Source organism: Marinibacterium profundimaris (assembly GCF_002210095.1).
In the GTDB taxonomy this organism is placed as follows: Bacteria; Pseudomonadota; Alphaproteobacteria; order Rhodobacterales; family Rhodobacteraceae; genus Marinibacterium; species Marinibacterium profundimaris.
Genome location: NZ_AQQR01000005.1, coordinates 57,672 through 115,342 on the forward strand (window position 1 = coordinate 57,672; position 57,671 = coordinate 115,342).

Here is a 57,671-nt window from a genome sequence, read left to right on the forward strand (position 1 = left end):
ATCCAAGATACTTTCCAATACGATGACGGCCGTTGTTGAATGAGGATTCAGCCCCTGATGCTTTTTGCCATTTGTTCTTTTTTAGCTTCAACAAAAACCGCGTTTTCTTCGGCCCGGCGTGCCCTGCCGTCGCGTCCTCAGCCGATTTCGGAGGCAGGGGCATGAATGATACGCCCAGGCGGACAGGCATCGCCTTTGTCGGCTGCGGGTTTGTCTCCGATCTTTACATGGAGACGCTGCCCAATTGGACCGACGTGCTGGAGCATCTCGGTGTCTGGGATATCGACGCGGCGCGGCTGGAACATTTTACTCGCACCTACGATCTGCACGCATTCACCTCGTTTGAGGATTTGCTGGCGAATCCCGCGGTCGAGATTGTCGTCAACCTGACAAACCCCTCGCAGCATTACGCCATTTCGAAAGCGGCCCTGGAGGCGGGAAAGCATGTCTATTCTGAAAAGCCCCTGGCGATGGAGCTCGACCAGGCCGAAGAGCTCGTCGCGCTGGCGGCCGAGCGCGGGCTGCAGGTTGTCTCGGCGCCGTCGAGTGTGCTGGGCGATGCGGCGCAGAGGCTCTGGGAGGGTGTGCGCAGCGGGCAGCTCGGCGCGCCGCGTCTGGTCTACGCCGAGATCGACGACGGCATGGTCCATCGCATTGGCTACGAGACCTGGCAAAGCGTGACGGGCGCCTATTGGCCCGCGAAAGACGAATTTTCGGTGGGATGCACGCTGGAACATGCGGGCTACGCGCTAACCTGGATGGTGGCGATGTTCGGCTCGGTCACCGAGGTCACCAGCGTGGCCGCGCTGCTGATCCCCCAGAAAGGACCCCATACGCCGGACAATTACGTGACCCCGGATTTCAGCTGTGCACTGCTGAAGTTCGAGAGCGGCGTGGTGGGGCGCCTGACCAATTCAATCATCGCGCCCCATGATCATCATTTCCGGGTCTTTTGCGACGAAGGCCACTTTTTTGCCAAGGAGATCTGGGATTTTGGCACGCCTGTAAAATCAGTGCCACTGGCCACTTCGCGGCTCGCGCGGCAGCTGGAGAAACGGCTGGGCTGGGAAGCAGGGCGCAACCTGAACAAGACGCCCACGCGCAAAGTCATCTATTCGAAACGCGGCCATCCGATGGATTTCGCCCTCGGTCCCGCCGAAATGGCTCAGGCAATCAAGGTCGGCCAGGCGCCGCGGCTGGCCGGGGATTTCTCGCTCCATATCACCGAGGTGTCGCTGGCCATCCAGTACCCCGAGGTCTACGGCACGCCCTACGAGCCCAGAAGCCGGTCGCAGGCGATCATCCCAATGTCGTGATTTGTCCGCTTTGTCCGTCGCCCCTGCGCGGCGCCGCGGGCGTGACGAGCCGGCGTTTGCTTCAATACGATAATGCCGATGGCGGAGCGCATTGCTGTCTTCGTCGAATTGGGTCGTGCGCCTCAATTACCAGTTCGGCCTTCGGGCGTTGGCGCTCAGCTGCCCTGACAGGCCCGCGCGGCATCGACCACGTGATGCATCAGCTCAGGCGGCTCGACAAAGGTGTCGCGCGGCAGTGCAAGCAGCCGCTCCTGGCAGGCGAGTAACGGTGCGGGATCTTCCAGCAACGCACCCACGACTTTTGGCAATTCGGTGGCCACCGGGTCGGGGATGATGAGCCCCGCACCGTGCCGGTCCAGCCAGTTCGCCGTTTCGGTGCCGGCCGGCGCGAGCGCGGGCGTCGTGAAATAGCCGCCTTCGTAGATCCGGTTCGGCAGCAACCAGACCGAATTCGCCCCGGTCTCGTACCAGTCGCCAGCCCAGATCAGATCCACTCCGGCATAGATGCTTTCCAAGTCGTCCGGCGCCCGGTAGCGGCCGTAATAGGTGATGTTGGGGTGGGGCGCGATTTCTCCGTCCAGATCGGGGATCTCACTCAGCGCCGGATAGCCGCGAAGCACGATCTCCACCTGATCGGGATAGGCGGTGGCCACGGATTTCAGCAGATCCAGCGAACGCCGGCAGCGCAGGTTGCCAAACCAGCCGATCCGCAGCCGTCCCAGGACCGCCGGCCTCGGTGCCGTAGGCCGGTCACCAAAGGCGTCGCCCTCGATAAGCCGGTTCTCGATCAGGACATGCCGATAGCGGCCGGGGTGGCGTTGACGAAAATGTTCGGATTCGAAGCGGGGAGACGAGACCGCGACCAGTGCGGTCTTCTTCAGTAACCGGGCTTCGAGGGCTTCCAGCACGACGGCCTTCCAGCCGCCGCCGGTCAACTGCTTGTGGATGTCGAGACATTCGAACACCAGCGGCGCGGAAAGCCCCAGTTGCGTCTTCACCCGAACGGCAGTGGCCAGCATGTCGAGGTTGCGGGCCAGGATCACATCGGCCGCGTGCAGCGCCTCGGCATGGTCGCAGGCCAGTCGCGCGCCTTCGAATATCGCCTGCACCCGCTTGCGATAGGCGTTGTCGGCGGTTTCGCCCAGGTTCACCATCTCGAAGGGCACATCCCCGGGCGGGCCCCGGTGGTGCATGAAGCCCAGCACTTGAAACCCGGCCCTCCGGCAAGCGACCGCGCGACGTCGCACGGCGGCATCGTTGCAATTGTGGCCGAAATACGCGACCAGGCCTTCCGCTCGGTTCATGCCGGCGTTGCGGCCTGTTCTGTCGATCGCATACGCAGGCCAATCGGCACGGCGCTGAGAAAGCCAAGCCCCCAGGCGGTGTGCATGCAGATCAGCGCCGGAAAGGCCACCAGACCGCACCAGCAGCGGTTGGCCCAGGCGACCGAGACCGCCGCCGTCGCCACGACGCCCAAATAGAAGGCCGGCCAGACCAGGCCAAGGCTTGTGAATGGAAGGATTGCCAGCGACATGATCAGCAGAACCGCGTGGCACAACGGGATCAACTGCCGAACCGCGGGGCGGACACCATGCTTGAAACAGGTGCGCGCGCGGCCCATGCCATAATGATGATACTGCCGCCAGAGACGCTGCACGTTGGAGCGGGGGTAATAGCCGATGCGGATGTCCGATTGCAGCCAGATCAGGTGACCGGCGTTGGTCAGTCTCCGGTCGTATTCCGCATCCTCATTGGCGCGGAAGGTCGTGTCATAGCCGCCCAGGGTGCGAAAAACCTCGGCCCGGAAGGCCGCGTGATGTCCGTGATCGACAAAGCCCGACACTGCCCCACCGCGATGCGGCGAGCCGCCCGCGCCAAGCTTGCTGTCGGCGATCAGCGCCAAGCCGGTTTGGAAGAATTCGTCCTTGGCCACCGCATCCATTGAAATCACGATCGAGGCTGCGTCGGGGTGGGCGTCGAGCGTGGCAACCAGCCTCGACAGGAAGCCCCGCGGATAGTCGGCATGCGCATCGCATCGGACAATGACCCTGGCGTCTGCGAAATCGGGACCCAGCAGTAGGTTCATGGCGTGGGATTGGGTCTGCCCCGGATTGTGCATCAGCGATACATTGGCATAGCGTCTTTGCAGGGCGCCGACGATGTCGCGCGTGGCGTCGGTGCTGCCGCCATCGGCGACAATCACCCTGGTCCGCCGGGCAAAGGCATCATCGTCCAGCAGCGCGCCCAGAACGGTTTCGATATGCTGCGCTTCGTTCAGAGTAGGGATCAGAACAACGACGTCTTCGGGACGCGTTGCGACTATAGCCTTGGTTACCATTGATAAGCCTCCTGGGGGAGTTTACGTCTCTCGTTAACGTCTGCCCCGGCCGCCACAGGCGGGCCGGACAGGGCGGGTGGCAGTGCAATCAGGTGGCGGAGCAGGCGCATTGCTGCGCCGGCATCCCTCTCGGTGAGCGCGTTGCGCACGCGCCAGAGCATGCCGCGCGACAGTTGGCGGGCGATCTCTCGGCCTGCGGCGTTTCGAGTGGAAAGCGCGGCTATGCGGCCACGAAAGTCGGCCTCGAGCACGTCTTCGATGCCGTGCTTGCCGGCCATGGCGCGGATTACGATGCCGCGCTCGGCATCGGTCAGGGGCCTGTCGAGCGCAGCATCGGCGGCTGCCTCGAAATCCTCCAGTGCGGCCGACCAATCGCAGCGACGCGCATAGACCGTGCCGCGCTGAAGCAATGCCGCGCGCCGCGTCAGCGTCGGATCGGTGCTGTCATACATCGCCTCGTAGAGCGAAAGAGGCAGGACAGAGCGGAGTTTCGCGAAGATCTCGCGGTCGGTCTTGCGCCAGACATCCTCGGAGCGCGCGGCGGCGTGCTGCGCGTCAGCCGGCCCGCGCAGGCCATCGTGCTTGCGCTGCAGGAACACGGTTTCCGGCACCAGCTCGGCCGGGAAGCGGGCCAGCAGGCGTACGGTCATGTCGTAATCTATCGACCGCTTGAGTCCGGTATCGAAAGGGCCAACCCTGTCGTAGCAACCGCGCCGCACGAAGGTCGCGTTCTGGAAGAAAAAGATGTCCTCGAGCGTATGCCGCAGGATTGAGCCGTCGATCGGATCGGGCCAGTAGCCGGTGTCGGTGATCTCGCGGCGGCCATCCTCGGGGGCGACGGAGAAACGCTGATGTCTGCCCGCGGCTATATCGGCCGTGTCGCTGTCAAGTACCGCGCCGAGACGCTCCGCCGCGTCCGGCAGGGCGGCGTCATCGTCATCGCAGATCCAGATGTAATCCTGATCGGCCAATGCCAGCGCGGCGTTCAGCGCCCGGGACTTGCCGCCGTTCTCGGCCCGTTTGTAGAGGATAGGCAGGCTGCTGCGCCCCTGCACCTCGGCCACCGCCTGTGCGGTGCCGTCGGTCGAACCGTCATCCCAGACAATGACCTGCGCAGGGGGGCGGGTCTGGGTGTCGAGGGCGTCGAGCGCCTCAATAAGCAGCGTGCTGCGATTGAAAGTCGGTACAATTGCGGTGATCTGACGTGCCAAGTGTACAATCCCCGGCCGATAAAGTGCAATCAACGTTGATCGCGTTACTCACAAATTCTGGCGGCGCTATACAGCTGCTAAAATCAATGCAAATATCAGAGCCAAAGGCCTTAGTGACATATTAACACTTTAAGCGGGAGTTCTTCACGATGGATTCGAAAGTTCCGGGCTGGACGCTTGGCAAATCCTGTATTGATCGTATTTTGGCCGCCTTTTCTTTCCTCTTGCTTCTTTTTCTGGCGATTTGCGAGCCTGCTCATTCACAAGAGTCCGCGCAATTCGTGTCGCAGTCGGCTCCGGGGCAATCTGAGCAATCGGTGGTGGCCTATACGCTGGGCTCCGGCGACCGGATCCAGCTCCGCGCTGTAATCTGGGATGAAACTCAGCTGGCCCACGTGCCTTGGGACGCCGTTAACGGGACCTTCACGATCTCGGCCGAGGGGCTTCTGAACATCCCGCTGGCCGGCCGGATCGAGGCCTCGGGGCTCAGCTTGCCGGACCTTTCCGCGCTTGTTTCGGAGAACCTGCAGAACCGGGTGAAACTGGTTGAACCGCCTTCGGTCACGCTGGAGATTGAGAAGTACCGGTCGTTCTTCATATTGGGTGACGTCGATCAACCCGGCGCCTATGAGGCGACGCCAGGGCTCAACGCGATCCAGGCCTATGCCGTGGCGGGCGGCGCGCCGGCGCTCCGCGATGCGCTCAACGGCGATCTGCGGTCTGTCCTGCGCGATGCTGGCAGCCTGTCGCACGTAAGGCGTGAACAGGTGCGGGCGCGCATCCGCGTGATGCGCCTGCTGGCCGAGCTTGAAGGGAGGGAGAGCTTTGCCCCCGACACCAGCGACATTTTCCACCCCGACGGGCGCGCGGCGCTGACCGCCTTGGTGGACGAAGAGCGCGCGGTGTTCGACGCCCGCCGCCGGGGCCGCATGCTTGAGACACAGAACCTCGAAGAGCTAAAGGTGTTGCTGACCACCGAGATCCGGAACCTGCAGGCCAAGCGCGACCGGCTCCAGAGCCAGATCATGACGGCGCAGGAGGCGATCGACGATGTGCAGGCGCTGGGCGAGCGCGGCCTCGTGCGCGACGATCGGATCCGCGATGCGCTGCGCGCGATGTTCGAACTGGAGAGCCAGGATTTCGACCTTCAGAACGCCCTTTTCCGATCGCAACAACGCATCAAGGAGGCGGACCGCGACATCGTGGGGCTGAACACGCGGCTTGCCACCGAGGTAACGGATGAGCTGCAAAGGATGAATGCGCAGATTGAGGAACTGGCCGTGCGGGCGGGCATGCTGACCAATCTGGTGCAGGTCTCTGGGCTAGATGTGCCTCAGTCGGAGCAGGAATTCGTCACCGAATATGTCTTGATCAGGGCGGGTGGCGATGGCAGCGAAGAGCGGGCGAGCCGCGCGACCCATATTGGACCAGGTGACATCTTGCGCGTGGAGCGCCGCGCGCTTGACCCCGCCAACTGATGCTGGGTGGGGGCCCGGACACCACATTCCCGAATGCAGCTTCTGAACGACGATCCGGGTGCCCTATGAAGCAGTGTGTGAGTTTGCCTTGCGATTCTTATGCCGTCAGCTCGGGCGCGGCGTGGGCCTAAGGCGCCATACGTTTGCCCGCCGCCTCGCTCAACTGTGACACCACGCGCAAAGCCGCGGGCGGATACCGCAACAGCGCCATCACCGCCCGGTCCGGGCGATGCGACTTCAGCGCGAACATCACTTCTTCACTGTGCATCAGGATGGCGAGATTGTGAATTCGGTTTGCCAGAAGACGGCGCAATTCGGGCGAGACATCGGAGCCGAGCGCGGCGGCAAAGGCGCGCTCGGCTTTCATCAGTGCCTGGTACAGGTGCGGCGCGACGATGTGGGAAATCGATCCCTCGGCTACGCGATAGAGGTAATCCGGTTCGGGCGAAACAAACACCCGGCCACCGGCCATGATGGCCGCCAGGATGATGTGGTAATCCTCGCTGTTGCGCAGGCCCACATCATAGCGGATCGCGTGGCGATTCAGGAAGTCGCGGCGGAATAGCGGTTTGAGGTAGCCCCAATTCTGGGTGCCCGGCGCCAGCTGGTTGTGGCCGACATAATCCTCGATGCTCAGCGGCGTGTCGGCATCCAAGCTGGCGGGATCGAGATAGGCCTCATCGTCAATCGGCCGGCCCTTGTCATCTACCCGCCGGAAATTGCCCAGCAGAATGTCGGCATTCTTGTCCTCGGCCATCGCGATCATTGAGGCTAGGCGGCCCGGTGTCATCGTATCGTCCGCGTCCAGCACGGCGATCCAGTCGCCGGTGGCGGCCTCGATGGCGGCATTGCGTGCGGCGGAAGGGCCACCATTCTGCTCAAGCCGAAAATAGCTCACTTCCGGGTATTGTGCCATCAGTGCCGGTGTCTCATCCGAGGACGCGTCATCTGCAACAACGATTTCCATCTGCACATCAGTTTGGCACAATGCTGCCGCAATGCTTGTTGGCAGCTCATTTACGGCATTATACGCTGCAATTATGGCAGTTGCGCGGGGTAACATCTCGGACTACCTTGCGGAATGTAATAGCATTGTATCGAACACAGGGAATATTGTTTCGTCAACCAGGAGCGAGGCTCTATGGGGCATATTTTGTACTCATTTAAACATTGCGCGTTTTTTGCGATTACTTTCTTAGCCCTTTGTGGCACAAGCCTTTTTTCCTCATCCATCACTTCGGCACAGGCTCAGACCCCAAAGGCCGAGGGTTTCATTGAAACCTTTGAAGATGTTGGATTTCGGACGCGTTGGTGGTTTTCCGATTTCGATTTCGGCGGCGATCGTTTTATCACCGGCTGGCGCCGCCAAATGGCCGGGGTTCAGATGCCAGTCACCAAACAGGCGATCAATGGCGGTGAGCTGGTGCTGAAACTGGCGCCGGCGCCGGAAGAAGAGCAAAAGGCATTCTTCGGCGCCGAGGTCCAACGGGACGCGTTGCATCATTATGGCGACTACGACGTCGTGATGAAGGCCGGAAGCGGCACCGGCGTAATTTCGTCCTTCTTCACTTATACAGGCCCGCATTTCGGCGATCCCCATCATGAGATCGATGTCGAGATCATGGGGCGCCGGACCGACGCGCTATACGTCAACACCTTCGTGGACGGTGAGCAGAGCGGTGGGACCTACGTGCCGCTGGGCTTCGATGTCGCTGAGGAGCCGACCCTCTTCCGGTTCGAATGGCGAGAGGATTACGTCGCATGGTTCGTGCGCGGCCAGGAAGTCCATCGCCTGACCTCGGATGACATCGTCATTCCTTCCGTCCCCGGCAAACTTTTCATGAACATCTGGAATGCTGCCCCCCGGCAGGAGGCCTGGGCCGGTCCGGTCGTTTACGAACAGAGCACCGAGGCACGATACTACTGCGTCTCATACCGGCCGCTGGGCGACCCCGGACAGACCTGCACCGACCTCGTCAACCCGCGGCCATGAGTGCCGGTCCCGATAATTCAGGTCCGGTTCCGGACGTAAGCGTCGTCATCGCAGCCTACAATGCAGAGGCGACACTGGAGAGGGCGGTGGCAAGCTGCCTGGTGCAGCGGGGCTGCGAGGTCGAGGTGCTGGTGTCAGACGATGCGTCGCGTGATGGCACACTGTCCCTCGCGCACCGGCTGGCAGAGGGGGATTCCCGCGTCGTGGTGTTGTCGGCCGAGCGCAACGGCGGGCCGTCGGCGGCGCGGAACCTGGCGCTGGACGTGGCCAGGGGACGTTATGCCGCCGTGCTCGACAGTGACGACATGATGGATCCCGATCGCCTGATGCAGCTTGTCGCGGCTGCCGAAGACGGTGACTGGGATTTCACCGCGGATGACCTCTACCGGGTCACTGAAGGGCAGGAAGAAGGCGAGCGCACCCGGCTGCTGGGTGGGACGATCGAGGGGCACGAGCCCATCGACCTCGCCACTTTTGTCGAGGGCAACCTCACGACCTATAACGGTGCGCGTGGAGAGCTGGGCTTTCTGAAGCCACTGATGTCGATGGAGTTCATCCGCAAGACCGGGCTGCGCTACCGCGAGGATATGCGGTTGGGCGAGGATTTCGCGTTTTACGCCGAAGCCTTGGTCGAGGGGGCGCGGTTCTGCCTGGTCAAACCGGCGGGATACCTTGCGGTCATGCGCAAGACGTCCCTCAGCGGGCAGCATGACACTGCCGCGTTGCATGCCCTGGTGCATGCGGGAGAAGCGCTTTTGATGCGGGCGGACCTGTCGGCGGAAGAACGTGGCGCGCTGAAGCGGCACCGCATCGACACCATGAAACGATGGGCCTGGATGCGACTGATAGATGCCGTCAAGGCGCGTGATGTCGGCGAATGCTTCCGCTCTTTCCTGGTTCCGATCCCGGTGGGCAAGTACCTCGTGTCCTGCATGTCCGAACAGGTCGTCTTGCGGTCGCGCGAACGCGCCCTGACTGCTTTGAACAGACGCCTTCAGAAGGGTGAAACACCAGATTAGGACCTGAATGCCAGAAACCGTATCCATAGGTGTGTTGGGCGCGGGCGGTATCGCGCGCCGCTTTGTCGCCGACCTCTCTGCGTCGCACGGCATCCGGGTGTCGGCAATCGCCTCGCGCCAGAGTGAACGCGCGCGCCATTGCCGTGACCTCGGCGGGGCCATCGCGGCCAACGCCACGATTTACACGGATTACGAGGCGTTGCTTGCCGACCCCAATGTCGACGCGGTCTACGTGGCTCTGCCGAACAGCTTGCACAAGCAGGTCTCGCTGGACGCTATTGCCGGGGGCAAGGCGGTGCTCTGCGAAAAACCGTTGGCGGACTCGGCAGCCGCCGTGCGCGAGATTCTTGAAGCTTCGCAAGCGGCGCAGGTCTTCTGCATGGAGAACATGTGGACCCGTTTCCTGCCGGTGACCAGGACCTGCCGAGAGATCGTGGCCGCCGGCGAGATCGGTGACATCGTGCAGTTCGACTGCAGCCTGGGCTATCCGCAATTCGAAACCCCGGGGCAATCGAATGTCGATCCCGCGCTCGGTGGCGGGGTTTTACTCGATCTCGGCGTGTACCCGATCTCCATGGCATTGCATTTCCTGGGCGACGTCTCTTTTCAAAGCGGAGCGGTAGAATATTCGGCCTTGGGGGCCGATCGCGACATGGCCACCCTGCTGACCTCTCGATCGGGGGCGGGGACAGTAATGGCCACGCTGCGTGCCAGCCATTCTGCGGTTCTTCGCAATACGATGGAGATCGTCGGAACCCGCGGCCGGATCGAGATCGATCCGGCCTTCATTGCGGCCAACTCTGCCCGGATCTCGAGATTTTCTCCGGTGTCCCCTGACGGTCGCGAAGGCAGCGGATGGAAGCGCAGGTTGAAGTCCAGTGCAATGGGCCGGATCGCCTTTGCCCAGGCGCGACGGCTGCTGGTCGGATCGGGTAAACGTTTTGGAACGTCCTATCCCGGTACCGGTATGCAATTTGCCGCCGAAAGCATGGCGCAAAGCTTGCGCGACGGCCGGATCGAAGCGTCCGAGATGCCGATGGGCGAGTCCTTGCGCGTTCTCGAGATCGTCGAATCAATCAGATCCGCCTAGGCTTTGGCCTGCCTCCGGCCATGCACAAATCGCACGGACCGAGAGAATCGGTGGATACTCGCCGATCCAAACGCATTGGCGTCTCGCCACAGTTTTGCCGATTTCTTCGGATTTCCCGCCTATAATCCGGGCAAGTTTGAAACGATTGTGAGTCTCTCTATCCCGTGACTCTATTATGGCCCATAAAGGTGTTAATATGATCGCCAAGGCTTAGTAGATTGTGAAAAGCTTTTAGTGGCGCATTATGCGCATTTGCCTGTTGGGGGAAGCATCTAAGCTTAAGTCTAATCGCGCCTGGTCTAATTTAAAGTGCTTGCCTCTGTTTCTGCCTTGGAGTTTTTCATGTCGTTTCATACCAGTGACCTGAATTCCGAACTTGCCCCTGTTGGAAAACGCGCCTTCGATATTGTTTCTGCAATAATGATGATCATAGTTTTCGCACCGCTGATGCTCTTCATCGCGGCGGCCATTTCCCTCACCAGCCAGGGTGGCGTGTTCTTTCGCCACCAGCGGATCGGGCGGGATGGCGTTCCGTTCATGTGCCTGAAGTTCCGGTCGATGCGGCCGGATGCCGAGCAAGTGCTGAATAGCATGCTCGAGACCAATCCGGCGATGCGCGAGGAATGGGAAAGGGATCAGAAGCTATCAGATGACCCGAGGATCATTCCGTTCGTCGGACATCTCATGCGCAAGTCCAGCCTCGACGAATTGCCGCAACTCTTCAACGTCCTCGCAGGTGAAATGAGCATGGTGGGTCCGCGTCCCGTGACCCGCGAAGAGCTCGAGCGCTATGGGCCGTACAAGATCCACTATTTGTCCCTGCGGCCGGGATTGACGGGGGCCTGGCAAATAGGTGGCCGGTCGGATTCGTCCTATGACGAACGAATTAGAATGGACACCTGGTATTGCCAGAATGCGTCACTGGCGACCGATGCAACGATCCTTTTCAGGACTGCAAAGTATTTCATGTCGGGTCGCTTAAGCGGAGGTCGCTGATCAGCGCCGGACCCGCGACCAGGGTTTGCGGTTTTCCTCGGGGTCTTGACCTTTCTTTTCGGGGAGAATCCAGACCCAAACGACAGTAACCGGGATACTCGCGATCCATGCGCCAATTACCCAATATACAACCGGTCCCCCGAAGAGGAAGTAGCCAACGGCCGCCGCTACCGCGGAGACCGCCAAGGGTCGTACCAGATTTCGTAGGAGCATGATGAGACCTGTAACACACTCAACTTACGGTGTGAATTGCGAAAGTGATGTCTCCTGTGAACGGCGGAAAATCACCGTCGGCATCTGCACGTTCCGTAGACCTTCGCTTTTTCTGACACTCGAGAGCATCGCGGGACAGACTGGTATCCAAAAACATCTCGTCAAGATTGTTGTGTCCGACAACGATGAGGTGGCGACGCTGGGAGACGAACTTGACGCCTTCGCTCGCGGTCGAAAACTTGATATCGAGTACATCCACGCGCCAGACCGCAACATATCGATTGCGCGCAATGCTTGCCTGGATCACGCCGATGGTGATTTCCTGGTGTTCATCGATGACGACGAGATCGCAGAACCGAACTGGCTGCGGACGATCATCGACGCCGCTAAGGACACAGGGGCCGGCGTCGTCTTTGGGCCGGCGCATGCAGTTTATGCCGATGATGCGCCGGGCTGGATCGTCGAGAACGATTTCCATTCCAACATCCCGGCGCCCACGCGAGGTGTGATCGAAACAGGCTTTTCCAGCAACGTGCTGCTCGATCTTCGGAACCCTTCGGTGCGGGGTTTGCGCTTCAGCCTCGAGTACGGGAAGACCGGCGGAGAGGATATCGATTTCTTCTTCAGGGCGCATCGGCGCAATGTACCGATGCATATCTGTATGGAGGCCTCCGTCCGCGAACCGGTCGAGGAAAAGCGCATGTCGGGCGGATGGGTGTTGCGGCGCAGGTACCGGACGGGCCAGATCTATGGCCATTGCGCGATGACCAGCGGCACGCGGGCGGGCCTCGGTCCGCGATTGAGCCTCATGGCACGGTCGCTGGCCAAGGGGCTCTATTGCGGGGTCCAGGCCATCCTGCCGCCCTGGGGCCTGAGCCGGACGGTGTTCTGGATCATGCGCGCCGGCTTTCATGCCGGCGTGGTCACAGGCGTGTTCTCCCGCCCCAAGAGCGCCTTCTACGGCGTTGAGACTGCAACGCATTGAACCGGTCGCTCCGGCAATCGGGCCAGCCTGATCGGAGCGACACCTCGACATTCAAGGCGGACAATTCGGATCGGACTGCCCCATGAGAAAACCTGACACCCTCGCCTTGTTCTACGATGGCTACGAAAAGCGTGCCGCGGAACAGCCACTCGATCGCTTGCGCAGCGAAGCGCGGGGCATGATGCGTCAGGCCTATCGGCGCTTTAGGAACTTGCAGCCCTATACCGGTTTTTACACAGCATTTCTCAATCTGAAGCGCAGCCTTGAATCCGATGGCATCCGCGTGCGCATCAACGATTTCTCCTATGCGCGGTCCAATCCGAACATGCCGATCGGGCTGACGGGCTTCGACACGGTCTACAAGAACGTGCGCCTTGGGAACCCGGCGATGTTCGGGCCGGGGCAGGTGCCCGATCCGAAGGATGTTCTGGACGTGGTGGACGCCTGCAACCTGGAGATCGTGACACAACCCTGCGAATGGTACTGCCAGCTGTGGCGGCCGGTTCTCGGCGATCGGGTCAAGCCGATGTTCGTGGGCATCGACACTGACGCCTGGCCCGATCAGTCAGGTCGGGACAAGAAAATCGATGTGATCCTGTACGACAAGATCCGTTGGTTCCGGACGGACCGGGTGCCCGAATTGCTGGATCCGCTCAAGGCACATCTGGAAGCGCGCGGGCTCAGCTATGTGGTGCTGCGCTATGGCGAGCATCACCTGAGCCAGTTCCGCAGCGCCTGCGCCCAGGCCCGCTGCATGGTCTTCATCTGCGAGCACGAGACCCAGGGGCTGGCCTATCAGGAGGCGATGTCGGCCGGCCTGCCGATCCTCGCTTGGGATGAAGGCCAGCTTGCTTCGCCGAAGGACCGCGAACAGGCCCCTCCGGGGCTGGCTGTGTCGTCGGTGCCCTATTTCGACGAGCGCTGCGGGATGCGGGCCAAGGCGGCCGACCTGCTCGCCTCCTTCGATCCATTCTACGATGCTTTGCCAAGCTATCGGCCACGCGAATACGTTCTCGAAAACCTCAGCCTCGCCGCCGGCGCTCGCCGTTATCTCGAGTTGTTCGAAACCCTAGGCCGCTGAGCGGCCGCTGAGGGTGTGCTGCGACGCCGCGCCGAGGCGAGGGACGGGAAGTCGGTGCGCGCGTAACCTGACGGGCGGGGATGAAACAGGCCGCGCTGGCGCGGGCGGGTCTGTCTTGGCTGGTGTGATTGAGATCAGACCGATCGTGGCCGGGCTCTGGCCCGCTTGCCGGACGGCTGCGGGGGGCGACGGATCCGGCGCTCGGTCTCAGGCCGCCTGACCGCGATCCATCGGCTGCCACGATTTCCAGACCTTCCGCAGATTCATGTCGAGCAAGGTGTCGAGCCCTTCGTTGCGTTCGCTCAGATGCGCGGCGAGATAGCTTTCGGTTTCGGGCTTCATCGGCGGCGCCTTCTCGGCCCGGAACAGGATCGGGTTCACCTTGTGAAACCACTTCTGATAGATCTTGTTGTTGATGTCGTCGCGTCGGGTCCAGTCGGTTTTCATGTGGGTTCGGTAGCGCAGGCGCGCGACGCGTTTGCCGACATGGTTCATCAGCATCTGGCCCCGCGGCCAGACCGGATAATAGCTTCGGTTGAACCAAAGATCGTAATCCGACACATCGAACCGCTCGATCCCGATGAAATCGGCAATGCGGTCCATGTTGGCCTGAATGTCCTTTTGGAAATCCTCCATCAGGATCACCAGCACCTTGTCACTGCCCAGTACGTCGAACCATGTCCGCAAATGCGGTGCATAGGTTGATTGCGCCACGATCTGCGGCATCGCCGTCAGCGCGTTCTCGAAGGAACAGGTCGCGCGCATCATCTTCATTTCGTGCCAGTATTGCGAATAGGCCCGCCGCACCGGATCGCGCAGCATGAATATGACCTTTGCGTCCGGCAACCGCGCCTTCACCCGACGAGGCGCTATCGGCGAGAACAGATACTGCGTGGAATCCTCCCCCAGCAGCTTGTGATTGCCCAGCTTCGCATAGAGCCCGCGATACCATTCGGCCCGCGCACCATCATCCGTCGCCGTGTCCAGCCAGTGCAATTGTCCGCCCTCTACTCGGAAGAAATCCGGCCAGTTGAGCGGATCGTCGGCATCGAAGAAATTCACTTCATCCTGCGGCAGCGCGATTTCGGGATGCTGATCCAGGATGAAATGCAAAGAGGTCGTCCCGCATTTAGGAGCCCCTCCGATGATGAAATCGGGTGCGGGGGCACGGGAGGCCGAAGCGGGGCGGCGGGTGAGCGGCGTATGTGTCACCTTGGGGTCTCCTCCGTTTGCGGGACATAGGGTGCGTGCGGGTCTGCCGGGCGCGCTGGACAGCGGGCTATTGGGGGCTCAGCGGCGGTGGCATGGGGGCGCTATTCGTGTTGATGGGGCGGGCCGACTGAGCGTCATCGGCACGGAACATACCGACCGCGCGGCGCAGGCCCTTCCAATTGATCGCGACCTCCACGCCAAGCCCGGCGATGCCGATCAAAATGGCGAGCCCGGCTGCACCCCAGTCGGATGGCGCCAGGATACGCGTCAGCTGCCAATAGATCGCGATGCTCACCGTGGCGACGGCCAGGCCGGGCACCAGCACCGCGATGGCGTCCCGGTAGCTCAGCGGGATCAGCTGCCGGGCCATCTGCCAGCCGCGCGGCACCATGATGAAGGACCAAACAGTCATCGATATGGCAACCGCTTGAAGGCTGTGGAAGGCCGACAGGCCCAGCACGATCTGCAGCACCATACCCTCGACCGTGATCCGCACCAGCCGGTCGGTGCGCGATAGCGCCCGGAACAAGCAATTGAGGAAGAACAGCACGATGGCTTCCAGCGTCAGCCCGCCAATCGACATGGCGAAGATCGGCGCCACCGGTCGCCATTCATCGCCCAGGAAAAGCGCGAAGATCGGCGCGCTGCCGGCGGCGAGCATGGCCATGGGGACGATAAGGATAAGCGCCAGGAGACGCATGGAACCCAGATATATCTCGGCCAGCCGTTGGGGATTGCCCTGGGCCTTGGCCATGCGGACATAGACGATGCTGGACATGGGCCCGGCGATACCGAATTGCGCAAGCCGGCTGAAGCGCTGGCTCATTGCGAAGTAGCCCACATCCTTGGCCCCCAGCACGCGACCTATGATCAACACAAGGAACTGCCGGCGCACCGTTGAGAGGATGCTTTGGATGATCGTGTCGCGGGCGAAAACCAGGTGATGGCCCAGCTTGTCGGCGCGGAACACCCAGGCGGGGCGGAAGGTGCTGAGCCGGACAATGCCGACGAGCCGCACGAGCGCAAGCGCCAGCTGCTGCGCCACCAGCGCCCAGACGCCGGCGCCAACCAGCGCCAGCCCCACGGCCAGCGCCAGGCTGACCGTCGTGGTCGTCATCTGCACCCGCGCGATTGCGTTGAACTTCTCGCGCCGTTCGACTTCCGCGTTTGGCGCAGCCGTTATCGCCTGGACGAGGGGCACAGTGGAAAGCACAGCCAGCAGCCCGACCAGCCGTGGTTCGTCGTAGAACCAGGCCATTACCGGGCCGAGGGCGCAGGTGATCAGCGCCAGCCCCAAGCCCACCGCGACCATCAGCCAGAAAACGCTGGACCATTCCTCGTGATCATACTCGGACGCGCGGATAAGCGAGCGCCCCAGACCGGAATCGCTAAGGGTCTGGGTCAGGATCACGGCCGTCATCGCCAGCGCCATGATGGCGAAATCCTCGATGGACAGTTGCCGGGCCATGATCGGCAGCACCAGAATCTGCGAGACCGCCAGGAAAACGCGGGCCGAGGCCAGCGATCCGACGCTGACCAGAAATCCGCGTGCGCCCCCGGTTTCGCTGCTCCATTTGTTGGGAGGCCTGGGGCTCATCCGCGTGCTCCGGGAACTGGTACGGCGTGCTGGTGAGTGCCGGAATTCAGGCGGCCGCACATATGAAATCGTGAAATCAGAGATGTGCCGCAGAATTGACGGCCATTTTCGAGAATGTCTTTTTCATATGGCCCGAAGCGCTATTTGCGGCAAGCTTTCCGGTGGTCCGACACGAATGTCAGGCGATCCATGTCCGATTCAGCGCATGCAAAAGGCATTTCCGGCAGGCTCGTGCGTCGCAAAGCCCAAATCCATCCCGTGGCACCGGCCCGATTCGATCAGGCCCGCCAGGGTTGTAAAATTTCTGTCGAGTGTTCTGTCACTGCGGACGGTGCTTGCGACACCCGTCGCTGCCATGCCGAGCTCGTCGATCACACCGCGGAGCCGGTTGTCCCAATCCGCGGCAATGGCCGGGCTTGGAAGCCGGACTGCCTGTCGTTCGATTGGCGCAACAAGGCCGTCCCCAGGCGCCTGCGCGCGTCACGGGAACCTCCAGGCGATCACGGCTTAGAAGGCCCCGCGCTTCGGCGAACACCTAGGGCAGAGTGCCAGACGCCGAACAGGCCGGCAGCCAGAAGCGCCAGACCTGCGAAACTGCCGCCGCGCAGGCGCATCTCAGATCGCGGCGACGGCTTTCGCCAGAAGATCGCGGACCTCACCTGCAACAGCCGTCAGTTCGGCGTTCTCGATCGCCTGCATTGAGGCAACCGGATCGATGGCGCTGACCTCCACGCCACCCTCGACCTCGCGCAGGATGACGTTGCAGGGCAGCATCGCGCCCACCCGAGGCTCGATCCCGATCGCCTGATGCGCCATCTTCGGATTGCAGGCGCCGAGGATGCGATAGGCCGGCATGTCCACGTCCAGCTTCTTCTTCATCGTCACCTTGACGTCGATCTCGGTCAGCACGCCAAAGCCATTGTCCGCCAGCGCTTTTCGCGTCCGGTCGTCGATGCTGTCGATATCCGCGCCAGAAATCATTCTGTTGATCGTGTAGCTCATCGAAAAGCCCTTTCTCTCATTTGCTTCGGTCCTGCACCGCGGCCTTGACGGCGATCGGCGCCGAACACCTTCGCGAAACCGGCCACTGGCTGAACAACCAAGCGGCGACCCCGCATTTACCAGTCCGACGACGAGCTCGCGCGATGCGACGCTTCCGGCGGATGCGAAGTCCTCAGATGTTTGCCGCCATCCAAGCCTCTCACGTCAGAATTTCAAGCTTAGCCGCGCCGCCGCTCTTGCCAAGCGGCGCCAGCTTAGCACGGCTGAAAGGCAGGGCCGCTGTCCAAGCCGAAACGCGTTCGAACCCGTCCCGCACCACCCGTCCTCAGGCTGATTGTCGATGTCGAGGTTCGCATCATCGCCCGTGTCGCGCCGTCCCGGTCCGCCGCCATTGTCATTGCGAGGCGGCGGTGCCGGGGGCGGAGCGAAGTCCTGGTTGTCGAACTCGGTCGGCGGCCCGGTGCCGAACCCGCCGTCCGGGCTGCGCGACGAGCCCATTTCGACGAATGTCTGCCCGGCGTCGATCCGTGCGATGGCCAGGCGGAAGGCTGTGAGGGCTTCTTCGATCAGGGAACTGCCGTCGGGGAAGTCCTCCATCGTGCGGGGCAGTTCCTGGGTCTCGCCGGGAACCGGAGAAACCCGCCACATGGTCGAGATCGAGGTGATGATCCCGATCAGCTCGCCGTCCAGTCCCGACAGGTCGATCTGGCCGTCCGGATCGGGGTTCAGCGCCACGAGGATCTTCGCGATCCGTTCTCGAGGAAGATCTGGGTCGACACGTTGGTGCCGCGGATGCCCATGGTGGCGGCGGGGGTCGTGACATCCATGTCGCCGGTCTTGGCCACCTGGCCGGCGATGAACACGAAGCCGCCCTGGATCAGGTCGAACTTGCCGGTGTCGTTGCCGCCGCCGGGAGAATAGCCGAGCTGATTGATGACCATGCGCGAATCCGGAGCCAACGAGAAGGTCGTGCCGTCGGCGAAGGTCGTCGACAGCGTTCCGCCGGGTCCCGTCGACAGCACGTCGTTCTGGAAGATCTTCACCCCGACATTGAGCGGTTCGACCGTCCCGTCGGCGCGCGGCACGGTGGCCGGGCCCGAGATCTTCTCGACCTGGCCGACAGGCACGAGATCGGCGGCGCCGCCCAGCTGGACAAACTCCGCCGCACCGAGTTCACCGTCCGGCCGGACGCCGACGGTGTCTATCGTCGCGTGCCTATCGCCATGAAGGTGCAGGACGCACTGCGCCTGACCCTGTCGATGGAACTGCTGCGGGTCGCAACCGGGGGACAGGCCTTTGCCATCCGGTCGAACGAGGCCGGCATAGACGGGATCGTGGTCGCCGGGCAGTTTATCCGGACCGAGGCGGACGCCACGGTCTGGCCCCGGTTTTCGTACTCGGACCCGGACCGGTTCGTGTCGGCCGGCGATCTCCTGGCGGACCGGGTGCCGCCGGGGCGGCTGAACGGGCACCTTGTCCTGGTCGGCACCTCGGCGATCGGGCTGGAGGATTTCCGGGCGACCCCGCTGGGCGTGCCGATGGCGGGGGTCGAGATCCATGCGCAGCTTCTGGAAAACGTGCTGGCCGGAGAGCTGCTGCTCAGGCCGAACTTCTCGGATGCGCTGGAACTGACCATCGCCATGGCGATAGGCCTGCTGGTCATCGTGCTGGCGCCGATGATCTCGGCCCGAAGGCTGATCTTCGGCTCGGTTCTGCTGATCGGGGGTTACATCGGTTTCAGCTATTATATCTTCATCGACCGGAACCAGTTGCTGGACCCGACCTTTCCGGCGAGCGCCACGATCCTGGTGCTGATGCTGTTGTCCGGATCGAACTACCTGCGCGAGGAATTCCGGAAACAGCAGATCCGCAGCGTGTTCGGCCAGTACGTCTCGCCCGCGCTGGTGGCGCGGATGGCGGACACGCCCGGGGCGCTTCAGCTGGGGGGAGAGCGGCAGGACCTGACCGTGCTCTTTTCGGACGTCCGCGATTTCACGGCCGTGGCAGAGAGCTTCAGGGATCATCCCCGTCAGCTGACCCGGTTCATGAACCGCTTCCTTACCGAGATGTCGACGGAGATCATGGAGCGTGGCGGAACGATCGGCAACTTCATGGGCGAGGCGGTGATGGCCCTCTGGAACGCGCCGCTGGAGGATCCGAACCACGCCAGGCACGCCTGCGCCGCGCGCAGGGCCTCCTGGACCACGGCGAGTTCGACCTGCAGCTGCGCCAGCCGTTGACGGGCGCTGAGGGTATGGACCGTCCGGGCCGCCGCGAGCTCGTTCTCGGCCTGCTCGATCGAGGCCGCCAGGCGCTGCAGCCTACATCCGTTCGTAGAGCGCCTCGTTCTTGCGTTCGAGCAGGGCCGCGATGCGTTCCCTGCGGCCACCGTTGGAGATGTTCCAGTTCATCGACAGGCCCAGGTAGGCCCGGCTGTCGGTGCCGTAGGAGCCGTCGAGGTCATCGCCGACCGAGGCGGTCGCGCCGAGCATCACCTGCGGAAGGTGGTCGGCCTGGGCGGCCCGGCTTTCGAATTCGCGCGCACCGATCTGCGAATTCGCGGCCTTGATGCGAAAGTTGTTTGTCTGCGCGCTGCTGATCTGCACAACACTGGCCGTTGGCTGAATGATCGTGGTGAGGTCGGGCCCGGGAAATTTCGAAAACAGGAACGCGCGATGCTCGGCGCGATGTATGGGACAGCCATCCTGTCCTTGCGCAGTCGGGTTCGTGGTCGTCTTGCAGCCCCACGGGACCGCCTTTGCACGGCGGTCGTCTCGGGCTGCCACGCGACGGCTCGTGGCGGGTGCTATGCCGAACGGATACGGGAGGGGGGGCAGGGTATCCTGCAGGTCGATGGCTCTGCCGGGCTCTGTCAGAAGGGCTCTGGTCCAGACGGGCAGGACGGGTTCGGAGCATCGAGCCTGGGCCAAATCCCGGCCGCCCCGGACCGCCAGAGTCAGACCGAGTAACCGACGATCAGGTGCCGCAGCCCAAGGGCCGCGCCGGCAAAGATCAGCAGAAGCGTAAGAGGGGCGCTGTAGGCGAGCACGGAAAACGCCGAGACGCCCTGGCCAATGCTGCAGCCGAAGGCCAGGATGGCGCCTGCGCCCATCATCGCCGCGCCGAGGATCTGCCGTTTGAGTTCGCGGGAATCGTCGCAGGCCTCCCAGCGGAATTCGCGCCGCAACAGCGCCCCGATCAGGGCCCCCAGCAGGACACCGAATATGGAGCCGACGCCGAATGAGAGCGGTGTGCCGGATGCGGTCATCAGATAGATCAGGGTCTCCCCCAGTGGCGCGGCGAAGGTGTGGGTGCGGGCGGGGAAGGTTGAAAAGCCGACATCGGCGATCCATTGCGTGCCGATCCAGCCCGATACGATGGCGAGCCCGACCATGGCGCCCCAGAAGACCTGGCGGGGCCGCATCGGTACCCGCTGACCGGAAAACGCGACGCCGATCGGGATCAGGCCGATCGCCACGCCGCAGACCCAGGCCGGCAGGCCGGTTCGGGACTCGATCAGAAGCGACAGGCTTTGCGGGCTGTTCGCTTCGTACACCGGAAACACGGCGACCCTGAGCTGGGCCAGCGGACCTGACATGAGGATATATGCGGATACCCCCATCACGACGACAATCACGAGCGAGCGCAGATCGCCGCCGCCGAGGCGGGCCAGCGCGCCGTAGCCGCAGTTGCCGCTGAGCGCCATGCCGTAGCCGAAGAGCAGCGCGCCGACGATCGTGGCCAGCGGGCTCCAGGTCATGGCGACATAGGCGGTGTCTTCGGGACGGATCAGGCCGGCCCACATCGCCAGATGCGCCGAGATCACGGCGGTGCCGATGGCGATGCCCCACGTTCTGATGCGCCGGTCGTCGGCCCCGTAAAGCAGATCCTCTATGGCGCCGAGCGTGCAGAACCGGCCGCAGCGGGCGGCCAGGCCCAGCACGATCCCTCCGGCCAGCCCAATCAGCGCAACGAATTGCGCCTCGGATAGATAATCCAGCATTTCATCGCCCTGTGCCCGACCGCACGAGGCATGCGGTCACTCCTCCCGACAGAACAGGTCGTAGACAACTTCCATGATTTTGCGCGGCCGTTCGTCTGTCAAGGCGTAGTAGATGGTCTTGCCCTCCCGCCTTGGTGTGACCAGTCCTTCCAGCCGCAGCCGCGACAGTTGCTGAGAGACAGCGGCCTGTCGCGCAGAGAGCAGTTCCTCCAGTTCCGTCACCGATTTCTCGCCCGAGGCGAGGTGACAGAGGATCATCATCCGGCCCTCGTGGCCAAGCGCCTTGAGGAAGTTCGACGCGCGCATCGCATTGCGCATCATTCGCTCCATGTCATCGGACGAGGTGTTCTTGTCGAAGACGGGCAGCTTGGTGTCCGGTTCGTCCGCGTCATTCATCCTGTCGTTGTCTGCCGGCATCGGTCAGTCGTCCTGCGTATCTACAAACTGCACATTCGCGTCGGCGAGCATCTGTCCAAGAAGACCCCAGAAGAAATCCTCTCCCGGGTAGCCCTCGAGTCTGGCCACCTCCGCGCCATCCATCAATAGAACGAACGTAGGGGTGAAAAACACCGGTTTCGAAAGCGTTACCCCATCCGGCAGCGGACGGTGGACGTCGTAGCGCATCAAGGGAGCAGCCCGGCCTTCGGAGGTCCTGGCGTAGGCATCGCCGATCTCGGCATGCCACCGCGCACACCAGGGGCAGCCCTTTTCCTCACCCATGAGGAGGGCAACGTCAGCCCAGCCCGGAGCGGACAGGGCCGCCAACAGGGCCGCAACCAGAAGTCTTGCCACGATTATCTCTTTGCCTGATTGACCCGCGAATTTAAAGATACATAATCTAATATATGAATTAGTAAAGCAAGGCGGCCCGCTGAAATGTTCGATGTCACGTTCTTGGGTGCTCTTCTGGCTGGCCTGCTGTCTTTTGCATCGCCGTGCATCCTGCCGATGGTGCCCTTCTACCTGGGCTACCTCGCCGGTACCAGCGTCGGCCAGCTGTCGGCCGAAGGTGCGGTTCCGGTTCGTGTGCGTCGCCGCGCGGTCCTGGCTTCGGTGCTGTTCGCTCTGGGCGTGATCACGGTTTTCGTGTTGCTGGGCGCGACGGCGACCGCGCTGGGGCAGGTGATGCGCGAGTATTTCCACGTGCTGCGCTGGGTCGCCGCGGCGCTGATCTTCGCCATGGGGCTGCACTTCCTCGGGGTGGTGCGGATCCCGCTGCTCTACCGCGAATGGCGGGCCGAGGCGGGGGACGTGCACGACGTGAACCTCGTCGGCGCCTACCTGATCGGGCTGGCCTTCGCCTTTGGCTGGACCCCCTGCGTGGGGCCGGTTCTGGCGGCGATCCTGTTCACCGCGGCGGGCGCCGAGGCGGCCACGCGCGGGGCGATGCTGCTCTTTACCTACGGGGTGGGGATGACGGCACCCTTCGTGCTGGCGGCGCTGTTCGTCGGGCCGTTCATGCGCTGGATGCAGCGGTTCCGACGGCACATGGGCAAGGTCGAGATGGCGATGGGGGTTCTGCTGATCCTTTTCGCCGTGCTGATCGCGACCAACTCGGTCAACGCGATCGCGCAATGGATGCTGGACCACGTGCCGTGGTTCGCGAACGTCGGGTGATGATCCGAAGGGAGGACTATGATGAGAAAACCGGACCCGAAGCGCAGCCTGGCCGCGCTGGCCACCGCCCTGCTGCTGGCGCTGCCCGTGGCGGCGGCGGAGATCGGCGATGACGGGCTGCACAAGGCGCACTGGATGCACGACACCTTCCGCGACCTGTCCGAGGACCTTGCCGAGGCACAGGCGGAAGGTAAGCGCCTGCTGGTCCTGGTCGAGCAGCGCGGATGCATCTACTGCCGCAAGATGCACGAGGAGGTCTTTGTCGACCCCGAGATTGCCGCGCTGCTGGACGAGAAGTATTTCGTAATACAGATCAATATGTTCGGGGATGTGGAGGTGACCGATTTCGACGGCACCGCGCTGCCCGAGAAAGAGATGGTGCGCCGCTGGGGGATGCTCTTCACGCCCACCATGATGTTCCTGCCGGAGGAGGCGCCGGAGGATGGTGTTGCCTCGGAGGTGGCGGTCGCCACGATGCCTGGCGCCTTCGGCAAGTCGACGACCTTCGACCTGCTCACCTGGGTGCTGGAGAATGGCTATGACGGCGACGAGCCGTTCCAGAAATACCACGCGCGGATGATCGAGGCCCGGGCAAACTGAAAACCGGCAAGAGACAACCGCGAGCCGGGAGTGTCTCAGATCTAAATATTCATACAAATGAATTTAATGTTGCGTTCCTGGCGTCGAGCTTGCTAGCGTAACGGTACAAAAGGGGAGGAGACATGAGGATCACGGTGTTGATTCCGTCGGCGGTGGCGCTCTGCGCGACCGTGGCGGCGGCGGAGACGGTGTTGCCCGGGGACGTGACGTTCGCGGACGGTGCCATCGAACAACCCCTGACGGATGGCGCGGGCGATCCGGACCGGGGGAAAGAGATCATGACCTCGCGCGGGAAGGGCAATTGCATCGCCTGTCACCAGGTCGAGGCCCTGAGCGAGGCCCCGTTCCACGGAGAGGTCGGCCCGCCGCTGGATTACGTCGGCGAATACCGCAGCGCCGCCGAACTGCGCGGCATCGTCGCCAACGCGAAGATGACCTTCGAAGGCTCGGTCATGCCGGCCTTCTACAAGACAAGCGGCTTCATCCGGCCCGGCGATGCCTACACCGGAGACGCGGCGCCCGCCGACCTGCCGCCGATCCTCACCGCGCAGGAGATCGAGGACGTCATCGCCTTCCTGCAGACCCTGAAGGACGGCTGAGCCGAAACTGGGAGACAAACACATGCAAGTGACACGACGCGACACGCTGGCCCTCGGACTGGGCGCCATCGCCCTGACGGTCCTGCCGTTCCGCGCCAATGCGGCGGTGGACGACCTGATCGCCGAATTCACCGGCGGCGCCGGGACGGCCGATGCGGGCATCGACCTGACCGCCCCCGAGATCGCCGAAAACGGCAACACCGTCCCGATCGAGGTCAGCGCCCCCGGCGCGGTGTCGGTCATGGTGCTGGCCGCCGGCAACCCGACACCGCCCGTGGCGACGTTCAACTTCGGCCCGCTCGCGGCCGAACAGCGCGCCGCCACCCGCATCCGCCTGGCCGGCACGCAGGACGTGATCGCCGTGGCGAAGATGGCCGACGGCAGCTTTGCCCAGGCCGCGAAGACAGTGAAAGTCACCATCGGCGGCTGCGGCGGCTGAGAGAGGAGAGCGACACATGGCATCCGGAGTGAAACCCCGCGTCAAGGTCCCGAAAACCGCGTCGGCGGGTGAGGCGATCACCATCAAGACCCTGATCAGCCACCCGATGGAAAGCGGTCAGCGCAAGGACAAGGACGGCAACCCGATCCCGCGGTCGATCATCAACCGCTTCACCTGCGACTTCAACGGCGAGAACGTGATCGACATCACGCTGGAACCGGCGATCTCGACCAACCCCTATTTCGAATTCGCCGCCACCGTCCCGGAAGCCGGCGAGTTCAAGTTCACCTGGTACGACGACGATGGCTCTGTCTACGAGGATGCAAAGCCGATCGAAATCGGCTGAACGGGAGGCTGCCAGCGGCGGGGGTGGAGGCCCCCAACGCCAGCGCAAGGGAGGAAGACAATGAATATCAGGACCGTGACGGCCGTCTCCATCGCTCTCATCGGGCTGGCGCCGATCGCCTGGGCCGGAGGCCCGGACGACGACGAGCTGGTCATCAACGGCGACATCGAGATCGTGACCGAAACCGACGCGCCCGCGCATCTGGAGGAGCTGGACACGATCTACTCCGGCTGGCGCTTCCGCACCGACGAGACGCAGGCGCTGCAGCTTGATGATTTCGACAACCCGGGCATGATCTTCGTCGACCAGGCGATGGACAGCTGGGGCACCGTGGAGGGCACCGAAGGCAAGTCCTGCGCCGCCTGCCACGGCGACGATCCGGCCGAGAGCATGACCGGCGTCCGCGCCGTCTATCCGAAGTGGAACGAGGACGCCGGAGAGGTCCGCACCCTCGCCATGCAGATCAACGATTGTCGCCAGAACCAGATGGGCGCCGAGCCCTACGGCTATACCAGTGCCGACATGACGGCGATGGAGGCCCTGATCTCGGTTCAGTCGCGCGGCATGCCGGTCAACGTCGCCATCGACGGCCCGGCGGCCGACACCTGGGAGCAGGGCAAGGAGATGTATTACACGCGCTATGGCCAGCTGGAGCTGTCCTGCGCGAATTGCCACGAACAGAACTACGGCAATTACATCCGCGCCGACCACCTGAGCCAGGGCCAGATCAACGCCTTTCCGACCTACCGGCTGAAACAGGCCAAGCTGATCCAGCAGCACAACCGCTTCCAGGGCTGCATCCGCGACACGCGGGCAGAGACCTTCAAGCCCGGCAGCCCGGAATTCGTGGCGCTGGAACTTTACGTCGCCTCGCGCGGCAACGGCCTGTCGGTCGAAGGACCCTCGGTCCGCAACTGAACGCAACTCGCCCCGCGCGGCCGGACCCGTGCGGGGTTTTCCTGCTCTGACGTATTCTGAATTTGGAATGCGTTAGGGGCGATTTTGCAGAAAGGCAAGCCTTGGCATGATTTCCCGACGCGATTTCCTGCAGGTCTCGATGGCCGCCGCGGCGCTGACCGGTGCCTCGGGCTTCGGCAACTGGGCCCGGCTGGCGGCCCAGCAGGCCCTGACACAGGACCAGCTCCTTGAATTCGAGACCTTCGGAAATGTCTCGCTCATCCACGTGACCGACATCCACGCCCAGCTGAAGCCGATCTATTTCCGCGAGCCGTCGGTGAACCTGGGCGTCGGCGGCAACAAGGGCGTGGTGCCCCATATCACCGGCGCCGATTTCCGGAAGTTCTACGGCATCAGTGATGGCAGCCCGTCCCACTACGCGCTGAGCTCGGGCGATTTCGCCTCGCTCGCGCAGGGCTACGGTAAGGTCGGCGGGCTGGACTGCGTGGCCACCGTGATCAAGGCGATCCGCGCCGCGCGGCCCGATGCGCTGCTGCTCGATGGCGGCGACACCTGGCACGGGTCCTACACCTGCTACCAAACCGAGGGGCAGGACATGGTCAACGTCATGAACGCGCTGGCCCCCGACGCGATGACCTTTCACTGGGAATTCACCCTTGGCTCCGACCGGGTTAACGAGCTGGTCAAGGGGCTGCCCTTCGCCGCGCTGGGCCAGAACGTCTTCGACGCGGAATGGGACGAGCCGGCCGAGCTGTTCCCGCCCTACAAGATGTTCGAACGCGGCGGCACGCAGATCGCCGTCATCGGCCAGGCTTTCCCCTACATGCCCATCGCCAACCCCGGCTGGATGTTTCCGGAATATTCCTTCGGGATCCGCGACGAACACATGCAGGAGATGGTCGACGAGGTGCGCGGGCAGGGGGCCGAGCTGGTCGTCCTGCTCTCGCACAACGGCTTCGACGTGGACAAGAAGATGGCTTCGGTTGTCACCGGCATCGACGTGATCCTGTCCGGCCACACCCACGATGCGCTGCCCGAACCGGTGGTGGTTGGCGACACGATCGTCATCGCCTCCGGCTCCAACGGCAAGTTCGTCAGCCGCGTGGACCTGGACGTGCGCGACGGCCGCATGATGGGCTACAAGCACAAGCTGATCCCGATCTTCTCGGATGTGATCACACCCGATCCCGACATGGTCGCCCTGATCGACGAACAGCGCGCGCCCTTCGAGGACGCGCTGGAGGAAGAGATCGGCGTGACCGACACGCTGCTCTACCGCCGGGGCAATTTCAACGGCAGCTGGGACGACCTGATCTGCGACGCGCTCCTGTCCGAGCGCGAGGCCGAGATCGCGCTGTCGCCCGGCGTGCGCTGGGGCCCGAGCCTGGTGCCCGGCCAGACGATCACGCGCGAGGACATCTGGAACGTCACCTCGATGACCTATCCGCAGGCCTATCGCACCGAGATGACCGGCGAGTTCCTGAAGGTCGTGCTGGAAGACGTGGCCGACAACATCTTCAACCCCGATCCCTATTACCAGCAGGGCGGCGACATGGTCCGCACCGGCGGGCTCGGCTACCGCATCGACATCTCCAAGCCGCAGGGCAGCCGGATCAGCGACATGACCCTCCTGAAGACGGGCGAGAAGACCGACGCGGCCAAGAGCTACCGGGTCGCCGGCTGGGCCAGTGTCAACGAGGGCACCGAAGGCCCGCCGATCTGGGACGTGGTCGAGGCGCATATCCGCAAGGCCGGCACCGTCTCGGTCCCCGAGCGGGACAACGTGGACGTGGTCGGAACCTGAAACCGGTCACAGAGGGAGGAGGCTAGGACATGATGAGACAGATGCTGGCAGGGCTGGCGGTGGCAACGGCCATGATGGCGGGCCCCGTCTGCGCGCAGGAGGCGGATCACTACCTGGCCATCCATGTCGACGAGAACGACCCGCATGTCATGAACATGGCACTCAACAACGTCGAAAACGCCATTTCCTACTTCGCCAGCCAGGGCGAGACGGTGGCGGTCGAGCTCGTCGCCTACGGGCCGGGGATGAACATTTTCGTCGCGGACAAGACCCCGATGGGCGACCGCATCGAACACATGGGCCTGCAATACGACAACCTGACCTTTGCGGCCTGCGGCAACACCCTTGCCGCCATGTCGGCGAAGGCGGGCCACGACATCGCCCTGCTGTCCGAGGCCACCATCGTCCCCTCGGGCGTGGCGCGGCTGATGGAACTGCAGGAGCAGGGATACAGCTACGTCCGGCCCTGAGCGGCGGGACGTGAATGCAAGGAGGTACAGATGGTTACGAGACGAGGCAGGCGCGAGTTCCTGAAAGGCAGCGTGGCGACCAGCGCCGCTCTGGTGGCGGCCGGGGGCGCCCGGGCACAGACGGCGGATCCCCTGATCACCGAGATCCAGCCCTGGGCACAGTCCTTTGGTGACGGGGTCGATGCCACGCCCTACGGCCTGCCGATCGAGTTCGAATCCGACGTGATCCGGCGCAACGTGCCCTGGCTGACGGCGGATGCGACCAGCTCGATCAACTTCACTCCGATCCACGCGCTGGACGGCACGATCACGCCGCAGGGCTGCGCCTTTGAACGCCACCATTCCGGTGCTATCGAGCTGGCCAAGCCCGACTACCGGCTGATGATCAACGGGCTCGTCGATACGCCGCTGGTCTTCACTTACGAGGATCTCGAACGCTTCCCGCGCGAAACCCATGTCTATTTCTGCGAATGCGCGGCCAATACCGGCATGGAATGGGCCGGCGCCCAGCTGAACGGCGCGCAGTTCACCCATGGCATGATCCACAACATGGAGTATTCCGGCGTGCCGCTGCGGCTGCTGCTGGAAGAAGCCGGGCTGGATGCGGCCGGGGATCTGGCGGACAAGTGGGTCTATGTCGAGGGCGCCGATGCTTCCTCCAACGGCCGCTCGATCCCGATGGAAAAGGCGCTGGACGACGTGCTGGTGGCCTTCAAGGCCAATGGCGAGGCGCTGCGCAAGGAACATGGCTATCCGGTGCGGCTGGTCGTGCCCGGCTGGGAAGGCAACATGTGGGTCAAGTGGCTGCGCCGGATCGAGGTGACGCCGATGGCGGTGCAAAGCCGCGAGGAGACCTCGAAATACACCGACACGCTGGCCGACGGGACCTCGCGCAAGTGGACCTGGGTGATGGATGCGAAATCCGTGATTACATCGCCCTCGCCGCAATCGCCGATCACCCACGGGCCCGGCCCGCTTGTGATCACAGGGCTGGCCTGGTCGGGTCACGGGGCGACCACGCGGGTCGATGTCTCGAAGGATGGTGGCAAGACGTGGGAAACCGCGCGGCTGGCAGCTCCCGGGGCCGACAAGGCGCTGACGCGCTTCTACCTGGACACCGAGTGGGACGGCGAAGAGATGCTCCTGCAATCCCGCGCCATGGACGAGACTGGCTACGTGCAGCCGACCAAGACGCAGCTGCGCGAGGTGCGCGGGCTGAATTCGATCTACCACAACAATTGCATTCAGACCTGGTGGGTCAAGCCCGGCGGGGAGGCCGAAAATGTCGAAGTATCGTAACTCTGTCGCACTGATCCTGGCGCTGGCCGCGGCACCCGCGCTGGCCGAAGGCGGCAAGCTGGGCCTCGGCCGCCCGGCTCTGCCCGAAGAGGTCGCCGCCTGGAACGTCGACGTGCTGCCCGACGGCACGGGGCTGCCCGTGGGCTCCGGTTCGGTCGAGGATGGCGAGATGCTGTTTTCCGACAATTGCGCGGCCTGCCACGGCGAATTCGCCGAAGGCGTCGACAACTGGCCGGAACTGGCGGGCGGCGAGGATACGCTGGCCGACGCGGACCCGGTGAAGACCGTGGGCAGCTACTGGCCCTACCTGTCGACCACCTGGGATTACGTCCACCGGTCGATGCCCTACGGCAATGCGCAGAGCCTGACGACCGACGATGTCTACGCGATCGTGGCCTATATCCTCTATTCCAACTACCTGGTCGAAGACGATTTCGTCCTGACCAACGAGAATTTCCTCGACATCGAGATGCCCAATGCCGACGGCTTCATCGTCGATGACCGGGCCGAAACGGAATACCCGATGTGGCGGACCGAGCCCTGCATGGAAGACTGCAAGGACAGCGTCGAGATCACCATGCGCGCCACCGTGCTGGACGTGACGCCCGAAGAGGAGGGCAGCACGGAAGAGGTGACCGAAGCCGCCGTGACCCAAGACACCTCGGAGCCCGAGGAAGTGGTCGAAGAAGTCGCCGTGATCGATCCGGCGCTGGTCGAGGCGGGCGAGAAGGTCTTCAGGAAATGCGCCGCCTGCCACGAGATCGGCGAAGGCGCCCGGAACAAGTCCGGCCCACAGCTGAACGGCGTGGTCGGGCGGGTCATGGGTTCGGTCGAGGATTTCAAGTATTCCAAGGGCTTCGTCGCCGCCCATGACCAGGGCCGCACCTGGGACGAGGTCAGCATCACCGAATATCTCGCCAAGCCGCGCGACTTCATGAAGGGGACGAAGATGGCCTTCGCCGGCCTGAAGAAGGAGGCCGACATGGCCGCGATCCTGGCCTATCTCCAGGCCGCATCGGAGTGATCCGGCGCGGCCCGGTCCCGGCGCGTCCCGTCCGGTGCGGGGCTCCCTGCCGCCACCGGACGGGACGCGCCGGGACGCGGGAGAAGGTGGACATGACACCGCCCCGACAGGGGCATGAGGAGGGGGAAGACCAATGAAACGGATGATTGCAGGGCTCATGATGCTCGCGGCGCCGGTGGCGGCGGAGGAGGCCGTCACCACGTCCTACGAAGGAAGCTTCGAAGACGCGACCTTTGCCGTCGAAAGCGCCATCGTGAACCAGGGGCTGGTGATCGACTACGTCAGCCACGTGGGCGACATGCTGAACCGGACCGGTGCCGATGTCGGCAGCGACATCGAGATCTTCAAGGCCGCCGACATCTTCATCTTCTGCTCGGCCGTCGTCTCGCGCGAGGTGATGGAGGCCGACCCGATGAACATCGCGCATTGTCCCTACGGCATTTTCGTCGCCGAGGACGCGGACGGCGTGATGATCGGCCGGAGCACCTATCCGGTCGGCCCCATGGAGGCGGTCGCGGACCTGCTCGACACGATCATCGCGGATGCCGCCGGCCAATGAGTTTCGATTTCGACGGGTATTTCGCCGGCGCGCTCGACCGGCTGAAGGCGGATGGCGATTACCGTGTCTTCGCCGATCTCCGGCGCCATCGCGGCGGGTTTCCCGCGGCGACCCAGCATGTCGCGGGACAGGAGCGGGACGTCACCATCTGGTGCTCGAACGACTACCTCGGCATGGGCCAGCACCCGGCGGTGCTGGAGGCGATGCATCGCGCGCTCGACCGCTACGGCGCGGGGGCGGGCGGCACGCGGAACATCTCGGGCACCACCCATGAACACGTGCTGCTCGAGGCGGAGCTGGCCGACCTGCACGGCAAGGAGGCGGCGCTGTTGTTCACCTCCGGCTACGTGTCCAACTGGGCGGCTCTGGGGACGCTGGCGGCGAAGGTGCCGGGGATGGTGGTGCTGTCGGATGCGCTGAACCACGCCTCGATGATCGAGGGGATCCGGCATTCCCGGGCCAAATGCCTTGTCTGGAAGCACAACGACCTCGCCGACCTGGAGGTCAAGCTGCAAACGCTGCCCGCCGATGTGCCGAAGATGATCGCCTTCGAGAGCGTCTATTCCATGGACGGCGACATCGCCCCCATCGCCGAAATCTGCGACCTGGCCGACCGCTACGGTGCCATGACCTACCTGGACGAGGTTCACGCGGTGGGACTTTACGGTCCGCGCGGCGGCGGCATCGCGGAACGCCAGGGGCTGGCGCATCGGCTGACGGTGATCGAGGGCACGCTGGGCAAGGCCTATGGCGTGGTCGGCGGCTATATCGCGGCTTCGGCGGCGCTCTGCGATTTCATTCGCAGCTTCGCCAGCGGTTTCATCTTCACCACAGCGCTGCCGCCGGCAGTGGTGGCGGGGGCGCGGGCCTCGATCGCGCATCTGAAGGTAAGCGCGGCGGAGCGCGAGGCGCATCGGGCCGTGGTCGCAGAGGTGCGGGCGAGGCTCGATGTCATCGGTATCCCGCATCTGCCGAACCTCAGCCACATCATCCCCGTGATCGTCGGCGATCCGCTGAAGTGCCGCTATATCTCCGACCTGCTGCTGCGCGATCACGGGATCTATATCCAGCCGATCAACTATCCCACCGTACCCCGGGGGACCGAGCGGCTTCGGATCACGCCGTCGCCGCTGCACGGGCCGAAGGAGGTGGAGGCGCTGGTGAATGCGCTGGGCGATCTCTGGGCGCAGTGTCAGCTGGCGCGGCTGCCGATGGCGGCGCAGTAGGCCCGCCGGCCTGGCGGCAACCTGTGGCGACTGTATCCCTTGTGCTGCCGTTGGCTCCCGGAGCCGGCGCCCTCTGCACAGAGCGTCGGCAATGACGACGGGCTTTCGTCCGACCACAGGGATACTGACCTGGCGCAAGACCCATCTCGGGGGCGACGCGCAGCGGCCACGTGCGGCCCTCGCGTCGGATCATGCCCGCGGGAATTCCAGCCAGAAGGTAGAGCCTTCTCCGGGTGTGCTGTCCACGCCGATCGTGCCCTTCATCGCGCCGGTCATCATCCGCGAGATGTAGAGCCCAAGGCCCGTGCCCTTCTGTTTCTCCATCTCGGCGCGGCGGATCTGCTTGAACCGGTCAAAGATTGCCTCCTGCATGTCGGCGGGGATACCCGGGCCGGTGTCGATGACCTCGATCCGGATCATGTCCGCGCCGACCGGCCGGCTGCGGACCGTGATCGCGCTGCTGCGTTCCGAGAACTTCACCGCGTTCGACAGCAGGTTCGACATCACCTGCTGGAAGCGCACCGCGTCGACCTCGACCATGGCCCCATCGCAGCCCAGGTCGGCCACGGTCGTGATCTCGCGCTCGGTGGCGTAAGTGGCATTGGCCTCGATGCTCTCGCCGATCAGCGCATCAAGCTCCCGGCGTTCCAGCGCCATGTCCATCTTGCCCGAGGCCAGCTTTTCCATGTCGAGGATGTCGTTGACCAGGTGGATCAGCTGCTCGCAATTGCGCGAGGCGATGTCCAGAAGGTGGGCCGGCTTGGTGTCCAGCTGATGCTTTGCCAGCGCCGTGATCAGGCCGAGGGCGCCGCGGATGGCCGTCAGCGGCGTGCGCAATTCGTGGCTGACGGTCGAGATGAACTCGGTCTTCATCTGGTCGATCTGGCGCGCGGCGTCGATATCCTCGAAGCACTCGACCCACAGCCGCCGTTCCCCGTCGCTGGAGCGCACGAGAGCGATCGAGCTGCGCACCCAGACATGGTCGCCGTTGGGTCGGGCCATGCGCCACTCCCGCGTCGCCCCCTCGGAATCGCCGGCCAGACCCGCGGCCATGGTCTCGTCGATGATGCCGCGGTCCTCGGGGATGGCCAGCTCTTCGCGGAAGTTGGACAGCAATTGCGCCTCGTCGCGGCGGGCGAGGCGGCAGAGCGCCTCGTTCACGCGCGAGAACCGGCCGGTCTCGTCCAGCAGGGCGATGCCCACGGGCGCGCCGGCATGTGCGATACGGAAGGTTTCCAGGCTTTCCTGCAGCTCCGCTTCCGCGGTCTTCAGGGCGGTGATGTCCTGCTGCGTTCCGATCAGATGGCGCGACGGACGCCCGCTGTCCGTGCCGTTGGTGAAGACCGTCGCGTTGGAATGCAGCCAGCGCCACTGGCCGTCGCTGTGGCGCACACGGATCTCGGTGTTGGACAGCGACGTCCTGCCCTCGATGCAATCCCTGTCGTTCTGCAGCATCCGTCCGAGGTCGTCGGGATGGACATGGGACATGAAGATCGACTGCGGGTCCCGGTCCGAGGGATCCAGCCCCAGGATGTGCCACCAGGTGTCGTTCACGATCGAGGTATTCGTTTCCAGATCCACGTCGAAGACGCCGATGCCGCTGCCGGCCAGCGCGGTGGTCCAGCGCCGGTTGATCACCTCCAGCGCGCGGGCCTGTTCATGCTGCAGGGTCACGTCGTCGCCCAGCACGCTGAAGCGCTGCGCGTTGTCCTGGTCCGTCCAGGCGGTGACGCGGACGTTGAACAGCCGCGATCCCCGGGCGCTGTCGATACGCAGGGTGCTGAACGTGTCGGGGCTGTCCTTGGCCGAGGGTTCTCCGGAGGCGAAGGCGGCCAGCCGGTCGGCGTCGAAGCCGGGCATGATGTCGTCGAGCCTGCGCCCCGACAAGCCCGTAGAAGTCTCCTCCGGGCTGAACAGGTTGGTGGCATAGGTATTGGCGCGGCGGATGACGCCGTCGCCATCCACCAGCAGGATGATCCCTTCCGAGGTGTCCAGCAGCGACTGCGACAGGCGCTCGCGGGCGGCGATGACGAGGGTCTGCGCCTGGACCTGGCGGGTCACCGCGTCTTCGCGGCGCACGTAGGACATGATCAGCGACCCCGAAAGGCCCGACACGACAAGCCCGATCCCGAGAAGCAGGAAGGGCAATTCGGTGCGGTGGCGCCGTTCGAAATCCGGCAGGCTTTCCCACACCAGGGTCCAGGGCACGCCGAGGGTCTCGATGGTCTGCACGGTGCGGAACCGCGGGTCGCGGTCGGACACGCGGGTTTCTTCGGGGGCGCCCGTGTCGTCAGGGTCGGCGGTAGAGAAGATCAGCGTTTCGCGGGCAGGTTCGGATCCGTCGTGGACGTACAGTTCGAAATCGACGCCCTGGCGCTGCGTCAGATCGCTCAGGAAGCGGTGCGAGACCAGCGGCGCATAGACCCAGCCCTCGATCGCGGCGCGCCGGTCCTCGGCGGTGGCAAGCGGGGCGCCCTCGGCGTAGATCGGCTTCATGATGAGAAAGCCGGCGCTTTGGGTCTTGTCCTGGACCAGGGCGATCCGGTTGGTGATCGCGGCCTGCCCGGTTTCCGCCGATCGCGTTGCCGCCTGGTAGCGGCTGTCCTCGAAGGCGATGTTCAGGCCGACGGCCTCGCGGTTGGGCTCGACCGGCAATATGTACTTGATGACGAAGGTCTCTGGCCCTTCGCCCTTGATCTCGATCGCGCCGGCGCCGTCCTGCCGGGCCCGTTCGAGAAAAGCGTCCTCTTCGCCGGGAGGCACGTATTCGATCAGGCCCATGCCGTTGATGCCGGGCAGGTTCTCGGTCAGGCGGGCGGTGTCGAAGTAGTCCTCCCATTCCTCCAGCGTGACCCTGTCGGAGCCGCGGAACAGCGCCACGCCCGCGTCCAGAGCCTGTTCGTACTTGGCAAAGCGGAACTGCAGCGCGAAGAGGTTGTCGTCGGTCAGCTTGTTGAAATCCGAAACCGCCCGGTCGTGGTGGACGTTGGACAGCAGGACGTAGCTGTAGAAGCTGATGCCCAGCGGCAACACGACGCTCAGGACCGAGAGCGCGTTGAAGCCGCGCACGGTCGCATCGCGGAAGCGGATCGGCGCGGCGATGCCGGGGGCCAGAAGGGCCAGCGGCAGGAAGACGATCACGCCGAAGGTGTCGCCGAACCACCAGACCAGCCAGTTGTGGGCGGCATCTGGCAGCGCCACGACGCCAGTAAGCATCAGCGTGCCGGTGCCGATGCTGGCCGCCACAAGGCTGCAGAGCGGGCCGGCGATGATCATCGCGACGACAAGCTCGATCCAGGTGCGCAGCTCCAGCAGGCGGCCGAATCGCATGATCAGCAGCGCCCGGGCCAGCACCGCCTGCAGGGTCGAGCCCGAGGCGATCGCGCCGGCCACCCAAACGGCCGGCCAGACGATCCCGTCGGAAGAGACGGCGCCGCCGATGTAGAGGTTCACCGCCAGCGAGCCGAGGAAGACGCCCGGCCAGACCGGCGCGCCGAACACCAGCAGCGCCGCGATGGCGATGCCGGAGGGTGGCCAGATGATGGTGGCGAAGCCCGGCGGCACGGCCAGCTGCAGGCCCAGAAGTCCGGCGGCGGCATTGACCAGCGCAAGGGTCAGAATGACGGCTCCGCGGGCGAGCCAGCTGCGCGGTTTGCCGGCACTCCGGCTGTCATCTGTGGCGTGCATTGCGGCGAGGGGGCCTTGTCAGTTGCCGGGCGGATGTCAAGCCGCAAAAGCTGCGGGCACTGATGCGGAAAACGGCCGACAGTCCGATTTCCGTAGCGTTTGATGTTTGACCCATTATCGGCTTTTTCGTAGATTTGACAAGAATGTATAAGGGTTTGACGAGTGATTGGCTGCCGCGGAAAGCGAAGTCTTCCTGCGGCACGGGCTCATCGGGTGGCGAGGTTCAACGGTCGTGTCTGACCTCCTTCTTTTTCTGTCGTTCAGTGTCTGTGGCCAATCGTGATACATTGGGGCAGATTGTTTCGAGTTGCGGTAATCGCGCTTGCCCTGAGCCTCGTCCTGTCCCTGCCGGCGCTGCGCACCGCGATGGACATTGCCAATGGCTACGTGGCCGCCTGGCTCGTCCGGTGGGACGCCGTCTATGGCGAGGATGTCGTCGTCGTGACCCCAGCCGCGGGACGGCCCGAACCGGCCGAGGCAGAGCTGCGCCAATTGCTCGCGCGACTTGATGCAGCCGGGCCCGAGGCGATCGTCGTGGTGCCGGGCCAGGACGCCCGGACCATGCCACCGGCATCCTATGGCGAGACGCTGACCGCACCGGTCATGACCGTCCTGTCCGAGCGGGACCGTCGCGCGACGGATCCGGAAGCCCCGCGCGACGGCATCGCGGTCCGTCCCGATCTCTCCCGCTGGTTCGGCCACCTTCGGCCGGCCGGGCCCGGGATGCTGCTGGCGGAAAGCGGGCGGCCCGCGTTCGAAACACTGGTGGCCGACGCGGACCAGGAGGCCTGGTGGATCGGCTACCTGCCCGAAGCCAACGGGCTGCCGGTCTTTTACTGGAACGACGTGCTCGACGGGCATATTCCCGCGGAATTCCTCTCGGACCGGATCGTGGTGGTCGGGATGGCGGCGCAGGACGGTGCCGCGCCGCCCGACCTGCGCTTTGCGCCGGTCTCGCAGCCGGTGCCCGCGGCGACCTACGTGGCCCAATCGCTCCAGGCGCTGCAAGACGGCCGCCTGCTGATGGCGCCCGGGACGCTCGCCAAGCGGGTCATCATCCTGCTGGCCGCGGTCCAGGCGGGGCTGATCCTGGTCCGGCTGCGCGACCGGGCCGGGGCCTGGATCTACTGGGTGGCCACGGCCGGCATCGCGGGGCTCGCCGTGCTCTGTGCCCTGGCGGCGCAGGTCATGTTCCCGGTGACCGAGGCCCTGGTGGCATTTTCCATCGCCTGGTTCGCGCATCGTGTCGTGCTGGACGCCAACCGGCGGCGCCGGCAGCGACGGCAACTGCTGCGCGCGGACCTGGCCACGGCCGGCAGCCTGCGGTCCCGTGTGCTGTCCGGGTCCGACTGGACCCGCCGGGTTGAGGACAGCGCCGCCTCGATCGGGCTCACCGGCTACAGCTTCGTGCTGCATGACCGGCCCTGGCGGCAGCGCGTGGTGGCCTCGGGCGGTGCGATCCAGATGACGCCGCGCACCCGCCGGGCAGGCGCCCGCAATGGCGCAGGCGGCGAGGGCGGCACGGCGCTTCTGCCGCTGCCCTCCACCGATTTCGCCGATGCGCCCCCGGATGAGGAATTCTGGTGCGTGCGCCTGCGCGTCACCGGCGGCCGCAGGGGCAGCTGGATCATCCGCTGCCCCGAGGGGCTGCTGTCGGGCTCGGGGCGCCGCCGCGCGATGCTGATCGCCGCGGCCGAACGCCTGCTGAGCATGCATCCCGATGTCCCCGAACGGCAGCTGCGGCTGACGCTGGACGAGCAGATCGAAAACCGCACCCGGGTGCTGGCGCATGAGGCCGCCACGCTCGACGCACTGATGCACATTTCCTCGACGGCGCTGGCGGTCTTTGACCTCGTCGGCAATTTTGTCCGTGAAAACGAGCAGATGCGCGAGATCGGGCGCCAGGGCGACATGGATTTCTCGAAGCTTTCGCTGGTCGAGACGGTCGCGATTTTGACAAAGATCGATGCGACAGTCGTCAGCATGATCTTCTCCGAGCTTCTGACAGACGGCGAAAGCCGCAGGCTCCTGACGCCGGGCCTGCAGACGCGCGGCTCCTACGTGCTGCGCCTGTCGCTCGATCTTGGCCGGGCCGACAGCGGCGAGATGGAGGCGCTGGGCCCGATCGTGCTGTGCGAATTGCTGGACGTCACCGAAAGCGAACGGCTCGACCAGGCGCGGCGCAGCGTGGCGGAATTCTTCGACCAGCAGCTGCGCAACGATTTCGAGGCGATCGACCTGGTGTTCGAGATGCTCCGCGATCCCGCCCTCAGCGACACGATTCAGGCGCAGCTGCTGGACCGGATGAGCGCGATCATCACGCGGATGACCCGGCGGATGGAAACCTTCGACGGCGCGCTCTGGAGCCTGCCGGGGCAGGGCGGGAACGAAGTCGTCCCGCAGGAGCTGCGCCGGGCGCTGGACGAGGCCTGTGACAGCATGCTTCGCGAAGGCCGGTTCTTCGATGTCACGATCGACTATTCCCGCCCCGAGCTGCTGTCGCTGGTGCGGGCCGGCGCGGACGAACTGACCCCGGCTCTCCGCAACCTCGGCAAGCTCTGCGTCGCCGATGCCATGCGCGACAGCGTGGTCCGCGTCTCGGTGACCGAGACACCCGGCACGGTCGAGACCGCCTTCTCCTCGCGCGGGCCCGGCCTGCCGGCGGAACTGGTCGATGCCATCGCCAACGGTTCCGGCGCGCATCTGCCGAAAGAGCTGCAGGACATCGCGACCATCGCCAGCGAGGCCCGGCGCTGGGGCGGGGCGCTGTCGATCGAAACCGGGCTGGACGAGGGGATCACCTGCAAACTGACGTTGGAAAAAGTACTATGACCGCGAACCGGGTTCTTCTGATCGACGATGACGAGATGGTGCGCGAGCTGCTGGCGCTGCGGCTGGACACCAAGGGCTACGAGACGGTGCAGGCGCCGGACGGCAAGGCCGGGCTGGCGCGGCTGCGCGAGGAGGCGTTCGACGTGGTCGTTCTCGACCTGCTGATGCCCGAGATGGACGGGCTGGCCTTCCTCTCCGCCGTGCAGGGGCTGGAGGGGGCCGTTCCGCCGATCCTGGTGCTGTCGGCGGCCAGGGCCGAGCAGGTGAAGCTGTCCGACACCGACGGTCTCCACGTGGAAACCCTGCGCAAGCCGGCGAGCGCGGGCGTCATCCTCGCGGCCGTGGAGAAGATCCTGAAAGGGCCCTGACACTTGGCCAGCTGGTTTCCCCTTGCCATCTTCCCCGAAGGCGCGCTGGCCAGCTCCGTCATCACGACGGTTCTGGTCGGTGTCTGGGTCACCGTCTTCTTCAACCTGCGCTTCGGCTGGGTGCTGTCGGGGCTGGTGGTGCCGGGCTACCTGGCGCCGCTGATCCTGCTTGAGCCGGTCTCGGCCGCCGTGGTCGCGGTGGAGGCGGTGATCACCTATGCCATCGTGCGGCTGATCTCGGTCTACCTGGCCGATGCCATCGGCTGGACGACCTTCTTCGGGCGCGACCGGTTCTTCGCGCTGGTGGTCGTGTCGGTGGCGGTGCGGCTGGTGATGGACGGGCTGGTTCTGCCGCCCATCGCCGCGTGGCTGAACACGCAATACGATATCGGCTTCGACTGGACCCGGCAGCTGGAAAGCTTCGGCCTGATCATCATCGCGCTTTATGCCAACCAGTTCTGGAAGACCGGGCTGGTGCGCGGGCTGTTCACCAGCGGCGTGACGATCCTGCTGACGGTGCTGATCGTGCGCTACGGGCTGATGGAGGTGACGAATTTCCGCATCAGCGACATCGGCTATCTCTACGAGCTGCTCGCCGCTTCGCTGCTGGCCAGTTCCAAGGCCTATGTCATCCTGATCCTGACCGCCTTCATCGCTTCGCGCATAAACCTGCGGGCCGGGCTGGATTTCAACGGCCTGCTGATCCCGGCTCTGGTGGCGCTGCAATGGTACGAACCGATGAAGATCGTCACCTCGATCGGGGAGGCGCTGATCATCCTGGCGCTGGCCTCGGCGCTGCTGCGGACGCCCTATTTCGCGGACAAGACGATCGAGGGCGGGCGCAAGCTGTTGCTGTTCTTCAATATCAGCTTCGCCTGGAAGATGCTGGTGGGCTACGCTGTGCTCTGGTCGGGATACGAGATCAAGACCGCGGACCTCTACGGGTTCGGCTACCTGCTGTCGACGCTGGTGGCGCTGAAGCTGCACGACAAGGGCGGCACGGCGCGGATGCTGACCGCGCTGACCGTCGTTTCGGCCCAGGGCGCGGTGGCGGGCACGGTGGCGGGCTTTGCCCTGTCCGAAGGCGCGCGCGCGCTCGGCCCGATGGTCGAGCAACCCGAAGAGCTGCGGCCCGAGCCCGACGAGGTCGAGAGCGACATGATCGCAATGGCGGTGCAGCGCTCGGCCGCCGCGGCACGGACCGAGGCGCCCGAACTGCCGGATCCCGAGGTGCTGCTGGAGTTCGGCGAGGGGCTGTCGATGCTGGTGGCCGGGATCGCGCCCGATGCCTCGAACCTCGATGCGCTGGCCGAGGCCCGGCGCAGGATCGCGCGCGCCGGCTTTGCCGTGCGGGTGACGCCCGAAACGCGGCTGGTGATCGAGCCGGTCCTGCCGCAGACCGGGCGGACTGTGATCCTGATCGACCCGGCCTCGGCGACCGACCTGACCGTCTCGCTGCCCGACGCACAGCGCGAACGGGGCCTGACCTCGGCCGCGGCGGCGCTGTTCGAGCTGACCGGCGCGCGGGCGCTGATCGTGCAGGGCCGGGCGGACACGGCGCAGTCGACCGGGCCGCAAAGCCTGTTTCACGCGGCCCACGCGGCGCTTGGCGGGTCGATTGTACAGCTGACCTCGACGGGTCCGGGCCGGCCGGTGCTGGAGGTGGCGGGGCGCTACCCGCAGGCCTTCGATCTCGTGGATCTCGAACGCCACGTCGGCCCCGTGTCGCTGGTCGGCGGCGCCCATGCCCGGCGCAGCCCGCAGCGCGCCGTGGCCGCGACGGGCTTTGCCCTGCTCGACCTGGCGCCCGACGCGCTGCATGCGCTGACCGGGGCCATCCATAGCGACGATATCTACGCCGTGCCCGATGTCGGCGGCTTCGCCGGCCACATGCGCCGCCAGGCGGCCCGGAACGCCGAGGCCGCCACCGTGGCGCCGCCGGGCCTCGCGGATCTCGTCTATGCCGAGACCGAGATCCTGGTTCCGCTGTTCGAAGAGGTCCTGCCCGACCTCCGCGACGGCACCGGGATCGACGAGGCGACGATCCGGACGCTCGTGTCGCTGGACGTGGCGGCGGGGTCCATCGGTTATTCCCTGCGCTTGCTGCGTGATGCCGAGGGGCGCGCCAGTCATGTCATCCTGGGCAGCGACAGCGTCTCCTGGGGCAGCTACGCCTTTCGCATCGGTCCCGCCAAGCCGGTGTTCGTGCATGTGCCCTCGGGGCTGCGCGACCAGCGCACGCTGAACTTCGGCCTTTCGGTCTTCAACCGGCTCGGGGCGCAGGCGATCCTGATCGCCGGGCGGATCGACCGTGACGGGCTGCCGGCGGCCGATCTGAACGTGCTCAACCCCGATCATCCGCCCGGGCTTTTCGACCTGGTGGCAAAGCTGCTGATCCAGTCCGACCGGGGCGAGAGCGTGTCGTTGGTGCTGCGCAACATCGACACGGACACGGTGGACGAGCTGCCGGATATCGACCTGATCCTGTCGCCGGACAATGTCCTGGGGGGCGAGCCTTCGGGACCCGTCATCACCGGGGTGATGGCCGATTTCGACGTCTTCGGGCTGAATTACGTGCTGCACGAGGGAACCGAGGCCTTCGCCGGGTTCGAGCCTGGGGCGCTGCCGCAGGCCGGGGTCCTGAGCGCGCGGCCGGATGCCTGGCTGATGTCGCTGTGGCTGTCGCCCGGGCTGCTGGATCACTATGCCGACCGGCTGGGCCCCAGCGCCGAGCTGACGCTTTTCCGCATGCTGGGCCTCCCGAACCGGCGCGGCCGTCTGGGGGCACTCGCCGGGGGCTGCGTCCTGCCCGGGCCGCTGCCGGAGGCGCTGGGCGACCGGCTGCGGATCTATCACGAAACCCGCAGCCCGATGGCCCTGCAGGCGCTGGCCGGGCAGGGCGTCACCCTGCACCGGTTCGAGGATGCCCCGACCCGGCAGAGCTTCGTGATCCTGCGCGCGCCCGAAAGCGGCTGCCTCGTGGCGATCGCCAACCTGGCGCCGGCCGACCCGGCCTCCGCGCGCGAGATCTCCGGCGACGCGCTGACCGCTTCCGCCCTGTCGGCCTTCGCGGAATCGCGCGCCGCGATCCTCACCGTCTCGGAGGTCGCGCCATGAGAGCCGGGCGGGCAATGAAACTTCTGGGCGTTGTCGTCATCCTGGGCGCGGCGGCCTATGCCCTGTCGGTCCTGCGGCCGGACCTTGCCGCGCGGATCCTGTCCCGGTCGGCCGAGGTCACGACCGATCCGCCGGGCCTGACCGACGCCAGTACCCGCGACGAAACCGAGCGCGGCACGATCTCCTACCTGCTCGACACCCGGCGCTGGACGACCTTCTCCCTGCCGGGGCGGCTGCAGGCGCTGCGCATCCTCGCGCATCCAGACGTCGCCCCCGACCACGAGCCCGTGCCGGGCGAGGCATACCGCTACGGTATCGAGATCGAGGTGCTGGACGGCGCGGGCCAGGTGCTGCGCCGCATCGACCGTCACTTCCGGACCGAGCTGGTGGTCTACCGCGACGTCGCCGACGGTGCCGAGGTGGTCGCGCGCCGCTACAGCGACGATCCGGCGTTGCCGTTGGCGGTCGACCGGCTGATCCTGGGGCTGGAGGACCTGCCCGAGGCGCGGGCCGTGCGCCTGCGCTCGGCCCATGCCGACGCGCCGCTGACCGGTGTGAACGTCCGCCTCTACCGGCCCCGGCCCTATAACGAGGGCAACGTCAACGCGCTCTGGGAACGCCTGGCGCCCACAGAGCGCCGCGCGCTGGCGGTCGGCTACGTCTATCCGCCTGAGTACCTCACCGCCGAGGAACGGCTGGCGATCCTGTCGCACCGCTGGCTGCCCTTCGGTCCGGTGGGGATCGAGCCACGCGACTATGTCAGCCGGCGGCTCGAGATCTACGACCCGCCCGGCGCCCGTGTCGTGCCGGCCGAAACCACCCTGCGGGGCGGCATCTATCTCGATCCGCAGCGCAGGGCCGGGGTGCTCTTGCCGGAGGATTTCGAAGTGCTGCAGATCACCGCCACGCGGCCCGCCGCGCTGCTGGACGACGAAGGGCTGAGCGGCTCGCCGATCACCTTCCACGCCGCGGTCGAACGCCCCTTCGACACCGAGCCGCGCAGGTTTTCCTTCGCGACCAATGAAAAGGGCACCGCCGCCCTTGGCGGGCTTCCGGGCGGGCGGCTGATCCTGTCGGCGGATGAACCGGCCTGGATCCGCATCGCCTCGCTCGACGCCGGTGGCGAAACCCGCGTCCTGACCGAGGAGCTTCCGCGCATCCGCTACCAGATCGCCGAGCCCGGCGCGCCGCTGGTTGTGCAGACCGCCTTCGGGTTGCCGGAGCCGGTTCCGGTGCGGCTCGACCTGCGGGTCTTCGGGGGTGGGACACGGCGCGTGACGCTGACCATGCGCGATGCCGCCGGAGAGCCGGTGGCCGAACGCATCGTGCCGCTGGCGGGGCTCCTGTCGGAGTACGACCGGCTGACCGACACGCCGCAACAGCCGCTGTCGGACGCCGAGACGCTCTACCTCGCGCTGTCGCCCGAGGTCGCCGAGCTGGAGATCGCCGCCGACGCCCACATCGTCGCCGCCGTCTACATGCGGCCGGTGGGCGTGCCCCGGCGCATCGACGTGCCCGAGGATTACTTTGCCCGCTCCGCCACCCGGGGCGGCAACCAGAGCTGGTTCGGCGTCCGGGCCGAGGCGCGGCCGGGACAGGGCCACGTGATGGTCGAACGCCCGGTGCGGGCCGGGGACACGCGCGAGACGACCGATCCCGACACGCTCGACTGGGAGGATTTCACCCCGCTCGGCGACTGGATAGCGCGCCGCGCACTGATCCCGCGGCCGTCCGATGGCCTGGGCCTTGCGGGGCGGGCGGTCTTCTATCAGCCGGTCGCGCCCGGCGAGGCGGTGCCGGCGGCCACGCGCGCCGATTTCGAGGGGCCGCCGGTCCTGATCGTGCCGCCCCGGGCGGAACCGGCCGCCTACCGTGTGCTGGCCGACGGGCAGGAGATCTGGCGCGCCGAGCTGCCCGGCAATGCCTGGGCCAACCTGCCTCTCCTGCCCGAGGGCACGGAGCGGATCGTGGTGGAGGGGCCGGGCAGGGACGAGGTGCTGCTGTCGGGGCTGGCGCTGAACCGGGCGGGCTATATCGAGCGGCGGCTCCTGCGTTTTCCGCCGGGCCGCTCCGGCTTCACCGTCGAGAAACGCAGCGCCGCGCGCGAGGTTCTGGCGATCCGCGTCTTTCCGGCCACCGCGGCCGAGACGCCTCATGCCGCCCGGGCCGAGATGGCGGTCACGCTGGACTTCGACCGCGTGCTGAACACGCCGATCACGTCCTGGACGGACCAAGGCCGCAGCTTCAACATCCGGCTCGACGGATCCTCGCAGGGCGCGATCCTCGAACAGACGGGGCTGCGGCTGGGCGCGGAGCAACGCATGTTCGTGGTGCTGGGGGAGGACATGCCGCCCGGGCGTTACGACATGACCGTCGATCTGGATCATGACGCGGAACTGCTCGTGCTGATCTCGCGCGCACTGCCGCGCACGGACGGTCAGATCGTCTTCAGATACGACAGTGGAAAGGTGGGGCAATGACGCGACTTGCCCTTCTGATCGCGCTCGCGACGCTGGTGACAGGCCCGGCGCAGGCGCAGGATCAGCCCGACCCGCGGGTGGAGGCCGCCGACATGATCAGCATCGACGAGCTGCGGCGCGCCACGCGCCAGCGCGACAGATTCGTCCAGCCCGGCCCGGCAGAGCTGACCGCCGCCGGGCAGGTGCTCTCGGATCTCGTGGCCGGGCGCGCGCCGGAGGCGGAGATGTTGCGGCAGGCGGGGCTGGAGCCGCATTCCGGCGAAGGCTTCGCGGCGCTGGCGGATGTGGCCGGGGCACCGGCGGGGCGCGGTTTGTACGTGATACGGCCCGATGGTGCGCCGCTGATGATTTCCGCTCCGCACCAGTTCAGGGATCTCGGGACCGGCCGCATCGCCGCGCTTCTGGCTGGCGAGCAGGAGGCGCGCGCCGTCGCCTTCAACACCGCCCCGCGCGACCTGACGGTGGAGCCGGATGGCGGGCTCTCCGATCTGGGCAAGCTGGAGGACACCCATTTCAACCTCTTCCATCTGGCCGTGCGCGCGGCCTATCCCGACACGCGGATCGTCCAGCTGCACGGCTTCGCGCGGGGCAAGCGGCAGACGGCGGCGGCGCGCGGTCAGGACGTGATCGTCAGCAATGCCACCCGCCGCCCGGACCCCGGCACGCGCGCGGTCCGGTCCTGTCTTGTCCGTGCCGGGTTCCGCGCCGGTCTCTACCCCGAAACGGTGACCGAGCTGGGCGGCACCCGCAACGTGACCTGGGCGCGGCTGCGCGACGCGGGGGCGCCGGCCGGCACCTTCCTGCATGTCGAGATCTCGCTGGAGCTGCGCGAGCTGCTGGCGGATGACGCGGATCTTCGGTGGGTGTTCGGCGCCTGCCTCGGCGCGGGGACCGGAGAGGCGGGATGAAGAGGCGCATGGCACGGGCGGACAGGATGATCCGGGCGATGATCGTCGCGGCGGCCGGGATGGTCGCGGCGCCGGCGCCGGCGGGTATCGACGATCTGCGCGTGCTGCTGGCGTCGAACGGTCCGGTCCTGCGCGACTGGGATCCGGCCGGCGTGCGCGCGCCCCGGCTTGCGCCGGGCGAGGCGGTTCTGCTGCACCTGGCCGGGGGGCGCGACCTGCGGGTCTCGGCACGCGATGCGGCGGGCGCGCTTGTGCCCCTTCGGTTCGGCCTGGGCAATGGCGGCGGGCTGCGGCGGGTCGTCGAGCCGCGCATGGAGCAGGGCGCCTATGTCCTGCCGGCCGCGCCCGACCCCCGGATCGTGGAACTGCGCCGCCCCGCCGGCCCCGGCGCCGCGATCCCGCTGGCCATCGCGACCGGCGCCTTCGTGATGGACGACGCGGGCTACGGCTATGCGCGCGAGGTCCCGCTGGACGCGCCGCGCCACCGCCTGCTCTGGCAGGAGCCGCGCCACCAGGATATCCGGCTGCCGGGCGATGCGCCCCGCCAGTTCGGGCCGCGCCTGTCCGCCCGCGCGGACCAGCGTGACTATGTTCTGGCCGAGCCCGGCGCCAGCCTGGCCTTTGCCGTCGAGGGGCCGCAACGCCTGCGGCTGGAAACCCGCCTGTTGCGCGAAGAGACCGACGCGCTCTACCGGCCCTACCGGATCGACTGGACGCTGGACGGGCAGGCCCGGCGCGCCATGACCTTCGAGGCCGCCTGGGACCTGCGCCGGGCCTACCGCTGGGCCGACGGATCCACCGCGGCGGTCACCGGGGCACAGACCGGATACCTCGACGTGCCGCCGGGCCGCCACGTGGTCTCGCTTGTCCCGTCGCGGCAGATGCTGCTGCGGGCGGATGCCTTCGGCGGCACGCTGTCGGCCCCGCGCGCCAATGCCGCGCCCGGGCTGGACGCGGCTCTGGACGCTGCCGCCCGGATCGGCCAGGCCGCGCCAGCCGACATCCTGATGGGGGTGATGCAGGGCGCGCCGCAAAGCCGTGTCGCGACGCGGGCGCTGACCCCTGGCGTGCTGGAACCCCAGCTGAGGGCGCTGGCCCGGTCCAACAGCTATTCCGGTGGCGGATTGCTTGCCGCCGACACGCTACGCGCCCGTGCGCTGGAGCTGCCGCAGGTTACGGCCGTGTCCGCAGCGGCCGAGCGGTTCTCGGGCGCCTACGGGTTCTACCGCATGCTGGAGCCGCTGAACGGCACATCGGGCGGGGCGGCGCTTTGGGATATGCCGCCGCAGCTGGACGAGCCCGGGCAAAGCCCGCGCACCGGCCCGGGCGAGGGTGTACCCGACGGCGTTCTGCTGACCGGGATCCTCTCCGGGCGCTTTCATGAGCTGCGCCCAGGCCAGGGCCTGAGCTACGTGGTGCCCGAGCGCAGCGCCTCGGCCCGCCTGCGGCTGATCGTGGCGCGCGACGACCTGGCCGGCCCGGTCCGCCTGCGGCTGGCGGCGGACGCCCATCCGCCGATCGTGCTGGAGTTCGACCCGGACGGTGCCGGCCTCTTCGGCCTGCTGGTCGCCTCGCCGGCCGAACAGGGCCTGCGTCGCGCGGCGGAGCGGCGGGGGCTCTCGCCGGAGGCGCTGGCCGCGCGGGTCCTCGCGGCGCAGGGTATGCCGGAGGCGCGGCGCGCCCGGCTCGTGGCGCTGGACCTGGCGCTGGATCACCCGGTGTCGCGCCTGCGCCTGAGTGCCGAGAGCGCCACGGGCCGGCCGCTGCGCGTGGCCCTGGCGGCGCGCGCCTCGCGGCAATCGCAGCTTGACGCGCCGGCCTTCCTGGCGCTGCGCAACAGGCTGGGCGCGCCCGGCGCGCGGCATCTCTTCTTTCACGGGCTGCGCGCGGCGCTGGACTGTGCGCCCTGGCTGAATGCGCCGGCGGCCTGCCGGATCGCCCCCGTAGGCGGCGATCTTGCGGCGCAGGCCGAGCTGTATAACGAGCTCGTGCCGATCCTGCGGCTTTTGCGCAGCCGGGAAGAGCTGGTCTTCGGCCCGGTGCGGGGCACGCCGGGCCCGGCGGTGGCGCAGGGGGATGGCGCAGGGACCGCGCCGCTTCTGGCCGGTGGGCGCGAGGCCTTGCAGGCCGGCAATCCCCTTGGCGCGTTGGAGCGGTTCACCCGCGCGCGGGCCGTGGCGCGCGGGGGGGACGGGGCGGCGGCCCTGCTGGGGCAGGTGGCGGCGCTGGATGCACTGGGCGAGCCTTTCCTGCCGGAGCGGATGCTGCGCCAGGCCGGGATGGCCTGTACCGCGACCGGGGCGGCGGCGCGCGTGGCGCTGGACGCGCGCTATGCGCAGCGCGCCGATATCGACCGTCAGTTGGGGGTCGAGGCGCGGGGCCTGATTTGCGCGGGCGAAGACCGGCGCGACCTGGACCGGCTCGCCGCGCTGCTGGCCGCGGCCGGGCGCGACGGCGATGCCCTGCGCATGGCCGCCCTGGCCGCGCGCCCGCCTGCCGCGCCGCTCGGGGCCGCGGCGGCACGCGAAGGCTGGCCGGGTGCGCCCGATCTCGCCGCCCTGGCGCCGGGGCATCCGGTCGGCGCGGCCGGGCTCGTGCAGCGCAGCGCCGGGGCGATCCCGGTCCGGGTGCCGGCCCGTGACCTGGTGACGACGCTCTACCGTGCGACCCCGGGCACCCCGGTGGTCCTCGCGGCGCCGGGCCAGGGGGTCGTACAGCTCACGATCCGCCCCATCCACGGCGCCGACGCGTCCGGGCGGATCTCGGGCGCGGTCACGTTCGAGACCGGTGGCGGGACGGAGTTCCGGATGGTCGCGGACAACCCTGTCTCCCCGGGGCTCGTGGACCTGACGGGCGCCGGCGCCCTGGGCGCCGGGACCGACTGGAGCCGGACGGTTGCGGCGGGCGAACGTATCACGGTGCGGCCGCAGGGGATGGCCGTCGGCGTCGAGGCGCGGTTCCTGCCCGGCGCCGCTGCACCACCGCGCGGCGCGCCGGCCACGGTGGTGTCCGAGCTGTCGCGGCTGCTGTTCGAGTACCGGGCCGATTCCGTGGCGCAGGCCGCGCTGTTGCCACGGGCCGCCCGCCTCGGCGCGCCGGGCATCGCGCCGGCGGCGGAGGATCCGGAGGTCCGGCGGCTCTGGGCCACGATCAGGGCCCGGTCCAGCTGGGAGCGGATCACCCGGGTCACCACCAGCGCGGGCATCACCGAAGCGGAGACGCCGGGCCTGCCCTTCGACAGCCCGAACCTGCGCGCCCGGGCCATCCTGGCCGAGGGGTTCGACCCCGCCGCACGCACCCTGCCATCGGAGGGTGCACTGACCATCCGGCGGCAGGGCGCCGAGGCGGTCCGCCTGTCGGGCATGCTGAGCATGTCGGTCGTGGCGGCCAGCCCGGTCGGCGAGGCGATCGTCGCGGTAACCGACGGCTCCGGCGCGGTGAGGCGGATCCGTCTGGGCCCGGATCGCCGCGAGGCCGAGCTGTCGCTGGACTTCGCTGCCGGAGACAGCGCGGCGCAGCTGCGGCTGGAGCAATCGAGCCCGAACAGTTTCGTGCAGCTTCGCCTGGATGACGCCGACGGAGAGGCGGAAGAGCGCAGCAGGGTCTTCGACGTGGCCACCGCCGGGGAGCCGGTGCGCTATGTCCCGGCGGCGCCCGAAGTGGTGCGCGTGGATGAATGGCGCGACGGGCAGATGCTGACGCGCATGGTCCTGGCGGCGCCGGATGCGCCGCTGGTGCTGCAACCGGAGGCCGGGCGTCCGCGGGCGCTGGTCCGGCTGTTCCGTCTGGTGCCGGATCCCGGCGGCGTGGACCTGCCGGTCGACACCGAGGCCGAGACCGAAGCGGCCGGTGCGGAGGCGGTCGCCGCGGCGCGCACCATGGTCGACCGGCCGCCCCGGACCGACCTGTCGGGTCCACTCGCGCTTTCCTATCCCGAGGCGGTGCTGAACCAGCGCCGGATCGAGCTGGAGCCGGGCCGCCCGGGGACTTGGAGCCTTGGCCTGCGCGCCCGGCGCAGCGCCGACGCCAATTCCGATGACGGGGCACAGGCCGCTGGCGAGCTGCAATTCTCGGCCCGGCATCGCCGCTACTGGTCCGGCCCCGACCTTTACACCGATGCCGAGGGCTTCGCCCGCCCGCGACGCAATGGCCCCGTCGTTTACGGGCTGAGCGGCCTCGTGACCTGGCCCGAACGCTTCGGCGGCACCACCTTCAGCGCCGAGGCCGCGCTGCTGGCGCAGACCTTCGACGACACCGCCTGGCGCCTGCGGCTCGCCCTGGCAGCAGAGCGCGACTTTGCGCTGTCCGACCGGCTCGATCTCGGTCTCGCCGGCGGGTTCTTCGTGCAGGCCCTGCAGCCGGGTGGCGCCCGGGACGCGCCCCGGGACGAGGTCGATACGGATGTCTATTCCAGCTACCTCGACACCCACCGGTCCGGACTCTCGGCGGCGGCGGCGCTTGACTGGCAACCCTATGACGATCTGCGTCTTTTCGCGGGGACCGAACTGCGCGGCAATGCGGCGCCGGACCTGCTGAGCCTCGACCAGCTGCGGTTCGAGGCCGGGCTGCGCCAGTACCTGCGCGGGCTGCGCTACGGGGTGATCGCCACGCACCGGGTGTTTCTGAAGGACAGCGACCGCAGCGCGCAGGGCGCCTGGAGCCGGATCGCGCTCGAGGCGACCTGGGAGAGCTGGCTGCCCGGTGCCGACCGGCTCGAGATCGGCGGTGTGCTGGCCCGACGCAGCGATCTCGACGGGATCACCGGGGAGCTGTTCCTGACCTGGCATTTCGGCGGCGGGTTCGAGGATTTCGCCCCCGATGCGGTGGCCTTCCGGGGGCTGAGGGAGGATGCGCGGTATGGATGGCTCGAGGAACGCTATGGCAACTGAACAGGGCAGCAGCGGCGTGATCTGGCAGCCCACCGGCGCGGGCGACGTGGCCGTCCGGCTCGATGCGGCGGCCCCGGACCTGCATCCGCGGCTGAAGGCGGCGGAGGCCGGGATCGTGGCCGGCTGTGCGGCTGCGCTGTTTCCCGCGCTGGCCCGGACCCTGGACCCCGAGACGCAGCTGTCGGTTTTGCTGTGTTCCTGGATCATCGCGCGGGTCGACCGCATCGACGAGCTGCGCGGGCTGCAGCGGCGCGGCGAGGCGCAGGTGGCCGTGGCGACCGGCCCGGCCGCGCGGCGTACCGCGATCCTGGATTTCGCGGCCGCGCTTGACCGGTCCCGGCGCGACCAGTGGCGCGATGCGCGCGCCTTCCGGAAATGGTTCGAGGTCGACGCCGTGATCGACCGGGCAGAGCGGTTGCAGGGCGAAGAGGCGCGGGCCGCATCGGTCGGGCTGGACCGGCTGGCGGGGATCGTGCTGTCGCAGACCGATCCGCCGCACGAGACGCTGGTGGCGCTGCGGCAGCTCTTTGACAGGGTGCTGGGCGCGGCGCTGGACCCGCGCACCCTTGCGGCGGCGCTGCGCTGCCTGGAGACCGCCGCGATGACCGGCGAGCGCAGCCAGCGGGCGCTGGCGGCCGCCTTCTCGCACCGTGTGGCGCGCGCAGCCCTGGCGCAGGAGACCGATCCACTGGTGCAGGAGGCCGCGCTGGCCTGCCTGTGCCGGCTTGTGCCCGAGAGCGGGGCGGTGGCGCTCGCGCGTCACATGGAACGTCCGGCGCAGGGCGATGCCTTCTGGATCCAGCGCGCGGCGGTCCGGCTGGCGCTGGAACGCTGCCCCGAGCGGAAGGAGACCGCCGAGGTGATCGCGCGGGCCGAGGCAAGCCCAAGCGCGGCGGTGCGCCAGGCTCTGGCCCTCTTCCGTCCCGCCGCCAACGGCACGCAGGACGCGGCCACCCGGCGGCTTGCCACGGGCGACCCGGATCGCAAGGTGCGGCTTGCCGCGCTCTCGCGCCTGCCAGGGCAGCTCCGGGGCCGCGACGGGGCGGCGGCCGAGCAGGCTTTCATCGACGCGCTGTCGGCCGAAACCGACGAGGACGTGCTGCGCCTGATCTTCGAGCTGGCCGAGGCCGAGGCCTTCGCGCGGGTGCGCTCGGGCGCCGAGGACGAGGCGCGGACCTGGGCCGCGCGGGTGCTGCCCGGGATTGCCCGGCACCACGAGACCGCCGCATCGGATGTCGTGCGGCGCCGCGCGGCGGCCGCGCGCGAGGGGATCTGGTGCGCGACGACGCCCGGGGCCTTCGCGCTGCACGAGGCGCTCGATGCCTTTGCCCGGACCATGGGCGAGGGCAGCGCGCGGCGCCTGTCGCGGACGCTGAGCCGGACGATGCGCGACGGCGATCTGGCCGGACGCGTGCTGGCGGTGCTGGCGCGGCGGGATTTCGGCCTTTCGCTGGAACGTGCCGCGCTGGGTCGGCTGCGGCTGCGGCGGGGCGACGGGTTCGGCATGCGGCTGTGGCGCGTCCTGCACGAGTTCCGCCACCCGGGCACCGAGAAACGCCAGGCCTTCCGACACACCATCGGGCGGGTCAATGGCGGCCATCTTTCCGCGCCGTCGGGCGTGCTGGCCGAGCTGGCGCAGACAAAGGTGCCGGGCGAGCCGCTCTTCGACGAGACCGAGCAGGGCTGGCACAATTACCTGCCGCTGCTCGACCTGGTGATCTCGGCGACCCGCGGGGCCGAGCCGCACAAGATCTACACGCCCGAGGGCATCACCCGGATCGTGCCGCCGCGCTCGGGCTTCGGCCGGTGGCGCGCGCGGCTGCGGATCAGCCGAGATTTCGAACGCCTGGCCGAGCTGCGCAACACCCCGGGCAGCGGCGCCTACCTCGCGGCGCTGGCCGAACATGGCATCTCGGTGAAACTGGCCCCGCATGCCGGGGCCGGCAGCGATACCCGGCTCGATCGCTATTTCCCGGCCCTCAGCCTGCCTGCGCTGCCGATCCTGGCCGGGATGGACGAGCGCTGGCAAAGCTACATCTACTCGATCTACCAGAACACGCTGGGCCAGCTGGCCGTCTTCATCGCGCTTGCGGTCGCCTGGTTCTTCGGGCGGCATTACGTGCTCAGCCGCCGCATCCGCCGGGTGCGCCGGGCGCTGCCGCTGGTGATCGGCGGCTGGGGCACGCGCGGCAAATCCGGGACCGAACGGCTCAAGGCGGCGGTCTTCAACGGGTTGGGCCTGCCGTTGATGTCGAAGACCACCGGATGCGAGGCGATGTTCCTGCAGGCCGAGGCCTATGGCCCCACTAAGGAGCTGTTCCTGTTCCGGCCCTTCGACAAGGCCACGATCTGGGAACAGGCGCGGGTGGCGCGGATGGGGCGGGACATGGGCTCGGCCGTGGTGCTGTGGGAGTGCATGGGGCTGACCCCCAGCTACGTGTCGATCCTGCAGCGGCAATGGATGCGGGACGACCTGTCGACGATCACCAACACCTATCCCGACCACGAGGACCTGCAGGGCCCGGCCGGGCGCAACATCCCCGAGGTGATGACCGAGTTCATTCCCGAACGCTCCACCGTCCTGACCACCGAAGAGCAGATGCTGCCGATCCTGGCGCAGGGCGCGCGGGCCCGCCGGACCCGGCTGATCCCCGTGGACTGGCGCGCGCCGCTGATGATCCCGGACGAGGCGCTGGCGCGCTTTCCCTATGCCGAACACCCGGCCAATATCGCGCTGGTCCTGCGCATGGCCGAAGAGCTTGGGCTGGACCGCGAGCGGTCGCTGCGCGAGATGGCCGACCGGGTGGTGCCGGACCTCGGCGTGCTCAAGATCTACCCCGAGGCGCCGGTGGGGCGGCGGCGGCTGGAATTCGTCAACGGCATGTCGGCCAACGAACGCTTCGGGGCGATGGGCAACTGGCGGCGCACCGGCTTTGCCGCGCATGACCTGCTGGAGGATCCGGGCCAGTACTTGGTCACGGTGGTCAACAACCGCGGCGACCGGGTGCCGCGCAGCCGGGTCTTCGCGGATATCCTGGCCAATGATTTCATGGCCGATGCACATCTGCTGATCGGCTCGAACCTCTCGGGGATGCAGGGGTTCATCGAAGGGGCCTGGGCCGAGCGCGCGGCGCGGTTCAGCCTGCGCGACGGCGAGGGGCACTTTCTGTCGGCGGCGGCCGCCGGGGACCGGATCCGGGCAGAGGCCCGGAAGCTGCGGGTCTTCCACGAGGCACCGCAGCTGGCCGCGATGGCCGCGGCGATGCTGGGCGAGCCGGGGGCGCCGACCGATCCCGCGGCGCTGGCCGCCGCCCTGGCCGCGCGGGGCGCCGATCCGCAGGAGGCTGCGTTCGCCCGCGCCGAGATGGAGCGCCGCGCCCGACAGCTGGACGAGGCCGAGGCACTGCTGACGGCGGCCGGGCAGCACGTTGACGCGGCACTGGAGGCGCGCTGCCGCGATATCTTTGGCGGCTGGTTCCGCGCGCGCTTTCACGTGGTTGACGATTACCATGCGACGGGGGAAGAGGTCGTCGGGCGCCTGGTCTCGCTGGCGCCTCCGGGCCTGCTGACCCGGGTCATGGGCATCCAGAACATCAAGGGGACGGGGCTGGGCTTCATTTACAAATGGCAGGACTACGACGCGCAGAATACCGCGCTCGTGGATCTGGAAAGCGGCCAGCCCGACCGGATCGAGGCCGGTCTGCGCGCGCTGGAGACCGGGCCGGTCATCGGCCGCCTGGGCCGGGACCGTGTTCTGCGCGCCCTGGACGGGATTGATGCAGAGGCCTCGCGCCTGCCGGCAGCCATCGGGCCGCGCAGCGCGGCGCTGCGGTACGGGCTGGCCCCGGCCACGGCGCCTGGCCCGGACACGGGGGGCAAGGGCGGCAAGGCAGGTGGCGGGCTCCTCGCCCCGGTGCTGCAGACGGTGGAAGGCATGCTTGACGCCTTTGCCGCGATCCGCAGGCGGAACCGGGCGGACCGCGTCTATGCCGAGCTTGCGGCGCAGCGCATCGGCCGCAATCGCGCGGCGCAGGAGATCCAGGCGCTGAACGCGCAACAGAAGGGCGGCTGGCTGAAGGCGGCGCTGGCCAGGTCCATGCCGGGGCGACGCCGGGGAGAGACCGCATGACATCCGACATCCCGTTCCAGGAGGCCTTTGCCCGCCTCAAGGTGCAGTTCCTCAAGGGCGCCGAGAAAGATTGCGCGACGATCCTGGAGCTGCTGGACCGGCCGCAGCTCGACGTGCAGGAGCTCATCCAGCTGCGCTTTCTCGTGCACAGCCTCGTCGGCACCGCGCCGATGTTCGAACACCCCGAGCTGGGGCAGGTGGCCTCGGCGGTGGAACAGGCCATCTACGAGGCCACCGTCGCCGAGCGCGGGCTGACCGAGGCGGAACAGGCCGAGCTGCGCGTTGCGGCCGGGCATTTCGCCGCGTGCCACGGCCGGGTGTTCAGCGGATGAAGGCCAGCGCCTGGTCGGCGAGCTCCATCGGGGCGAAGGGCTTTTCGATCACGCCAACTGCGCCCAGGTCGAGGTATTCGTTCACCTCGGCGCGCTGAACCCGGGCCGTCACGAAGACGACGGGGATATCCCGGATGTCCTCGCGCTCCTTCATCATCTTGTAGGCGGTCACGCCGTCGATCCCCGGCATCATGACATCCATCAGCACCAGATCGGGAGACCAGCGCATGCAGGTCTCGATCGCCTCCTGACCCGAGGCGGAGGTCTCGACCGAAATCTCCCCGGACAGCTGGAGGCACATTTCCGCGATGCTCCGGAGCTCTTCATTGTCGTCAACGTAGAGGATCTTGTACACCTGTCCTCAAGCTCCAAGGATATCAAGGGGTTGTATATTCGCCAGAGGGCAGGATCTGCCCATGTCCGGGGAAATTCAACCCGGAATGTGTTTGGGCCGAACGGATCCGGCCCGGGCGCGGCATTGGTGTCACCGAAACAGGCCGCCGTGGCCCGGGACACGACACCTGCCGGCCCGGCGCCTATTCCGGGGTCGCCATGCCCAGACGGGCCAGTACCTGCCGCTCGGCCACGACCACAAGCTGGTAGAAGACCACCGACAGGATCACCGAGACGGCGGCGACCGACCAGATCATCCCGTAGTCGAGGTAGCCGCGCGACTGGTTCAGCAGGTTGCCCAGCCCCCGGCCCGTGGCCAGCCATTCGGCGATCATCACCCCCAGCAGCGCGCGCGGCACCGTCAGGCGGGTCGCCGCAAAGAGATAGGGCAGGGAGGCCGGGATCGTGACCATGCGCATCTCGGTCCAGCGGCTGGCGCCATAGGCGCGGGGCAGGTCCTCGGCGCTTTTGGGGACCAGGGCGATGCCCTGCGCCAGCGTCACGAAGGCCGGGAAGAAGGTGACCGAGATGGTGATCCAGAGCGTCAGCGAAGGCCCGCGCCCCAGGATCAGCACCAGCAGAGGCGTGAGCGCGACCAGGGGCATGGTCTGGGTGATCAGGGCCACCGGCATGAAGGCCTCGATGAACCGCGGCATGAGGCGCGACAGGATCGCCAGCAGGAAGGCGAAGGCGAGGCCCGCGGCCATGCCGATGAACGTGATCGGCAGGGTCTCGGCCAGGGCGGCCAGCAGCCTGGCCTGCGCCGCGGCGGCGCCTTGCGAGAGGAAAAGGTATTCAAAGACATCGCCCGGCGTCTTGGCGATCATCGCGGGCGCGCCGCTGAGCTTGATCAGCGCCCACCACAGCGCGAAGGGCAGCAGCACGGTCGCCAACGCCATGCGGACGCGCGCGGAAAGGCAGGTGCTGGCGGTGCCCCCCGTCGGCACGGCGGTGTTCAGCGTCACCGCCTTCGTTGCGCCCAGCAGGCGGCGTGACAGCAGGGCGAAGCCGGCATAGCTCAGCCCGGCGATCAGCGTGGCGATCAGGCCGATGCCCCAGAGCCGGTCGGGCTCGCCCCGTCCCAGCGAGCCCAGCAGGTAGGTGCCAAGGCCCCAGCGCCCGCCGCCGCCAAATTCGGCCAGGATCGCGCCCAGCACGGCATTGGGCGCGGCGATGCGCAGCCCGGCGAGGATCGAGGGTACGGCGCCCCGGAACTGCACCAGCCGCAGCACGGTCCAGCGGGAGCCGCCATAGGCGCGCACCACGTCCTCGGCCCGGCTGTCGGCCTGCGAGAGGCCGATGACCGTGGCGGTCATGGTGACGAAATAGACGCCGAGCGCGGCCAGCGTGATGCGTGGCGCCATGCCCGACATGGTCAGCGCCAGGATCGGGGCGATGGCGATGGGGGGCAGGGCGAAGGCGGCGATGTTGATGCCCCGGAAGAGGCGCAGCAGCGCGGGCGACAGGGCGAAGGCCACGCCGGCGGCGATGGCGACGGCATTGCCGATCAGGAAGCCCATGACCGAGGCATAGAGCGTGGCGCCGATATGGTTGGGGTAATCGCCCCGGTCCTGCCAGAGCCGGATCAGGATGTCGCTTGGCGGCGGCAGGGCCCCTCCGGCGACAAGGCCCAGCTGGCCGATGATCTCCCACAGGGCCAGCAGGATCAGGGCGTTGCGCAGCCCCGTGCTCTGCCAGACCGCATGGCGCCGGATCGCGTCAGTTGCCATGCAGGGCCTCGGCCACGCGATCGCAGACCTTGTGAAACGCCGGATCCGAAAACAGCGGCGGCTGGCGCGGACGGTCGAAAGGCACGTCGATCACGCCCGCGATCCGCCCCGGGTTGGCATGCATCACTACCACCCGGTCCGACAGGAACACCGCCTCGTCGATGCCATGGGTGACCAGCAGCGCGGTCGATCCGGTGTCGGCCCAGATCCGCTGCAGCTCGACATTCATCTGGCGGCGCAGGATCTGGTCCAGCGCGCCGAAGGGTTCATCCATGAACAGCACCTGCGGATGGGTCACCAAGGCCCGCGCGATGGCCACGCGCTGGCGCATGCCCCCCGACAGTTCTCCGGGCAGGGAATTCTCATAGCCC

Annotated in this window: 46 protein-coding genes (1 of these 46 only partly in view); 29 read left to right on the forward strand and 17 right to left on the reverse strand. The window is 66.7% G+C overall.

Annotated elements, in window-relative coordinates; translation table 11 throughout:
• Positions 1–161: 161 nt before the first annotated feature.
• Positions 162–1,316 carry a Gfo/Idh/MocA family protein gene (locus ATO3_RS14000; protein ID WP_143747273.1) on the forward strand — a complete coding sequence of 385 codons (1,155 nt, stop codon included), beginning with the start codon at positions 162–164 and terminating at the stop codon, positions 1,314–1,316.
• A 155-nt stretch (positions 1,317–1,471) separates the two neighbouring features.
• Here ATO3_RS14000 and ATO3_RS14005 read toward each other — a convergent pair whose 3' ends face one another.
• The 3 genes from ATO3_RS14005 to ATO3_RS14015 all read right to left on the reverse strand — a co-directional run bounded on the left by ATO3_RS14005 (position 1,472) and on the right by ATO3_RS14015 (position 4,865).
• Positions 1,472–2,470 carry a glycosyltransferase family protein gene (locus tag ATO3_RS14005; RefSeq protein ID WP_143747274.1) on the reverse strand — a complete coding sequence of 333 codons (999 nt, stop codon included), beginning with the start codon at positions 2,468–2,470 and terminating at the stop codon, positions 1,472–1,474.
• Between the two features lie 146 nt (positions 2,471–2,616).
• Positions 2,617–3,654 carry a glycosyltransferase family 2 protein gene (locus ATO3_RS14010; protein ID WP_088650501.1) on the reverse strand — a complete coding sequence of 346 codons (1,038 nt, stop codon included), beginning with the start codon at positions 3,652–3,654 and terminating at the stop codon, positions 2,617–2,619.
• Positions 3,648–4,865, reverse strand: coding sequence for a glycosyltransferase family 2 protein (locus ATO3_RS14015; protein WP_158217973.1), 1,218 nt, complete (start codon positions 4,863–4,865; stop codon positions 3,648–3,650). The genes ATO3_RS14010 and ATO3_RS14015 overlap by 7 nt, the downstream gene beginning before the upstream one ends.
• A gap of 149 nt (positions 4,866–5,014) precedes the next feature.
• On the opposite strand from ATO3_RS14015, the gene ATO3_RS14020 reads away from it, so the two are divergent.
• Complete coding sequence (locus ATO3_RS14020; protein WP_088650503.1) at positions 5,015–6,343, forward strand: polysaccharide biosynthesis/export family protein; 1,329 nt, start codon at positions 5,015–5,017, stop codon at positions 6,341–6,343.
• 127 nt (positions 6,344–6,470) lie between these two features.
• Here the strand turns inward: ATO3_RS14020 and ATO3_RS14025 are convergent, their stop codons facing one another.
• Positions 6,471–7,406: a glycosyltransferase family 2 protein gene (locus tag ATO3_RS14025; protein WP_088650504.1), complete on the reverse strand. Its 936-nt coding sequence runs from the start codon at positions 7,404–7,406 to the stop codon at positions 6,471–6,473.
• Positions 7,407–7,484: 78 nt separating this feature from the next.
• Here ATO3_RS14025 and ATO3_RS14030 point away from each other — a divergent pair, with 78 nt between their 5' ends.
• The 6 genes from ATO3_RS14030 to ATO3_RS14055 all read left to right on the forward strand — a co-directional run bounded on the left by ATO3_RS14030 (position 7,485) and on the right by ATO3_RS14055 (position 13,720).
• Positions 7,485–8,336, forward strand: coding sequence for a family 16 glycosylhydrolase (locus ATO3_RS14030; RefSeq protein ID WP_088650505.1), 852 nt, complete (start codon positions 7,485–7,487; stop codon positions 8,334–8,336).
• Positions 8,333–9,355, forward strand: coding sequence for a glycosyltransferase family 2 protein (locus ATO3_RS14035; protein WP_088650506.1), 1,023 nt, complete (start codon positions 8,333–8,335; stop codon positions 9,353–9,355). The genes ATO3_RS14030 and ATO3_RS14035 overlap by 4 nt, the downstream gene beginning before the upstream one ends.
• A 7-nt stretch (positions 9,356–9,362) precedes the next feature.
• Entirely contained in the window at positions 9,363–10,445 is a 1,083-nt protein-coding gene (locus ATO3_RS14040; RefSeq protein ID WP_088650507.1) for a Gfo/Idh/MocA family protein, read from the forward strand.
• A 342-nt stretch (positions 10,446–10,787) separates the two neighbouring features.
• Positions 10,788–11,441 (forward strand): sugar transferase, encoded by a 654-nt coding sequence (locus ATO3_RS14045; RefSeq protein ID WP_088650719.1) that lies wholly within the window; start codon positions 10,788–10,790, stop codon positions 11,439–11,441.
• Positions 11,442–11,652: 211 nt separating this feature from the next.
• Positions 11,653–12,639, forward strand: a complete 987-nt coding sequence (locus ATO3_RS14050) for a glycosyltransferase family 2 protein (protein WP_088650508.1) — start codon at positions 11,653–11,655, stop codon at positions 12,637–12,639.
• Positions 12,640–12,721: 82 nt separating this feature from the next.
• Positions 12,722–13,720 carry a glycosyltransferase gene (locus ATO3_RS14055; RefSeq protein WP_143747275.1) on the forward strand — a complete coding sequence of 333 codons (999 nt, stop codon included), beginning with the start codon at positions 12,722–12,724 and terminating at the stop codon, positions 13,718–13,720.
• Between the two features lie 207 nt (positions 13,721–13,927).
• On the opposite strand, the gene ATO3_RS14060 is transcribed toward ATO3_RS14055, so the two are convergent.
• From ATO3_RS14060 to ATO3_RS28840, 5 genes are all read right to left on the reverse strand, one after another.
• The gene (locus ATO3_RS14060) at positions 13,928–14,932 is read right to left on the reverse strand and encodes a sulfotransferase family protein (RefSeq protein WP_158217974.1); all 1,005 of its coding nucleotides are present in this window, start codon (positions 14,930–14,932) and stop codon (positions 13,928–13,930) included.
• 67 nt (positions 14,933–14,999) lie between these two features.
• Positions 15,000–16,529, reverse strand: coding sequence for a lipopolysaccharide biosynthesis protein (locus tag ATO3_RS14065; RefSeq protein ID WP_088650511.1), 1,530 nt, complete (start codon positions 16,527–16,529; stop codon positions 15,000–15,002).
• Positions 16,530–17,144: 615 nt separating this feature from the next.
• Positions 17,145–17,531, reverse strand: coding sequence for a DUF302 domain-containing protein (locus ATO3_RS14070; protein ID WP_088650512.1), 387 nt, complete (start codon positions 17,529–17,531; stop codon positions 17,145–17,147).
• Positions 17,532–17,735: 204 nt separating this feature from the next.
• The gene (locus ATO3_RS14075; RefSeq protein WP_088650513.1) at positions 17,736–18,266 is read right to left on the reverse strand and encodes a hypothetical protein; all 531 of its coding nucleotides are present in this window, start codon (positions 18,264–18,266) and stop codon (positions 17,736–17,738) included.
• Positions 18,257–18,658: a FecR family protein gene (locus ATO3_RS28840; protein ID WP_158217975.1), complete on the reverse strand. Its 402-nt coding sequence runs from the start codon at positions 18,656–18,658 to the stop codon at positions 18,257–18,259. Before ATO3_RS28840 ends, ATO3_RS14075 begins: the two co-directional genes overlap by 10 nt.
• A 21-nt stretch (positions 18,659–18,679) precedes the next feature.
• On the opposite strand from ATO3_RS28840, the gene ATO3_RS14085 reads away from it, so the two are divergent.
• The gene (locus tag ATO3_RS14085; RefSeq protein ID WP_269845411.1) at positions 18,680–19,771 is read left to right on the forward strand and encodes a CHASE2 domain-containing protein; all 1,092 of its coding nucleotides are present in this window, start codon (positions 18,680–18,682) and stop codon (positions 19,769–19,771) included.
• An 81-nt stretch (positions 19,772–19,852) separates the two neighbouring features.
• On the opposite strand, the gene ATO3_RS28845 is transcribed toward ATO3_RS14085, so the two are convergent.
• The 4 genes from ATO3_RS28845 to ATO3_RS14105 form a co-directional block, all read right to left on the reverse strand.
• Positions 19,853–20,137, reverse strand: a complete 285-nt coding sequence (locus tag ATO3_RS28845; protein WP_158217976.1) for a TolC family protein — start codon at positions 20,135–20,137, stop codon at positions 19,853–19,855.
• A gap of 350 nt (positions 20,138–20,487) precedes the next feature.
• Complete coding sequence (locus tag ATO3_RS14095; protein WP_088650515.1) at positions 20,488–21,534, reverse strand: YeeE/YedE family protein; 1,047 nt, start codon at positions 21,532–21,534, stop codon at positions 20,488–20,490.
• Between the two features lie 36 nt (positions 21,535–21,570).
• On the reverse strand, positions 21,571–21,864 hold the full coding sequence (locus ATO3_RS14100; RefSeq protein WP_233152165.1) for an ArsR/SmtB family transcription factor: 294 nt from the start codon (positions 21,862–21,864) through the stop codon (positions 21,571–21,573).
• A 90-nt stretch (positions 21,865–21,954) separates the two neighbouring features.
• On the reverse strand, positions 21,955–22,326 hold the full coding sequence (locus ATO3_RS14105; RefSeq protein WP_233152148.1) for a thioredoxin domain-containing protein: 372 nt from the start codon (positions 22,324–22,326) through the stop codon (positions 21,955–21,957).
• Between the two features lie 84 nt (positions 22,327–22,410).
• Between ATO3_RS14105 and ATO3_RS14110 the strand changes: the two genes are divergently transcribed.
• From ATO3_RS14110 to hemA, 12 genes are all read left to right on the forward strand, one after another.
• A complete protein-coding gene (locus tag ATO3_RS14110) occupies positions 22,411–23,151 on the forward strand; it encodes a cytochrome c biogenesis CcdA family protein (RefSeq protein WP_088650516.1) in 741 nt (246 codons plus the stop codon).
• 21 nt (positions 23,152–23,172) lie between these two features.
• The gene (locus ATO3_RS14115) at positions 23,173–23,751 is read left to right on the forward strand and encodes a thioredoxin family protein (protein ID WP_408630818.1); all 579 of its coding nucleotides are present in this window, start codon (positions 23,173–23,175) and stop codon (positions 23,749–23,751) included.
• Between the two features lie 122 nt (positions 23,752–23,873).
• Positions 23,874–24,350: a sulfur oxidation c-type cytochrome SoxX gene (gene soxX, locus ATO3_RS14120; protein WP_088650518.1), complete on the forward strand. Its 477-nt coding sequence runs from the start codon at positions 23,874–23,876 to the stop codon at positions 24,348–24,350.
• 22 nt (positions 24,351–24,372) lie between these two features.
• Positions 24,373–24,789: a thiosulfate oxidation carrier protein SoxY gene (soxY, locus tag ATO3_RS14125; protein WP_088650519.1), complete on the forward strand. Its 417-nt coding sequence runs from the start codon at positions 24,373–24,375 to the stop codon at positions 24,787–24,789.
• Positions 24,790–24,805: 16 nt separating this feature from the next.
• Positions 24,806–25,135: a thiosulfate oxidation carrier complex protein SoxZ gene (soxZ, locus tag ATO3_RS14130; protein ID WP_088650520.1), complete on the forward strand. Its 330-nt coding sequence runs from the start codon at positions 24,806–24,808 to the stop codon at positions 25,133–25,135.
• A 60-nt stretch (positions 25,136–25,195) separates the two neighbouring features.
• Positions 25,196–26,053: a sulfur oxidation c-type cytochrome SoxA gene (soxA, locus tag ATO3_RS14135; protein WP_088650521.1), complete on the forward strand. Its 858-nt coding sequence runs from the start codon at positions 25,196–25,198 to the stop codon at positions 26,051–26,053.
• Positions 26,054–26,159: 106 nt separating this feature from the next.
• A complete protein-coding gene (soxB, locus tag ATO3_RS14140; RefSeq protein WP_088650522.1) occupies positions 26,160–27,857 on the forward strand; it encodes a thiosulfohydrolase SoxB in 1,698 nt (565 codons plus the stop codon).
• Between the two features lie 29 nt (positions 27,858–27,886).
• The gene (locus ATO3_RS14145; protein ID WP_233152149.1) at positions 27,887–28,327 is read left to right on the forward strand and encodes a DsrE family protein; all 441 of its coding nucleotides are present in this window, start codon (positions 27,887–27,889) and stop codon (positions 28,325–28,327) included.
• Positions 28,328–28,357: 30 nt separating this feature from the next.
• The gene (gene soxC / locus ATO3_RS14150) at positions 28,358–29,626 is read left to right on the forward strand and encodes a sulfite dehydrogenase (protein ID WP_088650523.1); all 1,269 of its coding nucleotides are present in this window, start codon (positions 28,358–28,360) and stop codon (positions 29,624–29,626) included.
• A complete protein-coding gene (locus ATO3_RS14155; protein WP_088650524.1) occupies positions 29,610–30,650 on the forward strand; it encodes a c-type cytochrome in 1,041 nt (346 codons plus the stop codon). The genes soxC and ATO3_RS14155 overlap by 17 nt, the downstream gene beginning before the upstream one ends.
• A 133-nt stretch (positions 30,651–30,783) precedes the next feature.
• Positions 30,784–31,209, forward strand: a complete 426-nt coding sequence (locus ATO3_RS14160) for a DUF302 domain-containing protein (protein WP_088650525.1) — start codon at positions 30,784–30,786, stop codon at positions 31,207–31,209.
• Positions 31,206–32,435 carry a 5-aminolevulinate synthase gene (gene hemA / locus ATO3_RS14165; protein WP_088650526.1) on the forward strand — a complete coding sequence of 410 codons (1,230 nt, stop codon included), beginning with the start codon at positions 31,206–31,208 and terminating at the stop codon, positions 32,433–32,435. Before ATO3_RS14160 ends, hemA begins: the two co-directional genes overlap by 4 nt.
• Positions 32,436–32,624: 189 nt before the next feature.
• Here hemA and ATO3_RS14170 read toward each other — a convergent pair whose 3' ends face one another.
• Positions 32,625–36,122 carry a CHASE domain-containing protein gene (locus tag ATO3_RS14170; RefSeq protein WP_088650527.1) on the reverse strand — a complete coding sequence of 1,166 codons (3,498 nt, stop codon included), beginning with the start codon at positions 36,120–36,122 and terminating at the stop codon, positions 32,625–32,627.
• Positions 36,123–36,419: 297 nt separating this feature from the next.
• Here ATO3_RS14170 and ATO3_RS14175 point away from each other — a divergent pair, with 297 nt between their 5' ends.
• From ATO3_RS14175 to ATO3_RS14210, 8 genes are read left to right on the forward strand one after another with little or no spacing between them, the layout of a single operon-like run.
• Positions 36,420–38,954: a hypothetical protein gene (locus ATO3_RS14175; protein WP_143747279.1), complete on the forward strand. Its 2,535-nt coding sequence runs from the start codon at positions 36,420–36,422 to the stop codon at positions 38,952–38,954.
• Positions 38,951–39,322: a response regulator gene (locus ATO3_RS14180; RefSeq protein ID WP_088650529.1), complete on the forward strand. Its 372-nt coding sequence runs from the start codon at positions 38,951–38,953 to the stop codon at positions 39,320–39,322. Before ATO3_RS14175 ends, ATO3_RS14180 begins: the two co-directional genes overlap by 4 nt.
• 3 nt (positions 39,323–39,325) lie before the next feature.
• Positions 39,326–42,439 carry a poly-gamma-glutamate biosynthesis protein PgsC/CapC gene (locus ATO3_RS14185; RefSeq protein WP_088650530.1) on the forward strand — a complete coding sequence of 1,038 codons (3,114 nt, stop codon included), beginning with the start codon at positions 39,326–39,328 and terminating at the stop codon, positions 42,437–42,439.
• A gap of 14 nt (positions 42,440–42,453) precedes the next feature.
• Positions 42,454–44,919: a hypothetical protein gene (locus ATO3_RS14190; protein ID WP_088650531.1), complete on the forward strand. Its 2,466-nt coding sequence runs from the start codon at positions 42,454–42,456 to the stop codon at positions 44,917–44,919.
• Positions 44,916–45,827, forward strand: coding sequence for a hypothetical protein (locus ATO3_RS14195; protein WP_088650532.1), 912 nt, complete (start codon positions 44,916–44,918; stop codon positions 45,825–45,827). The genes ATO3_RS14190 and ATO3_RS14195 overlap by 4 nt, the downstream gene beginning before the upstream one ends.
• A gap of 8 nt (positions 45,828–45,835) precedes the next feature.
• A complete protein-coding gene (locus tag ATO3_RS14200) occupies positions 45,836–50,716 on the forward strand; it encodes a hypothetical protein (RefSeq protein ID WP_143747280.1) in 4,881 nt (1,626 codons plus the stop codon).
• Positions 50,706–54,845 carry a hypothetical protein gene (locus ATO3_RS14205; RefSeq protein WP_088650534.1) on the forward strand — a complete coding sequence of 1,380 codons (4,140 nt, stop codon included), beginning with the start codon at positions 50,706–50,708 and terminating at the stop codon, positions 54,843–54,845. Before ATO3_RS14200 ends, ATO3_RS14205 begins: the two co-directional genes overlap by 11 nt.
• Positions 54,842–55,177 carry an Hpt domain-containing protein gene (locus ATO3_RS14210; protein WP_088650535.1) on the forward strand — a complete coding sequence of 112 codons (336 nt, stop codon included), beginning with the start codon at positions 54,842–54,844 and terminating at the stop codon, positions 55,175–55,177. Before ATO3_RS14205 ends, ATO3_RS14210 begins: the two co-directional genes overlap by 4 nt.
• On the opposite strand, the gene ATO3_RS14215 is transcribed toward ATO3_RS14210, so the two are convergent.
• The 3 genes from ATO3_RS14215 to ATO3_RS14225 all read right to left on the reverse strand — a co-directional run.
• Complete coding sequence (locus tag ATO3_RS14215) at positions 55,167–55,532, reverse strand: response regulator (protein WP_198963280.1); 366 nt, start codon at positions 55,530–55,532, stop codon at positions 55,167–55,169. The two genes, ATO3_RS14210 and ATO3_RS14215, sit on opposite strands and share 11 nt — an antisense overlap.
• 181 nt (positions 55,533–55,713) lie before the next feature.
• Positions 55,714–57,300, reverse strand: a complete 1,587-nt coding sequence (locus tag ATO3_RS14220; protein WP_088650536.1) for an ABC transporter permease — start codon at positions 57,298–57,300, stop codon at positions 55,714–55,716.
• On the reverse strand, positions 57,290–57,671 hold the final stretch of the coding sequence (locus ATO3_RS14225; protein WP_088650537.1) for an ABC transporter ATP-binding protein. It continues 389 nt past the right edge of the window; 382 of the gene's 771 nt are visible here — the last part of the coding sequence; its start codon lies beyond the right edge, outside the window; it ends in the stop codon at positions 57,290–57,292. Before ATO3_RS14225 ends, ATO3_RS14220 begins: the two co-directional genes overlap by 11 nt.

What these genes read in the sequence shown, in the direction of transcription:
- ATO3_RS14000 (WP_143747273.1), top strand. Translation starts at nt 162, where the DNA reads ATGAATGATACGCCCAGGCGGACAGGCATCGCCTTTGTCGGCTGCGGG.
- ATO3_RS14005 (WP_143747274.1), bottom strand. Translation starts at nt 2,470, where the DNA reads ATGGTGAACCTGGGCGAAACCGCCGACAACGCCTATCGCAAGCGGGTG.
- ATO3_RS14010 (WP_088650501.1), bottom strand. Translation starts at nt 3,654, where the DNA reads ATGGTAACCAAGGCTATAGTCGCAACGCGTCCCGAAGACGTCGTTGTT.
- ATO3_RS14020 (WP_088650503.1), top strand. Translation starts at nt 5,015, where the DNA reads ATGGATTCGAAAGTTCCGGGCTGGACGCTTGGCAAATCCTGTATTGAT.
- ATO3_RS14025 (WP_088650504.1), bottom strand. Translation starts at nt 7,406, where the DNA reads ATGTTACCCCGCGCAACTGCCATAATTGCAGCGTATAATGCCGTAAAT.
- ATO3_RS14030 (WP_088650505.1), top strand. Translation starts at nt 7,485, where the DNA reads ATGGGGCATATTTTGTACTCATTTAAACATTGCGCGTTTTTTGCGATT.
- ATO3_RS14035 (WP_088650506.1), top strand. Translation starts at nt 8,333, where the DNA reads ATGAGTGCCGGTCCCGATAATTCAGGTCCGGTTCCGGACGTAAGCGTC.
- ATO3_RS14040 (WP_088650507.1), top strand. Translation starts at nt 9,363, where the DNA reads ATGCCAGAAACCGTATCCATAGGTGTGTTGGGCGCGGGCGGTATCGCG.
- ATO3_RS14045 (WP_088650719.1), top strand. Translation starts at nt 10,788, where the DNA reads ATGTCGTTTCATACCAGTGACCTGAATTCCGAACTTGCCCCTGTTGGA.
- ATO3_RS14050 (WP_088650508.1), top strand. Translation starts at nt 11,653, where the DNA reads ATGATGAGACCTGTAACACACTCAACTTACGGTGTGAATTGCGAAAGT.
- ATO3_RS14055 (WP_143747275.1), top strand. Translation starts at nt 12,722, where the DNA reads ATGAGAAAACCTGACACCCTCGCCTTGTTCTACGATGGCTACGAAAAG.
- ATO3_RS14065 (WP_088650511.1), bottom strand. Translation starts at nt 16,529, where the DNA reads ATGAGCCCCAGGCCTCCCAACAAATGGAGCAGCGAAACCGGGGGCGCA.
- ATO3_RS14070 (WP_088650512.1), bottom strand. Translation starts at nt 17,531, where the DNA reads ATGAGCTACACGATCAACAGAATGATTTCTGGCGCGGATATCGACAGC.
- ATO3_RS14095 (WP_088650515.1), bottom strand. Translation starts at nt 21,534, where the DNA reads ATGCTGGATTATCTATCCGAGGCGCAATTCGTTGCGCTGATTGGGCTG.
- ATO3_RS14100 (WP_233152165.1), bottom strand. Translation starts at nt 21,864, where the DNA reads ATGGAGCGAATGATGCGCAATGCGATGCGCGCGTCGAACTTCCTCAAG.
- ATO3_RS14110 (WP_088650516.1), top strand. Translation starts at nt 22,411, where the DNA reads ATGTTCGATGTCACGTTCTTGGGTGCTCTTCTGGCTGGCCTGCTGTCT.
- ATO3_RS14115 (WP_408630818.1), top strand. Translation starts at nt 23,173, where the DNA reads ATGAGAAAACCGGACCCGAAGCGCAGCCTGGCCGCGCTGGCCACCGCC.
- soxX (WP_088650518.1), top strand. Translation starts at nt 23,874, where the DNA reads ATGAGGATCACGGTGTTGATTCCGTCGGCGGTGGCGCTCTGCGCGACC.
- soxY (WP_088650519.1), top strand. Translation starts at nt 24,373, where the DNA reads ATGCAAGTGACACGACGCGACACGCTGGCCCTCGGACTGGGCGCCATC.
- soxZ (WP_088650520.1), top strand. Translation starts at nt 24,806, where the DNA reads ATGGCATCCGGAGTGAAACCCCGCGTCAAGGTCCCGAAAACCGCGTCG.
- soxA (WP_088650521.1), top strand. Translation starts at nt 25,196, where the DNA reads ATGAATATCAGGACCGTGACGGCCGTCTCCATCGCTCTCATCGGGCTG.
- soxB (WP_088650522.1), top strand. Translation starts at nt 26,160, where the DNA reads ATGATTTCCCGACGCGATTTCCTGCAGGTCTCGATGGCCGCCGCGGCG.
- ATO3_RS14145 (WP_233152149.1), top strand. Translation starts at nt 27,887, where the DNA reads ATGATGAGACAGATGCTGGCAGGGCTGGCGGTGGCAACGGCCATGATG.
- soxC (WP_088650523.1), top strand. Translation starts at nt 28,358, where the DNA reads ATGGTTACGAGACGAGGCAGGCGCGAGTTCCTGAAAGGCAGCGTGGCG.
- ATO3_RS14155 (WP_088650524.1), top strand. Translation starts at nt 29,610, where the DNA reads ATGTCGAAGTATCGTAACTCTGTCGCACTGATCCTGGCGCTGGCCGCG.
- ATO3_RS14160 (WP_088650525.1), top strand. Translation starts at nt 30,784, where the DNA reads ATGAAACGGATGATTGCAGGGCTCATGATGCTCGCGGCGCCGGTGGCG.
- hemA (WP_088650526.1), top strand. Translation starts at nt 31,206, where the DNA reads ATGAGTTTCGATTTCGACGGGTATTTCGCCGGCGCGCTCGACCGGCTG.
- ATO3_RS14170 (WP_088650527.1), bottom strand. Translation starts at nt 36,122, where the DNA reads ATGCACGCCACAGATGACAGCCGGAGTGCCGGCAAACCGCGCAGCTGG.
- ATO3_RS14180 (WP_088650529.1), top strand. Translation starts at nt 38,951, where the DNA reads ATGACCGCGAACCGGGTTCTTCTGATCGACGATGACGAGATGGTGCGC.
- ATO3_RS14190 (WP_088650531.1), top strand. Translation starts at nt 42,454, where the DNA reads ATGAAACTTCTGGGCGTTGTCGTCATCCTGGGCGCGGCGGCCTATGCC.
- ATO3_RS14195 (WP_088650532.1), top strand. Translation starts at nt 44,916, where the DNA reads ATGACGCGACTTGCCCTTCTGATCGCGCTCGCGACGCTGGTGACAGGC.
- ATO3_RS14200 (WP_143747280.1), top strand. Translation starts at nt 45,836, where the DNA reads ATGGCACGGGCGGACAGGATGATCCGGGCGATGATCGTCGCGGCGGCC.
- ATO3_RS14205 (WP_088650534.1), top strand. Translation starts at nt 50,706, where the DNA reads ATGGCAACTGAACAGGGCAGCAGCGGCGTGATCTGGCAGCCCACCGGC.
- ATO3_RS14210 (WP_088650535.1), top strand. Translation starts at nt 54,842, where the DNA reads ATGACATCCGACATCCCGTTCCAGGAGGCCTTTGCCCGCCTCAAGGTG.
- ATO3_RS14220 (WP_088650536.1), bottom strand. Translation starts at nt 57,300, where the DNA reads ATGGCAACTGACGCGATCCGGCGCCATGCGGTCTGGCAGAGCACGGGG.